44 protein-coding genes and 1 pseudogene (1 of these 45 cut by a window edge) are annotated in these 57,671 nt (G+C 58.5%); 20 read left to right on the forward strand and 25 right to left on the reverse strand.

The window, feature by feature from the left end:
- From pglX to AC13E3_RS09525, 5 genes are all read right to left on the reverse strand, one after another.
- Positions 1 to 1,255 carry the 5' end (the start) of a BREX-1 system adenine-specific DNA-methyltransferase PglX gene (pglX, locus tag AC13E3_RS09505; protein ID WP_482901943.1) on the reverse strand. 2,336 nt of this gene lie to the left of the window's left edge, so 1,255 of the gene's 3,591 nt are visible here — the first part of the coding sequence; the start codon lies at positions 1,253 to 1,255; the stop codon falls past the left edge of the window.
- A 49-nt stretch (positions 1,256 to 1,304) separates the two neighbouring features.
- The gene (locus tag AC13E3_RS09510) at positions 1,305 to 2,783 is read right to left on the reverse strand and encodes a Fic family protein (RefSeq protein WP_286804058.1); all 1,479 of its coding nucleotides are present in this window, start codon (positions 2,781 to 2,783) and stop codon (positions 1,305 to 1,307) included.
- A 103-nt stretch (positions 2,784 to 2,886) separates the two neighbouring features.
- Positions 2,887 to 6,552, reverse strand: coding sequence for a BREX system P-loop protein BrxC (brxC, locus tag AC13E3_RS09515; RefSeq protein ID WP_482901944.1), 3,666 nt, complete (start codon positions 6,550 to 6,552; stop codon positions 2,887 to 2,889).
- Positions 6,553 to 6,589: 37 nt separating this feature from the next.
- On the reverse strand, positions 6,590 to 7,171 hold the full coding sequence (locus tag AC13E3_RS09520) for a DUF1788 domain-containing protein (protein WP_286804056.1): 582 nt from the start codon (positions 7,169 to 7,171) through the stop codon (positions 6,590 to 6,592).
- A 34-nt stretch (positions 7,172 to 7,205) separates the two neighbouring features.
- Positions 7,206 to 7,817, reverse strand: coding sequence for a DUF1819 family protein (locus tag AC13E3_RS09525; RefSeq protein ID WP_482901945.1), 612 nt, complete (start codon positions 7,815 to 7,817; stop codon positions 7,206 to 7,208).
- A 617-nt stretch (positions 7,818 to 8,434) separates the two neighbouring features.
- Here AC13E3_RS09525 and mutS point away from each other — a divergent pair.
- On the forward strand, positions 8,435 to 11,080 hold the full coding sequence (gene mutS / locus AC13E3_RS09530) for a DNA mismatch repair protein MutS (RefSeq protein WP_482901946.1): 2,646 nt from the start codon (positions 8,435 to 8,437) through the stop codon (positions 11,078 to 11,080).
- 150 nt (positions 11,081 to 11,230) lie between these two features.
- A complete protein-coding gene (gene fdxA / locus AC13E3_RS09535; protein ID WP_008170541.1) occupies positions 11,231 to 11,554 on the forward strand; it encodes a ferredoxin FdxA in 324 nt (107 codons plus the stop codon).
- 73 nt (positions 11,555 to 11,627) lie between these two features.
- On the opposite strand, the gene AC13E3_RS09540 is transcribed toward fdxA, so the two are convergent.
- The 8 genes from AC13E3_RS09540 to AC13E3_RS09575 form a co-directional block, all read right to left on the reverse strand.
- On the reverse strand, positions 11,628 to 12,266 hold the full coding sequence (locus AC13E3_RS09540) for a LysE family translocator (RefSeq protein ID WP_482901947.1): 639 nt from the start codon (positions 12,264 to 12,266) through the stop codon (positions 11,628 to 11,630).
- Between the two features lie 56 nt (positions 12,267 to 12,322).
- Positions 12,323 to 13,357, reverse strand: coding sequence for a hypothetical protein (locus tag AC13E3_RS09545; RefSeq protein WP_008170543.1), 1,035 nt, complete (start codon positions 13,355 to 13,357; stop codon positions 12,323 to 12,325).
- 139 nt (positions 13,358 to 13,496) lie between these two features.
- A complete protein-coding gene (locus AC13E3_RS09550) occupies positions 13,497 to 14,447 on the reverse strand; it encodes a DegV family protein (protein ID WP_482901948.1) in 951 nt (316 codons plus the stop codon).
- Positions 14,448 to 14,557: 110 nt separating this feature from the next.
- Positions 14,558 to 15,391 carry a metal-dependent hydrolase gene (locus AC13E3_RS09555; RefSeq protein ID WP_482901949.1) on the reverse strand — a complete coding sequence of 278 codons (834 nt, stop codon included), beginning with the start codon at positions 15,389 to 15,391 and terminating at the stop codon, positions 14,558 to 14,560.
- Positions 15,392 to 15,581: 190 nt separating this feature from the next.
- Positions 15,582 to 17,810 carry a PepSY domain-containing protein gene (locus tag AC13E3_RS09560; protein WP_482901950.1) on the reverse strand — a complete coding sequence of 743 codons (2,229 nt, stop codon included), beginning with the start codon at positions 17,808 to 17,810 and terminating at the stop codon, positions 15,582 to 15,584.
- A 22-nt stretch (positions 17,811 to 17,832) separates the two neighbouring features.
- Entirely contained in the window at positions 17,833 to 18,303 is a 471-nt protein-coding gene (locus AC13E3_RS09565) for a DUF2271 domain-containing protein (RefSeq protein WP_092031727.1), read from the reverse strand.
- 71 nt (positions 18,304 to 18,374) lie between these two features.
- Complete coding sequence (locus AC13E3_RS09570) at positions 18,375 to 18,767, reverse strand: PepSY domain-containing protein (RefSeq protein ID WP_482901951.1); 393 nt, start codon at positions 18,765 to 18,767, stop codon at positions 18,375 to 18,377.
- Between the two features lie 76 nt (positions 18,768 to 18,843).
- Positions 18,844 to 20,148, reverse strand: coding sequence for a ferredoxin reductase family protein (locus AC13E3_RS09575; protein ID WP_092031516.1), 1,305 nt, complete (start codon positions 20,146 to 20,148; stop codon positions 18,844 to 18,846).
- A 164-nt stretch (positions 20,149 to 20,312) separates the two neighbouring features.
- Between AC13E3_RS09575 and AC13E3_RS09580 the strand changes: the two genes are divergently transcribed.
- The 4 genes from AC13E3_RS09580 to AC13E3_RS09595 all read left to right on the forward strand — a co-directional run bounded on the left by AC13E3_RS09580 (position 20,313) and on the right by AC13E3_RS09595 (position 24,249).
- Positions 20,313 to 20,978, forward strand: coding sequence for a response regulator (locus AC13E3_RS09580; RefSeq protein ID WP_092031514.1), 666 nt, complete (start codon positions 20,313 to 20,315; stop codon positions 20,976 to 20,978).
- Entirely contained in the window at positions 20,968 to 22,317 is a 1,350-nt protein-coding gene (locus AC13E3_RS09585) for an ATP-binding protein (RefSeq protein WP_092031511.1), read from the forward strand. Before AC13E3_RS09580 ends, AC13E3_RS09585 begins: the two co-directional genes overlap by 11 nt.
- Positions 22,308 to 23,462 (forward strand): helix-turn-helix domain-containing protein, encoded by a 1,155-nt coding sequence (locus AC13E3_RS09590; RefSeq protein WP_092031508.1) that lies wholly within the window; start codon positions 22,308 to 22,310, stop codon positions 23,460 to 23,462. The genes AC13E3_RS09585 and AC13E3_RS09590 overlap by 10 nt, the downstream gene beginning before the upstream one ends.
- A 199-nt stretch (positions 23,463 to 23,661) precedes the next feature.
- Positions 23,662 to 24,249, forward strand: coding sequence for a DUF6448 family protein (locus AC13E3_RS09595; protein ID WP_092031505.1), 588 nt, complete (start codon positions 23,662 to 23,664; stop codon positions 24,247 to 24,249).
- 674 nt (positions 24,250 to 24,923) lie between these two features.
- Here AC13E3_RS09595 and AC13E3_RS09600 read toward each other — a convergent pair.
- A pseudogene (locus AC13E3_RS09600) lies at positions 24,924 to 25,718 on the reverse strand (xanthine/uracil/vitamin C permease); the annotation flags it as partial.
- 96 nt (positions 25,719 to 25,814) lie between these two features.
- The gene (locus AC13E3_RS09605; protein ID WP_421862402.1) at positions 25,815 to 27,443 is read right to left on the reverse strand and encodes an acyl-CoA synthetase; all 1,629 of its coding nucleotides are present in this window, start codon (positions 27,441 to 27,443) and stop codon (positions 25,815 to 25,817) included.
- Positions 27,444 to 27,595: 152 nt separating this feature from the next.
- Here AC13E3_RS09605 and AC13E3_RS09610 point away from each other — a divergent pair, with 152 nt between their 5' ends.
- Together AC13E3_RS09610 and AC13E3_RS09615 are read left to right on the forward strand one after the other, a co-directional pair.
- On the forward strand, positions 27,596 to 29,110 hold the full coding sequence (locus tag AC13E3_RS09610) for a PAS domain-containing sensor histidine kinase (protein ID WP_482901952.1): 1,515 nt from the start codon (positions 27,596 to 27,598) through the stop codon (positions 29,108 to 29,110).
- Positions 29,103 to 29,759, forward strand: a complete 657-nt coding sequence (locus AC13E3_RS09615) for a response regulator transcription factor (RefSeq protein WP_014576512.1) — start codon at positions 29,103 to 29,105, stop codon at positions 29,757 to 29,759. The genes AC13E3_RS09610 and AC13E3_RS09615 overlap by 8 nt, the downstream gene beginning before the upstream one ends.
- A 6-nt stretch (positions 29,760 to 29,765) precedes the next feature.
- On the opposite strand, the gene AC13E3_RS09620 is transcribed toward AC13E3_RS09615, so the two are convergent.
- Positions 29,766 to 31,181 (reverse strand): aminotransferase-like domain-containing protein, encoded by a 1,416-nt coding sequence (locus AC13E3_RS09620; RefSeq protein WP_092031500.1) that lies wholly within the window; start codon positions 31,179 to 31,181, stop codon positions 29,766 to 29,768.
- Positions 31,182 to 31,422: 241 nt separating this feature from the next.
- On the opposite strand from AC13E3_RS09620, the gene AC13E3_RS09625 reads away from it, so the two are divergent.
- The 4 genes from AC13E3_RS09625 (at position 31,423) to AC13E3_RS09640 (ending at position 35,681) form a co-directional block, all read left to right on the forward strand.
- Positions 31,423 to 32,226, forward strand: a complete 804-nt coding sequence (locus AC13E3_RS09625) for a PhzF family phenazine biosynthesis protein (protein WP_092031498.1) — start codon at positions 31,423 to 31,425, stop codon at positions 32,224 to 32,226.
- A gap of 105 nt (positions 32,227 to 32,331) precedes the next feature.
- The gene (locus AC13E3_RS09630) at positions 32,332 to 33,387 is read left to right on the forward strand and encodes an NAD(P)-dependent alcohol dehydrogenase (RefSeq protein ID WP_092031495.1); all 1,056 of its coding nucleotides are present in this window, start codon (positions 32,332 to 32,334) and stop codon (positions 33,385 to 33,387) included.
- A gap of 150 nt (positions 33,388 to 33,537) precedes the next feature.
- Positions 33,538 to 34,719, forward strand: a complete 1,182-nt coding sequence (locus AC13E3_RS09635; RefSeq protein ID WP_092031492.1) for a BaiN/RdsA family NAD(P)/FAD-dependent oxidoreductase — start codon at positions 33,538 to 33,540, stop codon at positions 34,717 to 34,719.
- Positions 34,720 to 34,811: 92 nt separating this feature from the next.
- Positions 34,812 to 35,681, forward strand: a complete 870-nt coding sequence (locus tag AC13E3_RS09640; protein ID WP_092031489.1) for a patatin-like phospholipase family protein — start codon at positions 34,812 to 34,814, stop codon at positions 35,679 to 35,681.
- Here AC13E3_RS09640 and AC13E3_RS09645 read toward each other — a convergent pair.
- Together AC13E3_RS09645 and AC13E3_RS09650 are read right to left on the reverse strand one after the other, a co-directional pair.
- Entirely contained in the window at positions 35,678 to 36,604 is a 927-nt protein-coding gene (locus AC13E3_RS09645; protein ID WP_092031486.1) for a universal stress protein, read from the reverse strand. The two genes, AC13E3_RS09640 and AC13E3_RS09645, sit on opposite strands and share 4 nt — an antisense overlap.
- Before the next feature lies 1 nt (position 36,605).
- Positions 36,606 to 38,093, reverse strand: coding sequence for a SulP family inorganic anion transporter (locus AC13E3_RS09650; RefSeq protein ID WP_482901953.1), 1,488 nt, complete (start codon positions 38,091 to 38,093; stop codon positions 36,606 to 36,608).
- A 335-nt stretch (positions 38,094 to 38,428) separates the two neighbouring features.
- Between AC13E3_RS09650 and AC13E3_RS09655 the strand changes: the two genes are divergently transcribed.
- A complete protein-coding gene (locus tag AC13E3_RS09655) occupies positions 38,429 to 39,709 on the forward strand; it encodes an MgtC/SapB family protein (protein ID WP_092031483.1) in 1,281 nt (426 codons plus the stop codon).
- A gap of 4 nt (positions 39,710 to 39,713) precedes the next feature.
- Here AC13E3_RS09655 and alkB read toward each other — a convergent pair whose 3' ends face one another.
- Positions 39,714 to 40,364, reverse strand: coding sequence for a DNA oxidative demethylase AlkB (gene alkB / locus AC13E3_RS09660; protein WP_092031480.1), 651 nt, complete (start codon positions 40,362 to 40,364; stop codon positions 39,714 to 39,716).
- A gap of 138 nt (positions 40,365 to 40,502) precedes the next feature.
- On the opposite strand from alkB, the gene djlA reads away from it, so the two are divergent.
- Positions 40,503 to 41,282 (forward strand): co-chaperone DjlA, encoded by a 780-nt coding sequence (gene djlA / locus AC13E3_RS09665; RefSeq protein ID WP_053114762.1) that lies wholly within the window; start codon positions 40,503 to 40,505, stop codon positions 41,280 to 41,282.
- A 20-nt stretch (positions 41,283 to 41,302) separates the two neighbouring features.
- Here djlA and AC13E3_RS09670 read toward each other — a convergent pair whose 3' ends face one another.
- Positions 41,303 to 41,911 (reverse strand): methyltransferase family protein, encoded by a 609-nt coding sequence (locus tag AC13E3_RS09670; RefSeq protein ID WP_041645084.1) that lies wholly within the window; start codon positions 41,909 to 41,911, stop codon positions 41,303 to 41,305.
- Positions 41,912 to 42,073: 162 nt separating this feature from the next.
- Between AC13E3_RS09670 and AC13E3_RS09675 the strand changes: the two genes are divergently transcribed.
- Together AC13E3_RS09675 and AC13E3_RS09680 are read left to right on the forward strand one after the other, a co-directional pair.
- Positions 42,074 to 43,570, forward strand: a complete 1,497-nt coding sequence (locus tag AC13E3_RS09675) for an amidase (protein WP_273085197.1) — start codon at positions 42,074 to 42,076, stop codon at positions 43,568 to 43,570.
- Between the two features lie 125 nt (positions 43,571 to 43,695).
- The gene (locus AC13E3_RS09680) at positions 43,696 to 45,552 is read left to right on the forward strand and encodes a putative bifunctional diguanylate cyclase/phosphodiesterase (RefSeq protein WP_008170574.1); all 1,857 of its coding nucleotides are present in this window, start codon (positions 43,696 to 43,698) and stop codon (positions 45,550 to 45,552) included.
- Here AC13E3_RS09680 and AC13E3_RS09685 read toward each other — a convergent pair.
- Positions 45,537 to 46,280 (reverse strand): pseudouridine synthase, encoded by a 744-nt coding sequence (locus AC13E3_RS09685; RefSeq protein WP_008170576.1) that lies wholly within the window; start codon positions 46,278 to 46,280, stop codon positions 45,537 to 45,539. The two genes, AC13E3_RS09680 and AC13E3_RS09685, sit on opposite strands and share 16 nt — an antisense overlap.
- A 154-nt stretch (positions 46,281 to 46,434) precedes the next feature.
- Here AC13E3_RS09685 and AC13E3_RS09690 point away from each other — a divergent pair, with 154 nt between their 5' ends.
- Positions 46,435 to 48,060, forward strand: coding sequence for a methyl-accepting chemotaxis protein (locus AC13E3_RS09690; protein WP_092031474.1), 1,626 nt, complete (start codon positions 46,435 to 46,437; stop codon positions 48,058 to 48,060).
- On the opposite strand, the gene AC13E3_RS09695 is transcribed toward AC13E3_RS09690, so the two are convergent.
- Positions 48,057 to 51,140 carry an efflux RND transporter permease subunit gene (locus tag AC13E3_RS09695; RefSeq protein ID WP_053114759.1) on the reverse strand — a complete coding sequence of 1,028 codons (3,084 nt, stop codon included), beginning with the start codon at positions 51,138 to 51,140 and terminating at the stop codon, positions 48,057 to 48,059. The two genes, AC13E3_RS09690 and AC13E3_RS09695, sit on opposite strands and share 4 nt — an antisense overlap.
- A 5-nt stretch (positions 51,141 to 51,145) precedes the next feature.
- Positions 51,146 to 52,228, reverse strand: a complete 1,083-nt coding sequence (locus AC13E3_RS09700) for an efflux RND transporter periplasmic adaptor subunit (RefSeq protein ID WP_273069175.1) — start codon at positions 52,226 to 52,228, stop codon at positions 51,146 to 51,148.
- Between the two features lie 312 nt (positions 52,229 to 52,540).
- Here AC13E3_RS09700 and ilvG point away from each other — a divergent pair, with 312 nt between their 5' ends.
- Together ilvG and AC13E3_RS09710 are read left to right on the forward strand one after the other, a co-directional pair.
- A complete protein-coding gene (gene ilvG / locus AC13E3_RS09705; protein ID WP_008170584.1) occupies positions 52,541 to 54,241 on the forward strand; it encodes an acetolactate synthase 2 catalytic subunit in 1,701 nt (566 codons plus the stop codon).
- Positions 54,238 to 54,516, forward strand: a complete 279-nt coding sequence (locus AC13E3_RS09710; protein ID WP_008170585.1) for an ACT domain-containing protein — start codon at positions 54,238 to 54,240, stop codon at positions 54,514 to 54,516. The genes ilvG and AC13E3_RS09710 overlap by 4 nt, the downstream gene beginning before the upstream one ends.
- A gap of 211 nt (positions 54,517 to 54,727) precedes the next feature.
- Here the strand turns inward: AC13E3_RS09710 and AC13E3_RS09715 are convergent, their stop codons facing one another.
- Positions 54,728 to 56,065: a sodium-dependent transporter gene (locus AC13E3_RS09715; protein WP_482901954.1), complete on the reverse strand. Its 1,338-nt coding sequence runs from the start codon at positions 56,063 to 56,065 to the stop codon at positions 54,728 to 54,730.
- Between the two features lie 68 nt (positions 56,066 to 56,133).
- On the opposite strand from AC13E3_RS09715, the gene AC13E3_RS09720 reads away from it, so the two are divergent.
- Positions 56,134 to 56,403: a hypothetical protein gene (locus tag AC13E3_RS09720; protein ID WP_139216032.1), complete on the forward strand. Its 270-nt coding sequence runs from the start codon at positions 56,134 to 56,136 to the stop codon at positions 56,401 to 56,403.
- An 83-nt stretch (positions 56,404 to 56,486) separates the two neighbouring features.
- On the opposite strand, the gene AC13E3_RS09725 is transcribed toward AC13E3_RS09720, so the two are convergent.
- On the reverse strand, positions 56,487 to 57,668 hold the full coding sequence (locus AC13E3_RS09725) for a thiolase family protein (protein WP_053114752.1): 1,182 nt from the start codon (positions 57,666 to 57,668) through the stop codon (positions 56,487 to 56,489).
- Between the last annotated feature and the right edge of the window lie 3 nt (positions 57,669 to 57,671).

The following is a 57,671-nucleotide window of genomic DNA, read 5'->3' on the forward strand; positions in this document are numbered from 1 at the left end:
CAAACAGGCTCTGGGAGCTACCCTGCTGCCAGTCGCCACTCAGGTTCAGATCCTGCCAAAGTTGAGGCAGGTTCAGATGGCCGGTTTCCTTGAGGGAGAGCACGTTGAGGGTGACTTCGCCTTCGGCTACCCGGCTGAACAGGCGGCGGTCGTCTTCCCTCGCCAGCATCATCAGGGCGAAGCCGGCCAACTGCCCTGCCCGATCGTCGATGTCCAGGCCGAACAGGTTGTGTTTCAGGATCTGCTGCGGAATGTCCCGGCTGCGGTAGCCACGCTCTTCATAGATGGCTTTCAGGATTTTGTAGGCTTCCACCAATATGTGGCCAGAGCCACAGGCGGGGTCGAGAACTTTGATGCTTTCCGGGTCTATGGCATCCGGTACGGTTTCATCCAACTGAGCCTGCACTTCCAGGGGCTGTTCGCCGGGTTCGATGAAGTACGGCATCTGGTTTCGCAGCGAGCTGTCCGGGTAGGTTTGCAGCCACTGGCGGCCTACGGAGTTTTGTACCAGGTACTGCACTATCCAGTTGGGGGTGAACAGCTGGGTGGCAGCGGGAATGTCTTCGCTTTTGACCACCTTGCCAATCACCTGGTCTTTCTTTTCGGAGATGTAGAACTGGTAGAGCCAGCCGATGATTTCCACATCCTGCCAGTCGTCTTCCGGGATGGCGCTGACCAGTTCCCGGATGAGTGAGTCGGTTTTGGTGAGGTTGTCTGGCAGCAAAAGCTCGGTTGCGTCGTCTACCGCTTCAAACAGGAATGGCATGGCTTCGTGCAGGGCGTGGCATTGGGCCAGCAGGAGTTCGCGGTACAGTTCTTCGTCTTTATTGCCGTCCAGCTTCAGTCCCGCGACTTGTTGTGGGTCCAGCCCTGGCAGGCTGAGGTCCAGGCAGTCGTCGAGGATCTGCGGGGTGCCGAGGTCACCGTTGGCGGTGCTGAGCACGCGGCGGCCATGGTCCAGGAAGTCATGGATTTCCATGTAGCGGATGGCACAGAGGCGGTTAAACCAGCTGTAGGCGGCTTGCTCCATGGCCTGGGCAAAGCCCATTTGCTCAACCATGCGTTCCAGTGCCTTGCGGGCCGGGGCGATGGCTTTGGGGAAGGCGTTTTCGCCAATCAGGGCAATATCCCCCCGCTGCTCCATGGGCTCGGTGCCTTTGGCGGTGATGCCGTAGCGGGCAGCCTGTTTGGTGACCGCCGCGATGAAGTTGTTGCGGGCTTTGGGGGCGTATTTTTTGATGTTGGCGGTGTTCATTGTTGCAATCCCTGGTGTACTGCGCAGGTTGATGGGTGCCGTGAGTTCTTCATGATTCGGTTACCACGCTTTGATATGCCTGTTCTAGCGCGTCAAAGATCTCTTCCGGAACCCTGTACTGATATTGCTTGCGGCGATGTTTGGAGATGCGGCCGTTTTGGTCCAGGCAGAACATCACCAGTCTGGAGAGATCGGTGTTGGGTATATCAAAGGCCTGGTCTATGCGGCGGTAGATTTCGTCGTACCGAGTGAGGAAGACGGTTTCCTCCTTCAGGTGTTGTTCTATGGCCTGTTTGGTTGCCCGGGCCATGAATTCGGCGCAGTGGGTGCCGTCCCAGTATCGGTAGAGGGCTTCATGGCCCTTAAATTCGAACTGGAACTGGTTTTCGTCGATGTAAGTAACGTCCCAGTACTGCCTCGCCTGCTCCGAAAACGCCTGTAGCACACTCAGATATTCGGATTCATTCTGGCGTAGCACGATGGATACCGGCAGCACGAGGCCGTTTTGAAGGGCCCCTCGCTGGCACAGTACCTGATGAAACAAAAACCGGGACAGGCGACCGTTGCCATCCATAAAGGGATGCACAAACACAAAGCCGAACGATACGATGCTTGCCAGTACCAGTGGGTCCACCGCTTCCGGTGGCTGGTTTGCCAATGCCATCAGCTGTTCCATCAATGAGCGTGACAATTCCGGAGCTGGCGGCACATAGGTAACCCCCAACGCACCACGCAATCCGTTACTGAGGTAGTTCTGTTCCGTTCGGAAAGACACCGCCTGGGAGAACACGTTGCTGATAACGGCGTTTTGCAGGTCTACCAGGTAGTCTTCATCCAGTTTACGGGGGCTGTGGGCCTGTTTTAGCAGGTTCACGAAGCGGGTAGCCTTGTCTTCCGATGGCGCCTCGTTTTCAATGGCGTAGGAATCCCGGGTTTCGTGCAGGTAGGCCCAGGCCAGCGTGCGGTTAAGAATGTCTTTCGGCAGTGACTCGGTGAACTCGGTGGCTTTTTGCAGCAAGTGTTCATCAAGCAACGCCTGAAGTTCTCTGGTTCGCCGCACTGTGATGCAGTAATCCAGTGTGCCCAGGCCATTGAATATCACTCGCCAACGGGGATTCTTCTGTCCCTGGCCGGTAATGTAGGCTTTGGGGTTAAACAACGGCACGTAAGCCTGCTGGATGCTCTCCGTGGCGCGTCGAATCGTCTCACCGGTAAAGTGCTCCCACAGGAAGCAGGCCTTGCGCAGGTATTGGCTATTTGGGGCGGCATCAAAGGCCTGCCGGATCTCAGGTTCTGGGATAGCCGGTAGCGCCTGGGCCAATACCTGCAAGTTGATGCCTTCGTGTTTGATGGCAAACAGAACGTGCCCCAGGCGATCGTCCGGGGCCGGGGCCAGCTTTGCGGGCACGGCAATGGTCTGGCCAATGGTTTCCTTGCGGGTGACCGAGCGCACTTCCGCAGATATCGCCGGCGCTATGGCCGAGATACTGTCCTGATTAATAAGATGTGCGTAACCTGCGTACTGCATGATTTCCCTTTCTTCCGCCCGCCAGAACTTTATTTACACCAATCTCACTTTATTTACACTTTTGATGATCTCACCAATATTTTTTACAGACAAGGACGGGCGCTCATTTCAACCGTACCCGCTTGCCCGCCGCAATGGCGGTTTGTAGTTCGTCTTTCAAGGCGTTGACGAAGTTGTCTACGTCTTCCTGCCTTTCCAGGTAGATACCGCTGGCCAGTGTGTTGAACACTTTGGTGGCACTTACCTCAACCACGGGTTTGGGCATGGGCACCGGCGCGGGTTTGTCCGCGGAATCAGCAGAGGGCGCGGCAGTCGGCTTGCTGGCATAGTCGCCGGCGTCCTCCTGAGCGTCTCTCTGGGCCTTGGCCTGCTTCTCTGCTTCCAATTGTATAGCCCGCTCCAACTCGAACAGGCTGTCTTCAAGTTTTTCCTGAGCCGTCTGGGTTTGCAGCATGAAAATCTGGGCGATGCCGGTCTCGACGGCGAGCTCTTCTTTGATCAACTGCAGGGGCCGCAATAGGCGGTTACTCAAATCCGGTGTGGCGATGCCGCTTTTTAGGATTTCTGCCTGTAGCTGAGCGATTTTTTCATCTATCCGGTCACTGGCGTGGTTGCGTTTTTCGTCGAGAATCCGGTTGTTGGCCGTTTCTACGGTTTCAACCAGGTTAGCCACTTTGTGCAGCTGGCCATAAGGAGCGTCGGCCTCTGCAATGCGCCTCATCTCAGCCAATGCCTTGCGGGCTGCATCGTCCTTCTCCAGTGCCTGCCGGTTCTTCTCGAAATGGGCGAGGCCTGTTTGCAGCTGCTGCCAGCTATGAATCTGCTTGGTGAAGAACTCGTGGACGTCCCGATAGTCCTCTTCCAAGTCGAGCAAATCGTCTTTTCTCTCGATCACCGCCTTGAAGAAATCGTAGCTTTCCCGGTTGGCCAATAGGCGTTCAATGGTGAGGATGGAATTTTCGATGACTGGCTTGCCGGGGAATCGGCCTACATCGGTCTTGCTCTTGTAGCTTTTCAGATTGGTCAGCCAGTCGTTCAAATGGATCAGGTAAAACTCGAACAGCTCTTTCTCGGTGTCCGGCCCAAGGGCGTTGAACAGGTCCCGGGACAGGCCACGGGCTTTCTTCAGGATGGCATCGTCTGTCTGACGCTTCTTCTGGACGGAGATTTCCCTGCGGCGCCGACTGTTGTTGAGATAGTCGAACACCTCGTTGAGTGGCATGGACGGGCCCCCGGTATGAAATGAGATGCGCCCGGAAGCGGCCAGGCGGCCGAGAATCAGCAGGATTTCACCATCCGGCCAGCCATAGGGGCGCGCGGCGAAGCGGTCGATAATGTCGCTCACCAGCAGGCGATCGTTGCTGCCGGCACGGAGGGTGATGTACTGCTCTACCTCTTTGACGGCCTGGGGATTGCCCTCTTCGCCATCCAGCGCCATGCCCATCTGGCCGATGTCGTCTACAGTGAGCACAGCACTGAGCTCCCGCATCGGGTCTTGCTGGAGCACCTTCAAGAAGCCGAGTTTGGTGTAGGTATTCTCCAGCAGGTATTCGCAGGCCTCATCAAAGCGCACGGCAAGGCTGGAGGTGGACAGCTTCAGGTGCTGGCCCAGGGCATAGCATTCCGCCCGTAAAAGCATGTCTTCCAGGGTGTGGCGTAGGCGTTTGCGCCGTTCCTGGTTCTCCCGGCCGCGGTCGGCAAGGATACGGGTGAGGTCTGTGTTGGTGCCATCATCGTTCAGGCGGATGAACTTGTTGGTTTTGAGCCAGGTGCGCAGTTCCTGGAAGAAGGTCTTGTCGTCAGGCAGTTTGATCACAGCCTGCCCGGCAACGCCTTCGCTGGATTTGTTGATGCAACCGGCTTCGGTGAGCTGGCTGTAGTCCAGGTCCAGCGGCGACACCACTTCCACCCGCAGATCGGATTCGTAACGACCATCCAGGGTGTGGCCATCCAGGTAACGGCCGATGCTGTAGTCGGTTTTGTTGATGTGGTAGCGATACTTGTTCTTGTCTTTCAGCAGATCTTTGAAGATCAGGCTGGCCAGTTCCTTGTTTTCATCGGTGCTGGCGATGTCGGTGGCTTTGATCTTGCGGGTGATGTCCCGCTCTTCGTTGGTCAGGAACAGAAACTCATCCCCGTTGCGGGTGATCAGGCTTTCTTTTTCCAGTTGGTGCAGGGTTTCTTCAATGTGCTTGCGCAGGGCCAGCTTGTCTTCGTCGATTTTCTCGATGGACAGGGTAACGAGGTTGTCCAGGGTACCTTTGATCAGGTCCACATAGCGGATCATGAACAACGTGCGCAGGATCTTAACGTCAAAGTCATCCAGGCTGGCGTTTTCACTGGCCTGGTCGATGGTGCGCTTAACCGCCGTATCCAGAAACCCTTCCACGGAGCGATAGAAGGCATGCATGGGCACCAATGCGCCAATGTCTTTGCCAGCCACGCTCATGGCTGCCATCTGGAAGGCGTCGAGCATGGACCGCTCACCGTAGGCCAGGTGGGCACCGGTTGCGCCAACCTTGCGGATTTCCTCAAAGACTTTTTGCACCAATTGAAAATGGTAAGGGGCAAACGGGTAGTTGGCGATGAAGCTGTCCGGGCCATCGAAATTCTTCAGTGTTGGGCCGGAGCGGTCAAAGGTGATCTGGTTGCGGAGGATGTCGCCGCTTTGGTCCCAGGCAGCCCGCAGTTCGGCTTCCGCTTCCGGTGTTTTGCGCAGCAGGCGCTTTTGAATCACTTCGTCGGTGTTCGAGCTCGACAGGGATAGGCGTGTCTTGAACCGACCGGCGATCTTGGAGAAGTCGTTGGCTTTGGATGAAGTGAGGTCTCCCAGTATGGCTTCCATATCCGCCTGGGAGGTAACCACAATCCATGCCCGGCCGTTGCAGATAGTACCCAGGTTCTCGGTGATGGTTTGCAGCGTGAGCATTAGCTTGGTGTCCGAGCCGATGAACTGCCCTACTTCATCCACCATGAAGATCATGCGGTTTTCAGGGCCCTGGGAGTCCAGGTATTCCTTAACCCAGCGGCAGAAGTTTTCCACGGAAACGGAGAAGGTTTCTTCCGATTCTTCAAACCACTTATGGGCGGCTTCGGCAGACAGGTTCAGAGCCTTGGCGATAGCTCCCTCGATATCGTCCTGATAGAACTGGTAACCGTCGCGTTCCTCTTCCCACTCTGAACCCGTGGCGTCTCGGAACGCATCCTTGAAGGCTTGATAAACGCCTTTTTGTTCCAGATGACGCTCCATGTGGGCAATGTGGGGATGGTCGCCACTAAAGCCCTGATGCTCGTTGAACACCCGCAGGAATACGTTGAGGATCGGATTACCGGAATCGTTGGAACTGGCTTTGGAGTCGATGTTAAAGAGGATGACATCGGCCGGGGTAGACGCGGCTTTCTGTACGTCGGCGCGGATCATGGCGTCGCGCAGTTTGTGCTCATCAAAGAACTCGACGGCCTGCCTGGTATTGCCCTGCCCATCGTGGGCTTCCTTGTTCTCCATTAGGTAGGACAAAGCTTTTAGGAAGTGCGACTTACCGGAGCCGAAGAAGCCGGAAATCCAGATACCCACCCGGTTGGGAATGGACGGATCTTTGAGATCCGTGCTGTAGCTCTCGAAGAAATCCCGGAAATGTTTTTCCAGCTCGTTGGTGACAACATACTCTTCCAATTCCTGCCAGACGGTTGCGTCATCCGACTGGTCTGCTTTGACCACACCATTGATGGAACGGTCCAGCGGTTTGAAGAAGAGGTCTTTAATGGTCATTGCTGATCATCCTTGTAATTCGGTCAGGTACTGCAAATCAGGTACGGGGCACCAATGAAAAGGCCCGGTAATAGTTGTTGCTGGGGATGCGATTAAACAGAGTCAGGCTCTGGCCGTTGTATTCGCCCGGGTAGAACAGCACTACGGGCTTATGGCCCAGCAGGCCATGGAGTTTGTTCAGGAGGTTGTGGGCCCGGAGTACCGGCCAGACGGAGCCAATGCCATGTATGAGGATGATGTCCTGCTCGCCGGCGTTGGTCTGTTCCATCATGTAAGGGGCGAACTTGTCCATGTGCATGGGGCCGGCCAGTGCTTTGAGCAGCGCTTTGTCGCCTTTCTTTACTTGCATCTCGCAGGCCTTATCCAGGAACTTGCGGTCGGCCAGATAGTCACGCATGACCTCCAGCAGGTTGATGCTGGCGACGCTCAGGTGACTGTGTTTTTTGGACAGGAAGTTGGTCAGGAAACCCAGGTATTCGCGGACCTTGAGCTCTTCTTCCGGCGCATAATCGAATACCCAGAAGCCAATTTCATTGCCCAGGCCCTGCCCCTGAAGGAATTCTTCGGAAAGGATTTTGTCTGGAATCTGATTTAGCCGGTCCTGTAACGGCTGTCTCATGCACGCGCTCCATCGATCTATTTTTTATGCCCGTTTACGCCGGGTTTGTACTGGACACATTCAGGCACGCCTTTATGCGGTAGCGCCGGCTGTCTTCCAGCAATACATTCACTTCAGGCCGCACCAGTACGTTCTGCAACCTCAAGCTGCGGGTACTTTGCAACAGCCCCACTTCAGCCAGGATACGGAATGCCACCTGCCCCATTTTCTTTTTGGAGGACTCTGTCCAGGTCCCTATGGCTGGATCCCGGTGGGCTCGATCCTCCAGAAAATCCATCCACTGGTACTGCGCCAATTTCTCCGTCTTCAAAATAAAGGCATCCCGAAGGACGGTTTCCACAAACTCCACTAACAGCAGATTCCGCTCCAGCACAGCCACGAAAGCAATCTGACTGGCCAGCTCGTCGTCGCCATCCCGCAATGTCCGCCAGAATGACTCATCCAAGCGTTCCAGCCGCTTGCGCAAAGCACTGGCTTGGCGTTTGGCGGTGGCGGGGCTCCGCTTTTGCAGGCGGTTATCCGTTTGAATCACTCGTTTCCACTCTGAATCGTCTGCCTTCGAGAAGAGCAGATCGGCGATAATGCGGGCCTCCCTCACGAGGAGAGAGCCGCCGATCAGGTCACTGTCGTAGCTGAATTCATGCATCTGGTCGTCGGATTTCCTTTACGGTTTGAGATGCGTTGTATGCTACACGAGTTTCAGCTTATCGTGGCAGTCTCCAAGGGATTTGCGATCGTTGTGTGCTGGTAGCGCGACGAGCAATGCGGCGAAAAACATCAGGTATCTTTTCATTGGTCGTCCTTCTTGATGGATGACTCCTACCAAGCAGCAACGCTCACAGCAGTGCCGTACCTCTTGAACATGATCAAAGGGTAATAGATGAAAGCGACATAGAACGTCGCGAAGAACAGAACATCAGAATTTGGGTAGGTTGGTGCCGCCTGCCACCGGGGGAATTCTATACCCCTCAATTGCAGGTCGGCTCATGGGCCACGAAATGGGGGAAGTTGCTGCCCCGGGCAAAGGTTCGACATCGTGTCGCCTATCAAACCAGACACACTTACGCCTGCTGGCCTCTTATTGCACATGGTAACATTGCGTTCATTGCAAAGCAGATGGGTCACAAGGACTATTCCATGTTGGTTAAAGTCTACGGCCGGTGGATGGATTCGGAGTCTGAGAACGAGGCTGAATTCATCTGGCAAGAGTTGCAGAAAAGCGGAGCGTTTTGCCCCACGATTGCCCCAAGCTAATGAGGAAGTATGCCGAAAGTCAGTAACGAAGCGCCCTCCAGCGAATTATCCAAGCACACCCCAATGATGCAGCAGTACCTGAAGATCAAGGGCCAGCACCCCAATGAACTGGTTTTTTACCGCATGGGGGACTTTTACGAACTGTTCTACGAAGATGCCAAGAAAGCGGCCGAGCTGATGGGTATTACCCTCACCGCCCGGGGCCAATCTGGCGGCAATCCGATCCCCATGGCCGGCATCCCCTATCACTCTTCTGAGGGCTACATTGCCCGGCTGGTTCGGGCAGGTCAATCCATCGCCATTTGCGAGCAGATTGGTGACCCGGCTACCAGCAAGGGACCGGTTGACCGTCAGGTGGTACGAATCGTCACACCGGGCACCCTGAGCGACGATGCCTACCTGGAAGATCGTCGGGACAACCTTCTGGTCGCCATCTATAACCACCGGGAACAGTTCGGTTTTGCTTCACTCGATATCTCCAGCGGCCGTTTTGCCGTTTCAGAACTGGAGAACCTGGAAGCCCTGCAGGGTGAACTTCAGCGACTGCGCCCGGCGGAAATTCTGATCAGCGAGGATTTTCCTTACGAGGAAGTTCTGGAGGGCTTTACCGGAATTCGACGCCAGGGTCCCTGGCTGTTCGAATCCGATACCGCACGCCGTGTGATCACCCAGCAGCTGCAGGTGCGAGACCTGACCGGATTCGGCTGCGAAGACCTGAACCTGGCGGTCTGTGCCGCCGGCTGTCTGCTGCAGTACGCCAAGGAAACCCAGCGCACCGCCCTGCCCCATATTCGCAAGCTGACCCGCGAGCGTCGTGATGAAGCGGTCATTCTGGATGCCGCCAGCCGCCGCAACCTGGAGATCGACACCAACCTGATGGGCGGCCACCAGTACACACTGGCCTGGGTCATGGACCGCACCGCCACATCCATGGGTGGACGGGAACTCCGGCGCTGGCTGAATCGGCCGCTTCGGGATGTGGAAATCGTCCGCCAGCGTCAGCAGGCGGTATCGGCACTGCTGGACGGGTTCCACTATGAGCCGGTGCACGATCTGCTGAAAGCTGTTGGCGACATTGAGCGCGTGCTCGCACGGGTCGCCCTTCGTTCGGCCCGCCCAAGAGACCTGGCGCGGCTTCGGGATGCCTTCCAGGCCCTGCCGGACCTGCAGGAAACCCTGAAACCGGTCAATTCCCACCACGTCGTCAGGCTGGCGACCATCATTGGGGAATACCCGGAACTGGCGGATCTGCTGGAGCGCGCCATCATCGACAATCCCCCGGTCGTGATCCGTGAAGGCGGGGTCATCCGGGAAGGCTTCGACGAGGAGCTGGACGAGCTGCGCAACATCAGCGAAAACGCCGGCCAGTATCTGCTGGATGTCGAAACCCGGGAGCGGGATCGCACCGGTATCAGCACCCTCAAAGTAGGTTACAACCGGGTCCACGGCTACTACATCGAAATAAGCCGGGCCCAGTCCGATCAGGCGCCGGTGGATTATATTCGCCGGCAGACCCTGAAAAACGCCGAGCGATTCATCACGCCGGAACTCAAGGAGTTCGAGGACAAGGCCCTGAGTGCCAAGAGCCGGGCCCTGGCCCGTGAGAAAGGCCTTTACGATGACGTACTGGAAACCGTCGCCGGGCAACTTGCGCCACTTCAGGATGCCGCGCAGGCACTGGCAGAACTGGATGTGCTGAGTAATTTTGCCGAGCGCGCCACCTCTCTGCGCTTTTCCGCGCCGGAGTTCAGCGAATCCCCGGGTTTTGACATTGAGGAAGGGCGCCATCCGGTGGTTGAACAGTTGCTGGACGAGCCCTTCGTACCGAACGATCTGCTAATGGACACCCAGCGCCGCATGCTGGTGATAACCGGCCCGAACATGGGCGGTAAATCCACCTATATGCGTCAGGCCGCGCTGATTGCGCTGCTCGCCTACACCGGCAGTTTCGTGCCCGCCAACCGGGCAGTGATCGGCCCCGTGGACCGGATTTTTACCCGCATGGGTTCCTCTGACGATATCGCCGGCGGCCGATCCACCTTCATGGTTGAAATGACAGAAACTGCCAACATCCTGCACAACGCCACCGAGCACAGCCTGGTGTTGATGGACGAGGTTGGTCGTGGCACCAGCACCTTTGATGGCCTGTCCCTGGCCTGGGCTACTGCCGAACACCTTGCCCGGGAGATACGCTGCTACACGCTGTTTGCCACCCACTATTTCGAGCTCACCCAGCTGGCCGATGAGTTGCAGCATGCCGTCAACGTGCATCTGACAGCCACTGAACATGACGACAGCATCGTATTCCTGCACAACGTGCACGATGGCCCGGCGAGCCAGAGCTACGGGCTCCAGGTAGCCAAGCTGGCCGGCGTGCCCCAGGATGTGATCCGTAACGCCAAAACCCAGCTCTCCCACCTGGAGGGCAGCGCTTCGCCAGCGGCGCCGGCAGCCTCGGCCGCCGAACAGGGCAACAACGCATCCCTGGCCAAGCCGGCAGCAAAGGTAAATGAATCCGTTTACCAGGGCGATATGTTCGCCAGCATGGAGCCCAGTGCCGTGGAAGACGCGCTTAAAGAGCTGGATCTGGATGGGCTGACACCCCGCGATGCCATGAACCAGCTCTACGAACTGAAGGCGCTGATGAAGAAATAGCGCAAAATTGATCTGTGTAATAAGGTTATAGCAGCCCAATGCTTGCGGCTGTGCGGGTCGCTCCCTACAATATCGCGCACCAAAATATAACGGTGGCGCCCGAAGGCGCTCCTGATGAGACTGACCGACCACTGGACCAGGGATCTGACTATGGCGTTTATCGTTACTGATAACTGCATCAAGTGTAAATATACGGACTGCGTGGAAGTCTGCCCGGTAGACTGCTTCTACGAAGGCCCAAACTTTCTGGTAATCGACCCGGACGAATGCATCGACTGCGCCCTGTGTGAGCCCGAGTGCCCGGCCGAAGCCATCTTCTCGGAAGACGAGCTGCCCGCCGATCAGGTCCAGTTTGTAGAGCTGAATGCTGATCTGGCCGCAAAATGGCCGAATATCACTGAAAAGAAAGACCCGCTGCCCGACGCCGAAGAGTGGGATGGCAAGCCGAACAAGCTGCAGTATCTGGAAAAGTAAGACTTCAGAGCTGAAACGGAAAAAGGGAAGCTGCGGCTTCCCTTTTTCTTTGTGCGAAGAGCATCAGAAACGGTCAGGTACTGGCGAGCTTGGCCCCCATGGCTACGAAAAACCCGCCGGTCAGGCCGTTCAGCATCCGCTTCATCCGCGCATTCACACCCAGACTCCGGAAGGTGACCACCACCCAGGCCAGACCGCACTGCCAGAGCATGGCCAGCAGGAAATGCACCCCGGCCAGCATCAGGGACTGCTGAAAGGCGTTACCGACGGGATCCACAAACTGGGGTAGCAAAGCCATATAGAACAGGGCGGTTTTGGGATTAAGAACGTTGGATAGCAGGCCCTCACGAAAGGACACCGCCAAGCCAACCTTCCGGCGGGCGACCGCTACGTCCTTTGCCGCAGGCGCGTCACCCCGGCGAAGGGCCTGGCGCAACGAACCGATGCCGAGCCAGACCAGGTAGCAAGCGCCGGCCCACTTCAATGCAGAAAATGCCCAGGCGGTTTCCACCAACAGGAGGGAGATGCCCAGCGCCGAGAGCGTGGCATGAATGAACAGGCCGCTACAGATGCCGACACTGGTCACGCACCCATCCCGCAAACCGCCCCGGCCGGTATTACGCATCACCAGCAGGGTATCCACACCGGGCGTGATGGTGAGCAATGTAATGGCAACCAGATAGGCCCAGAACAGATCCGATATCAACGTCATGCCCTCTCAAAATCCTGAACGAAACCTTCCCCGGGGCCCTGCCGACAATCTCAGACTCAGGCCTCCTGCTGGAGAATCTTACGCGCAGCGGCGGACTTGTAAAATGGCGCAAGCCGCCGACGAACCAGGGCCTCAACATAGCCCTCTTCACGTAACACGTCTATAACCGGAATTGCGTAGGCATCTATCTCCGCCATAACAACCTCACGGCTTACCCCCATATCGCCCAGCAGGTCTGTAAGCGGGCGCTCGCCATATTTGTCGAACAGGTGGGAAACCACGGCCCGGGCACAGTTCTCAAAGTATCCGGTCTTGCGAAACTGCAGCCAGAACTCATAGCCAAGCACCACAAACTCCTGCAGCTGCACGTCTCCGAGCCCCTCGTGAAGCTCGGCAATGGTGCGATCCTCCAAAGACACCCAGGCGGCCATCACACTGTCGCGCAGCTCCTCATCAGACAGGGCACTGTGCAGGAATTGCTCACTGCGGCTGATCAAACCGGGCAGGCTGTCAGACAACCAGGCTTTCAGTCGACGCTCAAAGGTTTCATCCAGCCCCGGCACCGCCCGGTTGGCCATCCGCTTGCCAAATTTCATCATCGAACCAACGCCCGGCACAGACTTGGTGATCAGGTTATCCTCGTACAGGTAGTTCACCAGGCCGTGGTACACCACATTGGACACCAGCTCCTGATAGACCGGGTGCGCCATGATCTCGCTGATCACCCGTTCACGTTGCTGCCGGAGCTCCAGAGCTTCCTCCAGAAAGCCCGTGGCCTGTTCGCGGGTGATGATCTCGCCCAGGGTGGTCTTTGACTGCACATCGGCATTGAGCACCTCGGTGGCCATCTCCGCAGCCAGTTCCGGAATGCCTGCATCCAGTTCCATGTCCATAACGATACGCTGGATAACGCCCATCACCTGCTCTTCCGAGGTTATCCGGCCAAGGGTTATCTCGCCGGCATAATGCCAGAGCTCATCGAGCTCCTGCTCCAGGAACTTGCGCAGCTTTGCGCCCTTTAGCGAAGCCAGCTCATGTTTCACATGCTGCTCAAGCAGTTGGTTGGCGAGATCCGTTTTGCCTTTGGTCATGGCGTCAGTTGTCCTGTTGAAGAAATGAAACACACAGGCCAGAGGCTAACACGAACGAAACGCTGGCAGGTTTGCCAAAACTACAGGTGGAGAGGCGCGGCCGGGCCAGTATGATTCAGTCACGCACTCTGAGAAGGAGTTACTGAAAATCGTTGAAGGTGTGGGGTTCCGCTGCAAGTGCGAGGCAAAGACTGCCGGGGCCAACGTAGATGCTGCTGGTAATCCCCATCTGGGAGAGCAGCAGTTCCACACCATTGCGTTCGCAAGCATCGCGCAGTCGGTTGAGCCCGGGCAAATCCTCGATCTCCGTCCAGGTAAGACCACAGGACAGGCTTACATAGGGTGTCAGAAGCCCGGCTTCGACACGGGCAGCGGCATAGTTCATCACCTTTTCCACGGCCACGTCGAAACTCCGGGTTTTGGCCGCAGGCTGGCCCTCGGCCCCCTGCCCGAAGATAACCGGCGTAATGTTCAGTGCTTTGCCCAGGAAGGCAACCAGCGCCGACACACTCTTGTCACCACGACGCCGTGCCCGTTCACGGATGTAGTGCAGATCCCTCGGAATGACGCAGGTGTAGATCTTGTCGCTGAAGGTTTCCACCTCATGGCGCAGGGCATTCTTGGACACATTCTGGCCGATCAGCTTGAGCGTGTGGGCTGCCAGCAGGCCCTGGCCGGCAAAAATCTGTTTACTGTCGATCACACGCATAAAGAACCGGCCATCACGACCGGCGGCCTCCCGCGCACCTTCGTAATTCGCCAGGACACTGTTCATAGCCTCGGTGGCATTCTGGAAAATCAGGCTTCGGGATTTCGTGACCGTCTCGCAGATAGCAATATCGAACTGGGTGACGATCTTCTCCATGAACAGATCGTGTATCTGCTCTGCGGTGAAGGCGCGGGTTTCCGCCTGATGGCTTTTCTGCAACAGGCCGCTCTGATAGAACTCCTGGGTCCGAACCGGATCATGCTTGTCTATGTAGGTCTGGCCATCGATTACAGCGGTTACCGGCAGCACGAACAGGTCGTGCTTGCGGCTGAACTCATAGGGTAAGTCGCACGCAGAATCGACGATCAAACCAACTCGCATGGTGGGCCTCCAGCTCCGGGTAGCTTCTCGAACGGAAGCCCCCTTTATTGTCGTTATTCTTTGTGCCGCACAGTTTTACACACCGCGATCAGAATTTCAGCAACCCGGCCCTATCGTGCTGCCGATGTCATATCCAGCTCACGGAGATTCTGCTCGAGCAGTTCGCGGTTATCCTGCTGCCAGGGGTGAAAGCCTTTACGGAAATACGCCAGGAATTCCGGCAGACACTTGCGGAGCACTCCGGGCTTGCCCCAGAGAAAATTAAACCCGCCAACCCAGGTGCGCAGGCTCCAGAGTTTGCCATCGGCCTTCAGCAGGCTACAGGTATTCAAAAAGGTGTACTTGAAGAAGTTCCAGGTCACAAACAGGAAGACGATCCGGCGCAGCCGCTCGTTGCCGACACATTCCCGGTAAACATCAAAGGCAACGGATTTGTGTTCGGTTTCCTCGATGGCGTGCCAGCGCCAGAGCTTTGCCATGGCCGGGGTAGCCCCTTCGATCCATTCGGGGTGACTCAGGATGGCGTTGGCCAGTACCGCCGTGTAATGCTCGGCACCGCAGGTGCCCGCCAGTTGCCGGCTCGGCGGAAGTTTGCCAACCCACGCCATATGCTTCTCGAACCGCCGGTCGAGGGCATCGATATCATAGCCCCGCGCCTTCAGAGCTTCGTTGTAGCTCTTGTGCTCCCGGCTGTGCAGCGCCTCCTGGCCTATAAAGCCGCGAATTTCCGCTTTCAGCTTGGGATCCTCAATCTGGTCCCGATAGAGTCGCACGGCATTAATGAATTGCTGTTCGCCATCAGGGAACTGCAGGGAAAGGGCATTGAAAAACGCGGTCCGGAAGGCATCGTTGCCGTGCCAGAGCGTTTTCAGATCTTCACTCACATCGAACCGCATGTGTCTCGGCTCAACAGACACCCCCTCTGGCGTGGAGCTGATGGTCATGGCGGCCTCCTGTCATCGGCATTTTGTTCTATGTGTTTTTCACCACGGATGTTCTTTGACCAGATCTGTGAGTGTAACTCTGCCTGACTTCAAACAGGAAGGCTGTCCTAGAGCAAATCAGACAACTTGTCACAATATGACAAGCTGTCACACACCTGTCAGCTCTTTGTCTTCAGGCAGAATCCCCCACTCAATAAACATCCTCCAGATACCGGCCTTCCGCTCTCAATTGATCCACATCCATGCGCAAGGGCCTGAGAATCTCCTCGAAAACCTGTTTCACCCCGGCGGCCATGTCCCTGCCGCCACACACCAGAACCTGGGCACCGGTATCAATCATCTGCTGCAAGGCGGTCTGATCCTGCCGGAGCCTGTCCTGCACGTAGGCCCTTTCATCGGATCTTGAGAACGCGGTACTCAGCCCCGTTAGCCGGCGATCCTCAAGGTAGTGTCCCAGTTCCGGTTGATAGAGAAAGTCCGAATTCGCACTTCGCCCGCCCCAGTACAGGTACATGGGGTTACGGGCGGTGTTTTTCCGGATAAATCCCGTCAGCGGGCCGATCCCCGCACCGGCACCAATCAGAATGACGGGCACTGTGCCAGTGGCCGGGCGAAACCCCGGATTCTGGCGAATGAAGGCCTCAATACTGTCACCCGGTTTCAGGCCATGCAGGTAACCGGAGCAAAGGCCACCGGGCTGTTTGCGAACGCAGATCTCAAACACACCGTCACTGGCCGACGAAGCCAATGAGTAAAACCGCGCATCCTGCCCCTCCTGTGGCGGCAGGATGCCAAGCAGGTCACCCGCCTCGAACACTGGCAGGCTATTGCGGCCAGACCGGGAAAACCAGCACCGCCATCTCTGCCCCGCGTCTGCCAGCCGGAAGCGCAGTATGCTGGTCGGTGCCTGCACTGCGAGCCCGTAATCCACACGTCCTGCAAGCTCCAGCCGGAAGGTGCGCGGTGGGACCGGATCATGGCTCAGGGAAAGCTGAGCCCCGATCGCAGTGCCAAGCCGGTCACCCCACTCGCTGAACCGGGCAGCGGAGCAGCGGTCAATCAGTTCAACGGGCTGTATCCGGCTCAGCCCCTTGCCGGCGAGCGCTTCATCGACCTCCAGAGCAAACCGGCAGAAGTTCGGGAACTGACGGTCACCAAACCCCAGTACGGCATATTTCAGCGCGCTTCCGGCCCTGAAGTCGCGGAGTCGGTCCATGAATCGCCCGGCAGAGCCCGGCGCATCACCATCACCATAGGTGGAGGTCAGCACGAACAGCATGCCGGCCCTTGGATAGGAATGCGCCAGTGCATTCATCTCCGCGCAATGTACCCGATATCCCGCCTTGGTCAGGCCCGCCTTCAATGCCCGGGCAAAGCCCCAAGTAGCACCGGCCTCCGACCCCACAAGAACAATCACGTCGGCCTCGGCGGCAGCGGCATTGTCCTGGGTCTGTAACGACAACCGGCGCCGCTGCCACCAGATGATCGTTCCGGTCACCGACAGTGCCGGCACGGCCAGCGCGGCCACACCGAGGATCAGGCCCAGCCACCAGAGGCCCTCACCGGTATGCAACCTCATGATCCATTGCTGGACCATGCTGCCGGTGGACCGGGGCTGGAACTGCAGCAGCTCGCCGGTAGCCTGATCAACGAACCCGGAGCCCCCAGTGGTGGTCAGGGAGTACACATCCTGAGGGTCATCCGGATAGGGAAACACGAGTTCCCGGAGATCGTTAAGATCAACCTGTGAGAGCGCCTGAAGCCGATCCACGGGACGGGGTTGGCCCCCGGAAACCTCTGCCGGGAAACCTGGCCCCAGATCGGAGGCCTCGGGTATCAGGCCAAATCGCTGGGCTGACATGAAGCTGCCGGTCAGTGCCGACAGCAACAGCCCCAAAACCGCCAGCCGGGCCATTTCGGCGTGAACCCGTTTGCTGCCGGTGCCGGCCAACGGCCGCATCAATGCTCTCCAGCCACCGCTCCGACGGGCCAGCAATACCATGCCCGATAGGCAGACAAACAACATCAACGCGGCCGAGATGCCCGCTACCATCCGCCCTGGTGTATCCAGCAGGAACGAACGGTGCAGGTCCCTGATCCATACAAAGAACGCCGATGGCTGGTAGGCTCCCAGACGCTCGCCGGTCACCGGGTTGACCAGATCCGCCCCGGCCTGGCCATCCCGGCTGTAGTAAACGACCACCTGGCCGGAGAGGTCACGCACAATCTGTTCAGTACCCGGGTAGTTTGCCACCACCCGTCCTGCCAGCTGGGCAACGCTGGCCTCACCGGCAGGCGGAACCACTGCGCCGGCCCGGTCTAACGCCGGCGCGAGGGCCAGGATTGAACCGGTAACAGCAAGTGTCACCAGAAACACCACCGCAAACAGACCGGGCAGACCGTGCAATTTACGCAACATCAAACTTGCTCCTGGCTAACCATTAAAAATCGTAGCGGAACGAGCGAACGTAACCCCGCCCGGAGACCGGCTTGCCCGCGCCCTCGGTGGTCAGCGGTACCGACACATCGGCCCGGTTGTCCCGCATATCCTCAACCGCGGTGTCGACCAGGACTTCGTGGCCGCTGTCAATCAGCGTGTCATCAAGATCTAGGGTGATTTTCAGGGTTCGGCCGCTGGTGATGCTGGCGCCCGTCAGCCCGTCGTATTCTGCGGGGTCCAGCCTGCTGCCACGGGCCCAGCCGCTCAGATGCTTGTAGTACTTGGACTTTTTGCCGGCAACCCAGAGAGTTCCCTGATACGCACCGGACGCATCCGTCAGGTAGAGGGCCATGTAGGCGCCATCTCCGCCGTAGTCGAGTAACTCGGTTGTGAAGGTCACTTCACGAGCCTGAGCAAGAGCGGGCAAGGCGACTGAGACAGCCAGGCCCAGAGCAAGAAGAATCTTTTTCATACCGTACCTCTCCATACCGTACTTCCGGTATCACGTTGAATTACAGAAACAGCGGGTAAAACAATGGGGGGTTATTCCACGGTCACTGTCGGGCGCCCCTTGACGATGCCATTACGGGGAACCGGACGATCGGCCCGAGCCTTGTCCCGGGCCTGGCCGTCACCTCGGTCATCTCTGTTATCGTCTTCGTCGTCATCGTCTTCCCGCTCCAGATCCATCAGCTCGAAAGTAGCCGGTGCAAACGATGCCTCAGCACTAAAACCTTCCGGGGCCATACCCTTCACTTCATAACAACCGTCATCCACCTTGATGCGGTAAACCGTCCAGCCTTCTGACTCCAGTTTCTGACGCAACTGCTCCCGTGGCTGCCAGTCAGTCATCGGGTCATCACAATCATCGTCCGCCAGCACCGGCGCACTGAGGCACAGTAGCGCGAGGCTGATAATCACAGGTTTGGTTTTCATCGGATGTCTCCTGTTGAGTCCACACCATCTATTCTGGGGCGCAGACCTGACACTGGCCTGAACGCCCCGGAAATGATTAACGGAACTGGAAGGCTTCCTTATGGAAGCGTGACAAACGCAACGGTGCCGCCCGCAATCCCCGCTCCAGGGTCTGCCCCAGTCCTGCCGGGCCACAGAACCAGACTTCGGCCCTGGCACCCGAGGACTTACTGGCAGACAAGGCTTCTGCCGAAAGGCTCTCCCCCATGCTGCTGTCGTGAATCTGCAGCTTGATGCCCGGAAAGTCCTGGCAAAGGGCCTGAAGCCGCTCTACCACCGGGTCCTGGCCCGCGTTGCGGGTGCAGTAATGCAAATCCGCTTCGGGTTCGGGCTGGTTGGCGGCACTCGCCGCTTCGAGCCAGGCGAGAAACGGCGTGACACCAATACCGCCGGCAATCCAGATCTGGTGGGCCTTGCGATTTCTTCGGTTGAAATCGAAGCAACCGTAGGGACCTTCCACGGTCACCGGCTGACCCACCCTGATCTTATGGGCAAGGTTGCGGGTGAAGTCGCCAAGAGACTTGATCAGAAAAGTGACGCGGCCATCACCACCATCGGCACTGGCAATGGTGAAGGGATGAGAGCCTTCCAGCTTGTTGAACGTCACCAGGGCAAACTGCCCGGGCCGATGCCCCCGCCAGGCCTGGCCCAGGTCCAAAGTCACCTCGGTGATATTCGGTTCCGGGGTATCGATGGCTGAGATAGTGCCCTGCACCTGACGATGCCGACCGACTCTTCCGGCCAGTGAAAGCACGCTGGCAAGGCTGCCACCTGATAACAGGGCTGCCATCAGCCAACCGATAGGCTGCTGCCACCAGTCGAGCGGGGCCAGCCAGGCAGCATGGAACGCGAGCAGCAGGTAAAGCGCAGGCATTGCCCGGTGCAGATACCGCCAGTACCGATAGGGGAACTTACGCAACAGGGTAATCAGCAACATGGCGAACAACAGGTAAATGGCAAACTCGCCCACCTCTTCTGCCGCATCTCGCATGGCTTCGACCAACCCCGAATCGTGCTGGTCTTCGAGTCGACTGGCTCCACCGAAGATTGATTCGATGACATCGTCCCCCATCTCGATCAACCAGTGAGCCGCCGCGAAGGTCACCGCAAGAATGCCCGCCCATTTATGGGTTCGGTAGATCTTGTCCAGCCCACCCATGGGTCGTTCAAGCCAGGCCGGGCGTAGGGCCAGCATCATGGTCAGGGACAGTAAGGCGATGGATAACCAGCCGCTGAGCAAGAGGCCCTGATCATAGACGGACCAGGCCCCGCCCGATGTTGTCAGGCTCCATGCCCACAGGCCGGTAACCACAAGAATGAAAGGTAATATCAGCCGGATCATGGTGTCTCCTCTGATCAGTTCCGGGAATCGTCACGATCAGGCTAGCGCCGGAACCTGACAGCCAGCTGAAGCGGATCAGAAAACAGGGCCGATCCTTGACTTTTCAGGCTGCCGTCAGGTTCTGGCTGTAGTATCTTCGTCGGAAATTGCATCAGAGGTGAGCTATGCGGATATTGCTGGTGGAAGATACCGTGGGCCTGGGCGAGGCCGTGCGGGATCAGATCACCGAGGAAGGCCATGCCGTGGACTGGGTGGAGTCACTGAGGTTTGCTGAAGCAGGCTTCCGAACCACCACCTACGATTTGATTCTTCTCGACCTGATGCTCCCGGATGGCCATGGCCTGGATTTTCTGAAAACCATCAGAGCCAGCGGAAACAGCACCCCGGTGATTATTCTCACGGCGCGGGACCAGGTATCTGACCGCATTGAGGGACTGAATGCCGGTGCCGACGACTACCTGATAAAACCCTTTGATCTGTCCGAACTGTCCGCCCGTGTGGCTGCCGTCGCCCGTCGTTACAGAGGCAACCCGAATCCGCGGATCCAAGTGGGTAACCTGGAGGTGGATCTTCGCGATCACCGCATCCAGCGCAATGGTCAACCGGTGGAACTGACCGCCCGCGAGTGGGCCTTGTTTGAGGGCTTTATCCAGCGACCCGGGATGCTGCTTTCAAGGCAGCAACTGGAGGATCGGCTGTATGCCTTCGGGGCGGAAATCGAGAGCAACACCATTGAAGTCTATGTCAGCCGTATGCGAAAAAAGCTGGGGCGCGATGCCATCGTAACGGTCCGGGGCATGGGCTACCGTCTGGAAACCCATGAGTCGTAACCGCAGCCTGCAAAAACGCCTGGGCATTGGCCTCACCCTGGGAGCCACTCTCCTGTGGCTGCTGGGCGTTGCCGCGTCCGGGTTGGTGGCGCAGCATGAAATGAACGAAGTCTTCGACAGCGCCCTTGAGGAAACTGCGCAACGCATTTTGCCGCTGGCCGTTACCGACATCCTGAATCGCGATACCATTACCGGCAATCAAACCGCTCCTGCACTGAAAGAGCATGACGAGTACCTCACCTACGTGGTCAGGGATCGCCAGGGCAACCTTCTGCTGCAGTCCCACGATGCCAACCCCGATATCTTCGCGGAACTGCCCCGCGAAGGTTTCACCAATACCACCACCCATCGCATCTATGTTGCTTCGGCGGTCAACGACACCCTCTACATTGAAGTCGCCGAACCCCTGGCCCACCGGCGCGAAGCCGCGCTGGAAGCTGGCCTGGCTCTATTGGTGCCGCTGATTGTCCTGATTCCGGTCAGCCTGTTCGGGATCTGGTGGGTTGTCCGGTTATCCCTGCGCCCGGTGATCGAATTCCAGCACTCGATCGAAGCCCGGGGAGCCAGCGACCTCTCACCCGTGGACAAAGACGCGCTCCCTGAAGAGTTCGAACCAACAGCGGTTGCCGTCAATCGGCTGCTGGAGCGGCTGAATCGCGCGCTTGACGCAGAACGGAGTTTCACCGCCAACAGCGCTCACGAATTGCGCACCCCACTGGCCACGGCGCTGGCCAAAGTGCAACGGTTGAAAACACAGCTTGAGGATAACCGCCTGAGAGAGAATGTGGCCGAGATCGAAGAGGCGCTGCATGGCCTGTCCACATTGTCCGGCAAGCTGCTCGAACTTGCCAAGGCCGAAGGCGGAGGCGCACTTTCACAAAAACCGCATGACCTTGTGCCGATACTCGCGATGATCACCCGCGACTTTGAACCTCTGGCGCCTGGCCGGATTCGCCTGACTTTGCCGGACCATGAAGTGAACTCCTTCCTGGATCCGGATGCCTTTGCCATTCTGGCCCGCAACCTGATCGAAAACGCTCTGAAGCACGGCTCCATGCAACAGCCCGTCGACATAATCATGACCGACGATGGCAGCGTGAGAGTCTGCAACGGAGGCGACATCGTGCCTCCAGAACAACTGACCCTGCTGCGAAACCGGTTTTCCCGCTACGACACCAAGTCCGCCGGCTCCGGCCTGGGACTCGCCATAGCCGATGCCATTGCTTCGGGTGCTGGTATGACCCTGCATTTGCGCTCGCCGGCAACCGGACGGGCGGATGGTTTCGAAGCAGACATCAATGTAACCCATGCCGGCAGGGATTCTGGCCAGTGTACCTGACCTTGACCGACCTCATTCTGCTGACCAGTATTATTCAGGCGCTGAGTCTGGCCACATTCTTATTGCTTCCACCCAATAATCGACTGGTAAGCAACCAGCTTCTTGTTGCGACACTGGTTTTCTTCGCGGCCGGGCTTGGAGAGATTTTTCTCTACAGCAGCGGACTGGCGCTTGCACACCCCAATCTGGCGTACCTCGGCACCCTTATCGGGCTACTGCAGGCGGGCACGCTCTTTTTATACACCCGGGCTCTGATGTATCAGGATTTCCGCTTGCGTAAGGAGCATCTCGTTCACACCCTACTGTTCTGGGTCGTCGGTGCCATTTTCCTGATCGAGTACTATTTGCAGCCAACCGGCGAAAAACTCCGCATTCTGAACGAACGCGATCATCCGGGCGTGTTGACCTCGCCTCTGCTCGCTGTTGCCATTCACGCTGTTTTCCTCGGGTACCTGTACGCCACCATTCGCACCATCAACCGCTTCGGCCTCAGCCTGCGACAGGTCTTTTCAAGTATCGAAAACAAACAGCTCTCATGGTTAAGACTACTTCTGATTGGCTACGCAATAGCCTGGACAGTCAGTATGTTCTACTGCATGACGGCCCATGTCTTCAAAAGCGCACCGGGCGCCGATTGGGTGGCAGGGGCCGGCGCTGTTACCGGGTTTCTGTTTATCAACTTTTTGATGGTTAATGCGCTTCGACAGCCGGTAATTTTCACGGGGCTGGCAGCCGACCAGGCTGCGCTGCTGGACGACACCACAGTTCCTGAATTTGATCAGCACCTTAAACAGAAACTGGCACAGTTTATGGCAGAGGATAAACCCTATCTTTACTCGAACCTTACGCTGGAGCAGCTCGCTCAAAAAGTCGGAGCCCACCCCAGAGAGGTCTCCCGAGCGATAAACCAGGGGTTCGGGTGCAATTTCTTCGAATTTGTCAGTAGCTACCGCGTACAGGAAGCGAAGCGTCGACTGGCCGATCCTTCGGACACTTCCAGCATCCTGCAGGTGATGTACGATTCCGGCTTCAATTCCAAGTCCGTTTTCAATACGGCTTTCAAAAACAACACTGGTCTGACCCCCAGCGATTTCCGTCGCATGCACACTCGCAACGACAACAACCGCACCCAACCCTCATCGTGAGACCAGCCATGGCGTTCGACTTTGGATGCCCGCAAACAAGAACCTCCAACCCATTGGTTTATATGTCTTTTATGCCTACCACTTTCCAGGTCTGACTTCACGTTTGCGAACGATTCGCCGGGGCGTTTTCCCTAAGCTGGTTCCCAGGTTCCACCGAAACCGGAACTTGTCTCAATCACCAAAACGCGAGGAAACGTCCATGAAAACCAAACTACGAAAAGCCACCTTTACCGCAAGTGCTGCCGTCCTCCTGGGGCTCATGCTGGCAGGTAATGCCCAGGCCCATTGCGATGCGCTGGATGGCCCTGTCATTACCGAAGCCCGGGCAGCGCTCGAAGCCGGTGATGTTACCCCACTACTGAAATGGGTTCCCGCCGAGGACGAGGCCGAAATCAGGCGTGTATTCGCCGATGTCCGGGACATCCGGGGCGAGGGCGAGAAGGTACGCAAAATTGCAGACAAGCATCTCTTTGCAACACTGGTAAAAGTTCATCGTGCCTCCGAGGGTGCACCCTTTACCGGGATCAAGCCGGCAGGGAACATCGACCCCGGACTGAAGGCGGCAGATGCTGCACTAAGCAACGGCGAGATTGACCAGCTGATTGCAAACATCACCCGGAAAATAGAGACCGGGATTCGGGAACGCTATGACCAGGCCCACAACTCGTTGGCCAGCGCCGATCAGAGTGTCAAGGAAGGGCGCCACTTCGTGACCGACTATGTTGACTACATCCATTACGTAGAAGCTGTTCACGGTGCGGCTGGAGCGGGTAAACACGGTCATTGAAGCTGCCGCGCAACGAAAAAAGGGAGGCACGAAGCCTCCCAAGGACACACAGGGGGTCAGCGCCTTCCGGTGCAGAGCCGGAAGGCGCTGGTTTAGTGCTCTTCTGCGGCTTGTACGCCCGGCGCTTCCGGGTCGGCGGTAAAGCCAAGCAATTTGGTACGTTCAATCAGGAAATAGAGGACGGCGCCGGTGGCCAGGCCCCAACCTGCACCGTATACCGCGAGAACCACACCCATAGTGCCGGCGATGCCACGCTCGGTGTTATTCTCCAGCTGCTCCAGGCCTACCATCAGGCAGATATAGCCGGTCAGAAGCAGGGTCAGCGACAGGGCAATGGGCAGTACCGGCTGGAAGAAGCTCACCAGTGGCAGGATAAACAGGGCAATGAAACCGGTAATCCAGAAGGTGCCGCCACCGCTGTAGATGGAGTCCATGGCATTGCGGCCGTACTTGTAGCGCTCGGCCATGGTGGCGGTCACTGCCGTCCAGATCGGGCCTGCCAGGCCCGGATAGGGCGCAAAGAAGGCATGGCCACCATTGCGCAGCGCGGTCACCAGATGCACCCGGTCAATGCTGTTATCGATGTCTTCGTCTTTGCGCAGGTGGTCGACACGACTCATCAGGGACTGACCCACCACAATGTCGCCGAAGGCAATGACATAGGCAATAACGGCCGTCGGGATGGCGTACAGGAACACACTGCTGTCCGGGAAGCCCACCGCAAATGGCAGATAGTTCCACAGTTCGTCGAATGCCGGCTTGGTGATGCCCCACTCCACATCAGGCACTGCGTATTCACCCGTGGCAAAGCCAACCAGAATCGCAACCACCATACCCGGCACCATGCCGTAGTTGGCGATCTTGCGGGCAATGGAATTGCTTTCGACAAAGCCTTTGAACGATACTGAAAACATCAGGTACAGGCACACCAGACCGCCAATGATCAGGGAGATCGGTGTATTGGCCAGGCGGCCGCCCGCTTCGATCTCACCCATCAGGGCCGCGATACCAGCGCCGATGATAATCCCGCCTTTCATGGAGCGGGGAATCAGCTCCACCAGCTTGCTGCCCAGACGGGTAATGCCCAGAACCAGGAAGATAATGAACACCAGGAACTGCAGGGCGAACAGGGCCTGGATGGCCTCGGGGCCGGGCTCATAGTCACTCAGGAACAGCAGAACCACGGGAATACCCGGCGTAATCCAGCCCGGCACCAGGGGCACACCCAGCAGTGCCGGCAGCATGAAACCGATACCACAAATTACCACGTAGGCCAGAGCCACGTCGTAGGGCACACCCAGGTATTTCTCAAGAAGGGGAATCATGGCCAGGCTGACCACAAACATGATCAGGGCCTGCACCATCTCCGCAAATTCCCAGCGGTAATGTACAAACGGCAGACGAACCTTGAAGGGACCGGCCGGCCAGTACGGCTGCTCTTCCCCGTTCTTTCGGTGAAACATTTGCATAAAAAGGTCTCCGGGCTCACGCGGCGCGTGTGCCTGACAGCGTTGTTTTTCTGGTTTAATTCGGCTGCGCCGGGGCCGGCGCAGCCGATCGGGGAATCAGTCCAGTTCTTTGGCCTGGTCCCTCAGCACGAACTTCTGGATCTTACCCGTGGAGGTTTTGGGCAGCTCCGAGAAGACGATGGTCTTCGGTACCTTGAACCGGGCCAGATGCTCGCGGCAAAAGTTGATGATGTCTTCTTCGCTGACATCACCGGCTTCCGGCTTCAGGGTCACAAAGGCGCAGGGGGTTTCGCCCCACTTTTCGTCCGGCCGGGCAACCACAGCTGCCTCAAGCACAGCCGGGTGGCGGTAAAGGGTATCCTCAACCTCAATGGTGGAAATGTTCTCACCACCGGAGATGATGATGTCCTTCAGCCGGTCCTTGATCTCCATGTAGCCGTCTTCGTGCCATACAGCCAGGTCCCCGGTGTGGAACCAGCCACCCCGGAAGGCCTCTTCGGTGGCTTTGGGGTTCTTCAGATAGCCCTTCATCACCGTATTGCCGCGCAGGAAAATCTCACCGATGGTCTTGCCGTCTTTGGGCACTGGCTCCATGGTGTTCGGGTCGCCGACCATCGTGCCTGCCAGAGTGTGATAACGAACGCCCTGACGGGCCTTTTTCCGGGCACGATCATGCAGTGGCAGCGCATCCCACTCGGATTTCCAGGCACAAACGGTTACCGGGCCATAGACTTCGGTCAGACCGTAAACGTGAGTCACCTGGATGCCCATTTCCTCGATGGCACCAATGACCTGGGCGGGGGGTGCCGCGCCTGCTGTCATGGACTTCACGTCGTGATCAATGCCGGCCTTGGCGGATTCAGGCACGTTCAGCAATGCGTTAAGCACAATCGGGGCGCCACACATGTGGGTAACCTGATGATCCCGGATCAGCTGCAGAATCTTCTCGGGATCAACCCGGCGCAGGCAGACGTGAGTGCCGGCCATGGCGGTGATGGTCCAGGGGAAACACCAACCGTTGCAATGGAACATCGGCAAGGTCCACAGGTACACCGGGTGCATGTCCATGGACCAGACTGTCTGGTTGCCGATGGCATTGATGTAGGCGCCACGGTGATGATAGACCACACCTTTTGGATTGCCGGTAGTGCCGGAGGTGTAGTTCAGAGAGATCGCATCCCACTCGTTCTCCGGGAAGCTCCACTGGAATGCCGGATCCCCTTCCTGCAGGAACGCCTCGTAGTCCAGATCGCTGACCTGAACACCCTCGCCATACTCTGGATCGTCCACATCGATCACCAGCGGCTTGGTGTCCAGCCGGCTGACGGCGTCCCTGATCACCTCACCGAACTCCCGGTCGGCAATCACAACCTTGGCCTCACCGTGATCCAGCATGAAGGCGATGGCCTCAGCGTCCAGGCGAACGTTCAGGGTGTTCAGCACCGCGCCAATCATGGGCACCCCGAAATGGGCTTCCACCATTGCGGGAATATTCGGAAGCATGACGGCAACGGTATCACCGCGTCCGATGCCGCGCCCTTTGAGGGCTGATGCCAGACGGCGGCAACGTTCGTAGGTCTGCGCCCAGTTGTAACGGATGGCCCCGTGAATGACGGCGGGATACTCCGGGTAAACCGTGGCGGTCCGTTCGATGAAATCAACGGGGGATTGGACGGCGTAGTTGGCGTCGACGGGCGCCAGGCCTTGATCAAATATCGAGGTCATTGCGTGGTCCTCTTGAGTACTGTTGTTCTTATGGCGTATTCAGGAATATCGCTAAACTAGCTATACTTCGGGCTGGTCAGAATAGTATTGGATAGCAAAAACACTAGAAACTATACCAACGTATTATAGTTAATTTACTATAACGATAAGCCATGAACGATTTTTCCACTCCAAGTGTATTTAGTTTGCATGACGCCGACCCGCAACCCGGTTTGATCCTGGATGCGACAGGCAGCGTTCTGGAGGGCAACCTGGCCAGCCATCATCTTTGCCAGAACGCCAACCTGACCTCGCTGTTCCATATGCTGCCGGTCAACGTTCAGGCGCTTGTGAAGTCGTCCCTGGAGCAGGAACGATCGATCGAGAATGTGGAAGCCAGAATTCCGGCAGACACCACCGAGCGTTTCCTGGTGTGGACGTTCGTCCCCGATATCGGGAGCTCGACGGTTCTGGCGCGGGCCAGAGACGCTACAGACGAAATCATCAACCGGGAAGAAGCGACCCGCTCCAACCGTCTTTACCGGCTGATTACCGAGAACACCACCGACCTCATTTCCCGCCATGCCCCGGACGGACGGTTTATCGATGCCACGCCCGCATCCTGGCGGCTGCTGGGCTACTGGCCGGAAGAACTGAGGGGTAAGCCCCTGGAAGAAATTTTCCGGGGCGATCAGGTGGTTCAGAAGCTGGCTGAAACCCGCAACCAGCTACGGGACGACGGCTACGCCACCATGACTCTGGAGATTATTCACCGGGACGGTTCCCGCCGCTGGTTCGAGATTGCCAGCAGGGCCATTCGGGAAACCTACACTGGCGCTGTGATTGAGGTCATCAGCGTATCCCGGGATATCACCGCCCGGGTAGAGTCCGAGGAGAACAACCGCAGGCTGGCCGACGAACTCGCCCACACCGCCAGGCTCGCCACTCTGGGGGAGCTTGCCTCAAGCATTGCCCACGAGATGAACCAGCCATTGGCCACCATCGTGAACTTTGCCAGCGCCAGCCAGCGCTATCTCAAAGGCGCCCGAACCAATCCCGAATGCCTCGATCGAGTGGACGACGGCCTCCAGAAGATTGTTCACCACGCCAACCGGGCCTCGGAGGTCATCAAACGTTTGCGAGCTTTCCTGCGCAAGGGCCAGAAGCGGACCGCACCAATCGCACTGAACGAAGTCGTCAGCAATGTCGCCCGTCTTTGCCAATGGGAGGCCGAGAAAAACAAGGTGCAGATCCGAGAGAATCTGGCCTGTTGTGCGCCCGTCATCACCGCCGACCCGGTGCTGCTGGAACAGGTGCTGATCAATCTGATCCGCAACGGTATCGAAGCCACTGTTGAGGCTCGCGGTGAGGACAACCCGGGCCCACACTCGCAGATCGCCATAACGACCTGCATCAACGATCAGAACGAAACCCTGATTGAGGTCATCGACGAAGGCCCGGGGCTCGACGCGCAGGGCATTCGCCAGATGTTCCAGCCGTTCTATACCAGCAAGCCCCAGGGGCTTGGCCTGGGGCTCTCGATGAGCCGTTCGATTATCGAAGGCTTTGGAGGCTTCCTGGACGCCAGGCCGGCAGCAACGGGCGGACTCTCCCTGATCTGCCGTTTCCCGGCCAGCCCGGGCCACAAGAACAGAACCTCGAACACGGAGATGCAGCCAGATGAGTGATCAAGCGACACCGGAAGCCACCACCGTCTATGTGGTTGACGACGACGCCGGCATGCTGGAATCCACCCAGTGGTTGCTGGAATCGGTCGGGTTGAACGTGGAAGCCTACAGCGACGGCCGGAAATTCCTGGATGCGGTTGGCAACAAGAAAGCGGGCTGCGTGGTTCTGGATGTGCGGATGCCCGGGCTGGGCGGCCTGAACGTTCAGGAGGAGCTTCAGAAGCGGGGGCTGGACCTGCCGATCATCTTTGTCTCCGGGCACGCCGACGTTCCCATTGTGGTGAGGGCGTTCAAGTCCGGGGCCTTCGATTTCATCGAGAAGCCGTTCAATGAACAACTGCTCCTGGACAGCGTCCAACAGGCGCTGCAGGAACATCAGCAGTCCGCTCCACAGTTGCAGGGTGATGAGGCAACCGAAGCCCTGCTGGCCACCCTCACCCGCCGTGAACGGGACGTGTTCCTGCCACTGGCCCAGGGCTACACGAGCCGGGAAATCGCAGAACAGCTGGATGTCAGTGTCAAGACGATTGATCTCTACCGGGCACGAGTCATGAAACGCCTGGGCGCCGATCGCTTGCCGGATGTGACCGGCACCGCCATTGCCGCCGGCCTTCTCGATCCGCTGGACATGCGTGGCGAGAAAACCTGAACGGCACTAACGCGCCGCAGACTGGACGTCGTGCGCCAGCACACCCAGCCTGGCCACGGCATGCTCGATGCGCTCACTCCAGGGGTTGGCGCTGTTCAGTCTCAGGCAATTGTCGTATTTGTCGGCGGTTGAGAACATCAGCCCCGGCGCCACGTTGATATCCTCCGCCCTGGCCCTGTGGTAAACCTCGGTGCCGGAAACGCCGTCGGGCAACTGGACCCATAGCACAAACCCACCCTGGGGACGGCTCACTGCCGTACCTTCCGGGAAGGCCCTGGCCACAGCAGTCCGCATCCGTTCGGTGGCATCGCGATAGTGCTGCCGGGCTGAACGGAGGTAGCGATCATAGCCGCCCTGCTCCAGAAAATGCGCTACCGCCATCTGTGGAATCGATGACGTGGCCAGATTAACGAAATACTTGTGCTGCCTGGCGCTGGCCATATGCCGCCCCGGCACCATCCAGCCCAGCCGGAGGCCCGGTGAAATAGTCTTCGAAAACGAACTGCAATAAATCACATTGTCCGCCCGATCAAAGGCCTTGGCCGGTTTCGGCCGGTCCCCGGTGTGGTGAAGGTCGCCGTAGATGTCGTCCTCGATCAGCGGAACAGCCGCTGCCGCCAGCATGGAGACCAGCTGCTTCTTGCGCTCGTCGGACATTTGCGCACCCATGGGGTTGCTGTGATTGGTCACGACCACACAGGCTTTGAGGGGCCACTGTTCCAGGGCCAGTTGCAGGCCTTCAAGGCTCAGACCCTCGGAAGGATGCGTTGGAATTTCAATGACCTTCAGTCCGACCACTTCCAGAGCCTGAAGAATGCCGGGGAAAGACGGCGATTCCACGGCCACAATATCTCCGGGCTGGGTTACCGCCCTCAGCGCCAGTATGATCGCCTCCTGGGCGCCATTGGTGGCAAGTACGTCGTCTGGCGTCACCGGCACACCGAGGGTCGCCATCCGCTGGGCGATCTGCCGGCGGAACGATTCCTTGCCGGGAAAGGCATAGTCCAGGGTTTCCAGACCCCGGCGTGCCGCCCAGAGCGTGCTGTGCTGGATCTGGCGGAGCGGCAGGTAATCCGGGTGGGGGATCGCCGTAGCCAGCGGTACCATGCGCTTCTGTTCGTCCGCGCACAGGTCCAGGGTCATCTCCCTTGCACTGACTGGAACCGGACGGCTTCGGTGTCGGCGCATAACAGGCTCGGGGGCGTCCACAGTCGGCAGCCGCACGAAGTAGCCGCTACGTTCCCGGGCCTGCAGGAAGCCCCGCGCCTCCAGCGTCTGGTGTGCCTGGAGGATGGTCGAGATGCTAACCCCGAACTGCCGGCTCAACTGTCGCACGCCCGGTAGCCGTTCGCCGTCCCGGTACACGCCTTCATGAATCAGCCCCTGAAGCTGATCCGCGACCTGGTTGTAGAGAATGCCCATTGCCCGCCCTCGCCTGCGAACCTTCATCGTGATAATGATCTATTGCACCAGAACCCGAGCTGTTCGGTGCAGTACAGATTGCTTCCGATATGACCAGTACAGATCTCACCAAATGCATTCTGTACCGGTTCAAAACCAGATTATCTGAATCTGTTATGGCAGTCAGATCTTTTCCTACAATAGGCTCGAAATCAGATGATATTTCCAAACAGGCCAGCGCTTTGAAATAGGAGAAGAGACCGTGACTTTACCCATCTATCAGGTTGATGCGTTCACCAGCGAGGTGTTCGGTGGCAACCCGGCCGCGGTCATGCCGCTGGACCAGTGGCTGCCAGATAACCTCATGCTCTCGCTTGCCGCGGAGAACAACCTCTCCGAAACAGCCTTTTTCGTGCCTCTTCCGGCCGGCGAGGACGCGGATTTCCATATCCGCTGGTTTACTCCGGGCACAGAGGTACCACTGTGCGGCCATGCCACCCTGGCCAGCGCCTGGATCATCTTCAACAAACTCGGCTGGGACAGAGAGCAAATCCGTTTACGCTCCAAAAGCGGCCCGCTATCCGTCCGGCAATCCGACGACGGCTGGCTGGTACTCGATTTCCCGAATCTGGCCTACGAGGAACAGCCCACGCCGGCCCTGATTCGGGAAGCTCTGGACAGCGCGCCTGATACTGCGTTTTTTGTTCCAAACGACACCAATTACATGGTGGTCCTGAAGGACGAAGACGCTGTGCGGTCTGCGCAACCGGATCTGCGCAAATTAAAGCAACTGGGCAACCAGGGGCTGATCATCACCGCACCTGGCAACAACTGCGATTTTGTCAGCCGCTATTTCGCGCCTGGCGCCGGCATTGATGAGGACCCGGTCACCGGTTCCATTCACAGCGTGCTGGTGCCTTACTGGTCCGAACAACTGGGCAAAACCGAGCTTGAGGCTTGGCAGATTTCTGCCCGGGGCGGTGTACTTCGCTGCGAGTTAAAGGGGGATCGCGTCGACATTGCCGGCCAGGCAGCCTTCTTTATGGAAGGCGCCATTCATTTGTGAGGCACACTTGCAGAGTGCAAATGAAAAAACCGACATGGTCGCCGGTGATAGCTCTGACGGTCAGTTTCGTAAACTTACCCTCAATTCTGAAACAGAGGCGAAGTGATGACAGCGACCAAAGCATTTGCAGCACAGTCACCAACGTCCGGCATGGCACCTCATACCATAGACCGCCGGGATCCACGTCCCGATGACGTTGCGATCGAGATCGACTACTGCGGGGTCTGCCATACCGACATTCATTTTGCACAGAACGACTGGGGGATCACCGAGTATCCGGTTGTCCCCGGCCACGAAATTGTGGGGCGGGTCACGGCCGTTGGTCCCGAGGTCAAAAGCTTTAACGTAGGCGATGTCGTCGGCGTCGGTTGCATGGTGGATTCCTGCCGTACCTGCTCAGCTTGTGAAGCAGGTCTGGAGCAGTACTGCAGCGAAGGCATGACCTCCACCTACAACGGCCAGGAACGCCACGATCACTCCATCACCTTTGGCGGCTATTCCGAGCGCATTACCGTCAGCGAACGGTTTGTCGTTCGCATTCCGGAAAAGCTGGACATCAAGGCCGCTGCGCCTCTGCTTTGCGCCGGCATCACCACCTACTCGCCGCTGCGCCATTATGGCGTCAAAGCGGGCCACAAGGTCGGTGTTATCGGCATGGGCGGTCTCGGGCACATGGGTGTTAAATTCGCCCGGGCACTTGGCGCGGAGGTGACCATTTTCACCCGCTCCGAGAGCAAGGTTCCGGAAGCGAAAAAGCAGGGTGCCGATCATGTAGTGATCTCCACCGATGAAGATCAGATGGCCGCAGCCGCTGAAACCTTTGATTTCATGCTGGACACGGTTCCAGTCCAGCACGATCTAAACCCTTACCTCAACTGCCTGAAGCACGATGGCACTCACATACTGGTTGGCCTGCTGGAGCCGGTAGAGCCACCGGTAGAGGCTGGCGCTCTGGTATTCAAGCGCCGAGTTCTGGCCGGGTCGCTGATCGGTGGCATGCCGGAAACCCAGGAAGTTCTGGATTTCTGCGCAGAGCACGACATCAGCTGCGACGTCGAGATGCTCGACATAAACAACCTCAATGAGGCCTACGAGCGCATGAAAAAAGGCGACGTGAAGTATCGCTTCGTGATCAATATGCAAACCCTGAAAAACGGGTAGCTGCGCAGGAGACCGGGCCTCACGGGCCCGGTCTCCGACTCCTTCTCATCCCGCCACTTCATACGTGGTTACCCCGGCACCACAGACGCCAGCCCCCCATATCCGTATAATTCGCCCACTCAATGTTCGTACCCGGTTTGTGGTTACCCCATGCCTTCACACTACGATGTCATTATTATCGGCGCTGGCGCAGCAGGCCTGATGTGCGCGGCCACTGCGGGCTATCGCGGCCGCAGCGTGCTGGTGTTGGACCACGCCAATAAACCCGGCAAGAAAATCCTGATGTCCGGCGGCGGACGCTGCAATTTCACAAACCTGAACAGTACGCCGGCCAACTTCCTTTCGGATAACCCGCACTACTGCATTTCTGCGCTAAAGCGCTATACCCCCCAGGACTTTCTGGAACTTGTAGACCGCCACGGCATTGAACATGAGGAAAAAACCCCTGGTCAGTTGTTCTGCAAAGACAGCGCCAAGGACATTCTCAATATGCTGCTGACCGAATGCGAGTGGGCAGGAGCAGAAGTGAGAATGAAAACAACGGTCGACCGCATTACCGAAATCGACAGCGGCTACCGCCTGAGCGTCGGCTCCGGCGATCTCACCTGTGAATCCCTGGTGATCGCCACCGGTGGCCTGTCGATTCCCACCATGGGCGCCACCGCATTCGGTTACCGGGTAGCCGAGCAGTTCGGGCTGGACATACTTCCCACCCGCGCGGGCCTGGTACCCTTTACCCTGCAGCCGGAATTGAAAGACCAGCTCGCGCCTTTGTCCGGTGTCAGTTGTCCCGTTGACGTGCAGTGCCATGACCAGCACTTCCGGGAACCGATGCTGGTCACCCATCGCGGGCTCAGTGGCCCGGCGATGCTCCAGATTTCCAGTTTCTGGGAGCCGGGCGACAGCCTGGCCATCGATCTGCTGCCGGCCTGCCGCATCAAGGATGACCTGCTGAACCTCCGGAAAACCCGCCCGCAGTCAACCATTGCAAACTACCTGACCCAGCACCTGCCAAAACGGTTTGCCCAGGCCTTCAACGAACTGCAGGGCTGGACCGGTCCCTTGCAGGGCTACAAGAACAGCGATATTGAGCAGGTTGCCGATGTCCTCGGCCATTGGTCGATCAAGCCGGCGGGAACCGAGGGCTACCGCACGGCAGAGGTTACCCTGGGGGGTGTGGATACACGCCAGCTCTCCTCCAAAACCATGGCGGTGCTGGAGAAGCCAAACCTGTATTTCATCGGTGAGGTAGTGGATGTCACCGGACACCTCGGCGGCCATAATTTCCAGTGGGCCTGGGCTTCGGGTGTGGCGGCCGGCAACAGCGCCTGAGGGCACATCCGACTGCCCAAAGCGACCGTCGAACTGGTAAGCTGAGTTCATGTATTGGCATGACCGGAGAACACACAAGATAGGGGGAACGGATGCTCCAGACCCACAGTGACACCACAACCAGCAATGCCCTCGTTGTCGAAGGTGGCGCCATGCGCGGCATCTTCGCCGCCGGCGTACTCGATGCCTTTCTCGAAAAGCGGCATCAGCCTTTCACGGAAGCCTGGGGCGTCTCCGCGGGCTCAACCAATCTCATCGGCTACCTCTGCGGCCATCACGGCCGAAATCATCGAGTAATCACCGACCACGCCTGTCGGCCGGAATTCATCAACTGGGGGCGTTTCTTCCAGGGCGGGCATTTGTGCGATGTTCACTGGCTCTGGCATCAGTCTTACCAGGAAGTACCACTCGATCTGGAACGCTACCTGTCTGGCACCACCAAACTCTGGGTGGCAACCACGTCGGTGGTGACCGGTGAGGCCCGGTATTTTCCGGTCGACGACCAGAACATCCACAACGTGCTCACCGCCTCCTGCTCCATTCCCCTGGCCTACCGTGATTATCCAAGAGTGGAGGACGAGCCCATGAGTGATGGCGGAATTGCCGATTCCATTCCGGTTGCGGAGGCCTATCGCCGGGGAGCCCGGGATATGACGGTGGTGCTTTCCCGACCGCTGGGCTATGAGAAGAAGCCGTTGGCGTTTCCGGCGCTCACCAAGCGGATGTTCCGGGAGCAACCGGGGCTCGCCGAGGCCATAATCCGGCGGGGCGAAAGATACAACGAGACACTGGAATTCATTCGAAATCCGCCGGAGGACTGCCGGCTCCGGATTATCGCGCCACCGGAGAATTTTCCGGTAAGCCGGTTGACCACGGATCTGAACAAGCTGGATCTGGGGTATCAGCAAGGCCACCGCGCCGCGATGGCCTATCTTGCGGAATTGGCCCAGGAAGTGGCCTAGCGAAGGACGACCAGGGGCTTTCTGGCGGTTTCCAGCATCCTGGTGGTTGTACTGCCCACCAGGAACTGACGGATGCGGGAGTGCCCGTAGGCGCCCATCACCAGAATGTCGATATCATGTTCTTCCTGGTAAGCGTGCAATGTGGGTTCCACATCACCGGCGCGGATCGCCAGAGTGATCTCGGATTCCAGCCCTGCCAGCATTTTCTCGGCTTTTTTGAGCTGCTCCCAACGGTCATTGGTATCCGCTCCAACCATCACCAGATGCAATGGCATGCCTTTGAGAACCGGGCTGCCGGCCAGCAATTCCACACCCTTGAACGCCGTGGCACTGCCGTCGAAGGCCAGCATGGCACTGCGAGGCTGGGTGTACTCATCCGACACCAGGAGAATCGGGCGATGCATGCTGCGAATCACCGTCTCCAGCTGGCTGCCAATGTGAGTGCCACGCTCCGAGCTGCTCTCACCGTGCAGCCCCATGACCAGCAGCCGGGTCTGATTCTCCAGCGCCAGCAGGGACTCGGTCAGGTCCCCATGTCGCTGTCTCTGCACCACGTCTGAGATGCCAGCTTCGCCAACCCGCTTTTGGGCTTCATCCAGCATGTGGTGGCCGTGTTCCAGGGCCAGCTTGGCGCGCTTGCGGTCCAGCTCTGCCAGGTCTTCGAGCAGCTGTTCACGGCTGCCCAGACCAATGTTGCCAGCCAGATCCGGCTCCGCCGGATAACGTTCCTCGTCCAGCACGTGCAGCAGCATCATGGGCGTTTCCATGTGCTTGCTGGCCCAGGCTGCGTAATCGCAAACCGCCGGCGCCGCCTGGGAGCCATCAATACAGGCAACTACTCGTAACATCTCAACCTCGCCTTCATGATCCTTGTGATTGTTATTCTGACTGCGATCGCTGTTGGATTCCTTGGTCTGTGTCATGTCAGTGCCCCATCAGCAGGTCAACGGCGTCCGGCTTGTCGTGCACGCCAAAGCGGTCAACAATCGTGGCACTGGCTTCATTCAGCCCGATAACCTCAACTTCCGCGCCTTCCCGGCGGAACTTGATGACCGCCTTGTCCAGGGCACCGACTGCGGTGATATCCCAGAAATGGGCCCGGCTCAGATCAATGACCACATTATCGACTGCTTCCTTGAAATCAAAGGATTCCGTGAATTTTTCCGAGGAACTGAAAAACACCTGGCCCACCACTGTGTAGGTGCGGGTATCGCTTGCTTCATCCAGCTCAGAGGTCACCAGCATGTAATGGCCAACTTTGTTGGCAAAAAACAGGGCCGCCAGCAGAACGCCGGCCAGAACGCCGAACGCCAGGTTATGGGTGGCAACCACCACAATCACCGTAACAACCATCACGATGTTGGTTGAAAGCGGATGTTCCCGCAGGTTCTTGATCGAGCCCCAACTGAAGGTACCAATCGACACCATGATCATCACAGCAACGAGGGCCGCCATGGGGATCTGGACCAGCCACTTGTCCAGCACCAACACCATAATCAGCAGGAACACACCGGCAGTCAGTGTCGACAGCCGGGTACGGCCGCCGGATTTGATATTGATAATGGACTGCCCGATCATCGCGCAGCCCGCCATACCACCAAGCAGGCCGGAGCCGATGTTGGCAATGCCCTGACCCTTGCACTCACGGTTGCGGTCACTGGTGGTGTCGGTCAGGTCATCGACGATGGTTGCGGTCATCATCGATTCCAGCAGCCCCACAACAGCCAGCCCCACGGAGTACGGCAGGATGATCATCAGGGTTTCCAGGTTCAGGGGCACATCCGGCCACAGGAAGATCGGCAGAGTATCGGGCAATTCGCCCATATCACCGACCGTGCGGATGTCGAGGTTCAGGTACATGGCAACGCCGGTCAGAACCACAATGCACACCAGAGGTGAAGGCAGGATCTTGCCGATCCGGGGCAGCAGCGGGAACAGGTAGATGATGCCGAGGCCGGCCGCCGTCATGGCGTAGACATGCCAGGTAACATTCGTCAGTTCGGGCAGCTGCGCCATAAAAATAAGGATGGCCAGGGCGTTTACAAAACCGGTTACCACCGAGCGCGAGACGAACCGCATCAGGCCGCCGAGCTTAAGGTAGCCAGCGGCAATCTGAAGAACACCGGTCAGCAGCGTCGCAGCAAGGAGATACTCGAGACCATGCTCTTTAACCAGTGTCACCATCAACAGGGCCATGGCGCCAGTGGCTGCCGAAATCATGCCGGGACGGCCACCCACGAAGGCAATGATCACCGCAATACAAAAAGAGGCGTAAAGACCCACTTTGGGATCGACACCGGCAATGATCGAGAAGGCAATGGCCTCCGGGATCAGTGCCAGCGCCACGACGATACCGGCGAGCACATCGCCACGAATGTTCGAAAGCCAGTTGGCTTTTAGGGAATTCACCATAATGTCGGGTTTCCGGATTGCTGTGGAGATAAAAAAACTGAGATAAAACCGTCGATTGCACCCAACCTATCTCACGTTGGCTACAGGGATATGTCTCAGGGGATTAAACCAGAGGAAGAGGAAGCTGAGCGCTAGGGCGGAAGGATCGTCACGGTTTCAGTTTGCTGCACGGTTGATGAAAATCAGGTAACTGCGAATTTCAGGGTCGCGAAGCTTACCAGACCCCTAACGGGAAAGTAAGGCGGTTACGGGAATCTTCTTAGAGGTGTAACGACCGGTTGCACCTGCTGCTATCATCAACATATTCAATTATTAACAGGAGCCTACGCCCTCCCATGGATGATCTTGCTTCCCAGTTTCTGGCCGGAAACCAGACCACTCTCGACCTCGCCGTTGCGCTTTTGCTTGGCGCCATCATTGGCCTGGAGCGGGGATGGGATGCCCGGGAACAGAAATCCGGCGAGCGAATTGCCGGCATCCGCACCTTTGCCCTGGTAGGCCTGCTTGGCGGTATTTCCGCGGTATTGGCACAGGAAATCACGGAATGGGCGTTTCCCGTGCTTCTGGTCAGTGTCGTGGCCATGGCCATCGTGGCCTACAGCGAGCGCCTTGAGCATATCCGTAATTTCAGCATCACCGGTATGGTTGGCATGGTGCTGACCTTCTGCTTCGGTGCGGTGGCGGTGGCAGTGGACCCGGTCATCGCCACGGCCGCAGCGGTGGTAACCGCAATCATTCTGGACAACAAGGAAGAAATCCACGGTTGGGTCAACAAGCTGAAGGAACATGAACTGGATGCCGCTCTCAAGCTGCTGCTGATTTCCGTGGTCATGCTGCCGTTGCTGCCAAACGAAAAGATGGGGCCTGGCGGGGTTCTGAATCCCCGGGAAATCTGGTGGATGGTGGTGATGATCGCCTCCATTTCCTTTGTCGGCTACTTCGCCATACGGGTGGCCGGCACCCGCAAGGGCATCCTGTTTACCAGCCTGTTCGCCGGGCTCAGCTCCTCCACTGCCCTCACCCTGCACTTCGCCCGTCAGGCCTCGAAGAACCCTCAGCTCAATGCCCAGTTCGCCACCGGTATCCTGATTGCCTGCGGTACCATGTTTCCCAGAATCCTGGTGTATTGCCTGGTGATCAACCGTGACCTGCTGCCCAGCCTGATCTGGCCGGTGGTGGTCATGACCGCTCTGCTGTATGGGCCGGCGCTGCTTATCTGGCGCCGGAACAATCGCCATACGCAGGTCAGTCAGCCAACCCTCAACCAGAACCCGCTGGATCTGACCTCGGCGCTGGTATTCGGCGTGTTGCTGACCGCGATCCTTCTGCTGGGCGAATTTCTGGGCAACTGGCTGGGCGACGCCGGCATCTATGTTCTGGCAGCAACCTCCGGCATTGCTGACGTAGACGCCATTACCCTCTCCCTCACCCGCATGTCCAATAACAACCTGGCCACGAGCACTGCCGTGATCGGTATTGTTATCGCCGCCGCCACCAACAATCTGGTGAAGTCCGCGCTGGCGGGCTTTATCGGCAACCGCCAGACCGGGTTGCTGGTTGGCATCCCCATGGTGCTCTCGCTGGGCGCGGGACTGCTGGTCGCCTGGCTGCAATAACCCCTTACCTCGCCCGCCGGAACGTCAGGTTGTAGCGGTACCCGCCCGTCTGCGGGTGCTCACCGGCCTTGAGGGTTAACACTCCGTGGTAACGCATTCGGGCAGGGCCGCCCCAGACCACCACGTCACCATGGCCCAGTGGCACCCGGATGGGGCGTTCGCTGCGTTTGAGACCACCAAACTGGAACACCATCGGCAGGCCCAGAGAAACCGACACGATGGGCTGCGTGAAGTCCTGCTCGTCCTTGTCCTGATGCAGCCCCATTCTTGCCCCGGGCTGGTATCGATTGATCAGACAGGCGTCCGGTTCAAATCCCTCAAAACCAGCGGTTTCGGCGGCGCTTCTGGCCAGTTCCCGGAAAGCCGCAGGCATGGCGGGCCAAGGCCGGCCGGATTCCGGATCCTCCGCCTGATACCGGTAACCCCTGCTATCGGTAACCCAGCCAAGATCCCCGCAGCAGCTCATGGCCGCAGACATGGCATGGCCACCAGGGGTCTTCATGTGTCTGAACGGCGCTTCTGAGGTAACCGTTTCAATGCCGGCCATGAGTGATTCGGCGTTCGGGAGCGCGAACTGCCGCAGCACCACCGCGCCATCCATCAGAGGCTCGACTGTCTGTTCCGGTGGCAGGTTAGAAAACAGGTCTTGGGTCATGACTACTGCCCCCTCATAAATGATTTAATCTAATAGCTTACGTGGCTTTTTCACAGGTCGATGAAAGCCTGTTCATGAAGCCGGGCTGAAAAACACGTATATTCTATGGGCTGATTCATTCCTGTTAAGGACTTATTAATGCTGTTTGCAATCATAATTGGCGGTCTGATTGGCTACGCCTTTGGCAAATTCCCGGGCTTTCTCATAGGTGCGGCGATTGGTGCCTTTCTCTTGAACCTTCTCAAGCGCCGCCTGATTGGCAAGCTCCAGAGCATTCAGTCCGGTTTTATTGAATCGGTTTTTGCGGTGATGGGTGCCCTGTGCAAGGCAGACGGCGTGGTATCCAGGGATGAAATCCAGATGGCCGAAGCCATGTTCGTTCGCTTCCGCCTGAATGAAGAACAGAAAGCCAAGGCCAAAACCGCCTTCAACCGTGGTAAAGAGCCGGATTTTGACCTGGATGCCGAACTTAACCGGTTCCTCCAGGCCAGCGGACGCCAACCCGCGTTTCTCCAGATGTTCCTGCAGGTTCAGGTATCAGCCGTAGCTGCGGACGGCAAGGTGCACCCGGCCGAACACGAAATGCTCGTAAAAATCGCCCGTGGGCTGGGGCTACCGGAGAGCCAGGTGGACCAGCTGGAAGCCATGCTCCGAGGAGCCCACACCAACCGGGCCGGTGCGGGCCAGCCCTCCTCCGCTGATCAGATCAGCGATGCCTACAAGGTTCTTGGGGTATCGCCTTCCGCCAGTGATGATGAACTCAAGAAGGCCTACCGCAAGCTGATGAGCGAGAACCACCCGGATAAACTTGCGGGCCGGGGATTGCCCGAGAGCATGCGGGAGATGGCAGAGGAACGCACCCGCGAAATCAGTCATGCCTACGATGTGATCAAGGAAGCCCGGAAAAAATCTGCGTAAGGCCCTCTGCCGTCACCGGTTCAGAACCAGCGCGGTACCCGCACGCGATAACGCTCGTAGTCCTCGCCAAATTTATCCGCCAGCGCCTTCTCCTCCTCCCGGGCCTGGCGGGTGATCACCAGTACACCGGCCACCAGGCATACCAGGGAAAACACACTGGGCAAGGCCAGGAAAAAACCGAGCTGCCCAGCCATCACAGCCAGGAACAGGGGATTACGGGAACGGCCAAATGGCCCGCCTGTGAGCAGTTTGCGCTCATCCTTCCGAGGATCGATACCAGAGCGCCAATCCTCATGCATGTAGGCCTGCAGATAGTTCACGGTAGTAAATGAGCCAATCAGGAGGAGCATGCCAACCAGCAAAATCGGCCACACATAGAGCGGGCCGAACACGCCCAGCCAGGGGTCGATATCCGCAAAAATCCGCACCACGCAGACGCCCAGAATGAACGCCCGAAACACATTGAAGGTTTGCCGGTGCCACCAGGGCGCACTCCCTCGCTCACCATAGTTAATGTGCGAAAAGCGCATTCTCTGATACAGCCCGAGGCTTCGGCCAGCAAACTGGAGACCGATCATCAGAAAGAAAATGCCGAGAAAGTGGCGTACGAGGGGTTCAATAAATTCCATCAGGATCGCTTACAACGTTTTCAGGCCGACAGCTTATTATTTGAAGAGGTCTGTGAAAAGGCCCTGTGCTAGCCGCCGACCACTCACCCTACCTAAAATGACATGTCATCACGTTTTCAAATGCAGTAGAGTCGTGGAATCACTTTCAAGGAGAGTCTGGCCATGAGCGCCCCGCAGTCCTGCCACAGTTTCAGAAACGACGCGATAGGTTGCGATGACGCCACTGCCCTTGCCGAACGGGTCCTCCGCCGGGAAATATCGATCACCGAACTCACTCAAGCCGCTATCGCTCGCGCACAGGCGGTCGAACCGCTCCTTCACGGTCTGGCCTCGGCGAATTACGACCAGGCGATCCGGACTGCTTCAAAGCTTGATGCCGCCGACCAGACCGGTTCCTTTCCCCTGTTCCGCGGTGTTCCAACACTTATCAAAGACAACACCAACGTGTCGGGCATGACCACACGGCACGGCTCCCTGGCCGTGCCCAGCGTTCCTGCATCCGATACCAGTCCATTTGCCCGCCAGTTGCTTGCCCAGGGTTTTCTGTGCCTGGGTAAAAGCACCCTGCCGGAATTCGGATTCAACGCCACAACCGAGCCCGCACACGCGCCGGCAACCTGTAACCCGTGGAACCTGGCCTATTCCTCCGGAGCCTCCTCAGGCGGTTCAGCGGCCCTTGTGGCGGCCGGCGTGGTACCCATTGCCCACGCGAATGACGGCGGAGGCTCCATACGGATTCCGGCCGCCTGCTGCGGCCTGGTCGGCCTTAAGCCCACACTAGGACGATTGATAGACAACGAAGCGGCAGCCTCCCTGCCGATCAACATTATCAGCGAGGGCGTAGTGACGCGCTCGGTACGGGATACCGCTAATTTTTTCGAGCAGGCCGAGACCTATTTCCGCAATCCCGGCCTGCCGGCCATTGGAAGAATGGAGGGCCCCTCCGGTCGTCCTTTGAGAATCGGACTGGTGCTGGATTCCATCAATGGTCACAAAACCGATGACATCACCCGACGGACTGTCGAAGAAACGGCGCTCAGGCTGGAAAAAATGGGCCACCGCATTGAGCCAGTGCCCGTTCCGGTGCACAGCACCTTCCCTGATGACTTTGCCCTGTACTGGGCACTGCTCGCCTTCGGCATCAGGGCCAACGGCAGGAAACTGCTTCACCCGGCCTTCGACAAACACAAAACAGACGGCCTGACCAACGGCCTCGACAGGATGTTCCGGCGACAGTTCTGGCGCCTGCCAACCGCACTCTGGCGGCTCAAGCGTTCCTGGCACGACTATGCACATGCCATGGCCGGATTTGATGCCGTGCTCACACCGGTACTTGGCCACACCACGCCCGCCCTTGGCCACCTGAGCCCCGATGTGCCTTTTGACACCCTGTTCGAACGGCTGCGCGAGTATGTGAGCTTCACCCCTCTGGCAAACGCCACGGGCGCACCGGCAATCTCACTGCCCATGGGCCACACGCCCGATCAACTGCCCGTGTCCGTTCAGTTTATGGGGCGGCACGGAGGCGAACGGACGTTGCTGGATATCGCCTTCACTCTGGAAGCCACCCATCCCTGGCCGCTGCTTTGCGATTTCAGCCGGAACAATCCTGGCAGTGCGGAACAAAACACCAGGGACTCACTGACCAATCCCGTTTGAAGTTGGACACTTATAAAAACAGCTGCCATATTCTTTAAAGAACTTAGACATAACCTGTTCAAGTATCCAAACCGAGAGCCAAGGCCGTTCGTAATTCGAAGAAGGACAATTTATTGAGCCCGGCCATGCGTGACAGTGAAGTCCTCGTGACCCACCACAAGGCACTGATGGAGCTGAGCCACAATACCAGCTTTATCGAGATGCCCCGCCCCCGGAAGCTGGCAGCCCTCATGGAGCTGTGCACCCGGCTGTTGGGCGTGAAACGGGCAAGTGTCTGGCTTTTCCCTCCAGAACGGGACCGGATCACCTGTGAGTGGCTTCACGACACAGAGCTGCCCGGCCGCAATAGCTGCATCGCGCAGAATGGCTCAGAGTTCAACCTGTTTCGCTCAGACCACCCCGACTACTTCCGCGCCATCACCGAAGAACGAGTCATTGCCGTGGAAGACGCCCGCAATGATATCCGTACCCGTTCCTTCGACCGCGATTATCTGTCCGTGCAAAACATTCATTCCATGTTAGACGCGCCGATTTTCGACGGCGAACAACTCAGCGGGGTTGTCTGCCTGGAGTCAAGTGTGCGCCGTGACTGGTCGGTCCCGGACATTTCGCTGTCAGCTGCCATTGCAGACACCATAAGCCTGATGAACACTCACGAGGCATGGCTGAGATCCAAGCGGGCGCTGGAATACGTCAGTCGCTACGACTCCCTCACCGGACTCGCCAACATTGATTCACTGCGTGACCGGCTGAACCACCTGGTGCGCAAGATCAAAGGCCGGGGTACCGGCAGTCTTGCACTGCTCTGGATTGACGTTGACCGCCTGAAAACCATCAACGATGGCCTTGGCCCTCAGGCGGGGGATCAGGTCATCGCCGATATCGGACAGCGCCTGAAAGAAATCCAGTTGGCGGGCAAGGACTTTCTGGCGCGCATTGGAGGGGATGAATTTGCCCTGGTTATTCGCAACTACACCCAGCCGAGCTTTCTGGACGAGGTGATCCGCGAGATCCACAGCCGTATTCGCCAGTCTATCCGGGTGTCCGATCAGGATCTGAATGTCAGTGCCAGTGTGGGCATCTGTCACTTCCCGGGCGATTGCCACGAGTCAGAAGAACTGCTCAGAGGTGCAGAGGCTGCGATGTACCACGCGAAGCGGCAGGGCGGGGACCGTTCGACCCTGTTCGATTCGGAAATCCAGATGACAGCCCGCTCCCGGTTTGCGCTCGAGAGCGAGCTGCGGGAAACACTCAGAACCAGCGGCCTCGATGTCTTCTACCAGCCAATCATGGACCGCACGGGAACACAGCTGGAAAGCGCCGAGGCCCTGGTTCGCTGGCAGCACCCGCAACGTGGCTGGCTGTCACCGATTGAATTTCTGGACGTGGCGCGCAGCGCCGGCCTGATGTATGAGCTGGGCGCCTGTGTGCTGAAAAACGTCTGCGCTCACTGGCGTGAGGCAAAAGACCGGAATACGCCATTACCAACGATATCCGTCAACCTGTCGGCAGAGCAGATATTGGTCCCAGAGTTGCCAGAGCTGGTAAAAGAGATCTGCGGTAACCAGGGCATGCCGGTCAGTGCCCTGCAGTTTGAGGTGACCGAAGACTCCATCCAGGGTGATTTCAGTGTCATCGGTCGGGTTCTGGAACAGCTGGTACACGCCGGCGCCGAGCTCGCTATCGACGACTTTGGCACCGGGTACTCATCGCTGTCCCGGCTCAAAAGCCTGCCCTTCTCCCGCATCAAGATCGACCGCTCGTTCATCAACAACCTTCCGGATGACGAAAACGATTGCGCTATCACCCTGTCGATCATTGGCCTGGCCAGGGGGCTTGGCCTTTCTGTCGTTGCAGAAGGTGTGGAGAGCGAAGCCCATGAAAGCTGGCTGTTCGAGAAAGGCTGCGACTACCTTCAGGGCTACCGTTACAGTAAACCGCTTCCCTACCCAGGGTTTATCAAGCGCTACTTTTCCGAGTGATCCCGTACGTCAAATCCCGGGAAAAGCGATAACACCTCCAGAAAGCTCGCCTCAGGCGCGGCGCTAATGGTCAGTGGTTTACCCGAAACCGGGTGCTGGAATGCCATCCGGGTTGCGGCCAGCATCAACCGCCCCTGGCCGAATCGCTCTGCAAAATAGCGGTTGTGGCGGCCCCGACCGTGATTGGCATCGCCAATGATCGGGTGGTTGATGTGTTTCATATGCCTGCGCAACTGGTGCTTTCGGCCAGTTTTCGGGTTCAGTTCAACAACGGCGTAGCGACTGCTCGGGTATTTCTCGATCTCCACTGGTATCTCGGTCGTCGCCAGCGTGCGGTAATAAGTGAGAGCGTCCCGCACCGGCTGCTCTTCCCCTTTCAGCCGTCGATCCTCCGGTTCCTCTCGCAAGGGATGATCAATCTCCCCGTGTTCCGGCGGCCAGCCACGCACCATCGCCAGATAGGTTTTCGTCACCTCACCGGCCATCAGCGCCATACCCAGCGTGCGGGCAGTGTCGCTGTCCCTGGCAAACACCAGGACGCCGGAGGTAGGCCGGTCCAGTCGATGGACCGGGTAAACATGCTGGCCCTCATTTAGCGCCCGGGCATATTGCAGGGCAAACTCGGTTTCGTGTTTGTCGATAGGGCTCCGGTGAACCAACAGCCCGGCCGGTTTGTGGACAGCCAGAAGGTGTTCGTCCCGGTAAAGAACGGTTAGTGGGTTGCTCATAAGATAGATGTCATAAAAGCTTCATATTCAAGTCGGCCAATTGCATTCAAGAGCCCGCTTCCCTAGCCGATACCAAAGTAGATAACCTAATCAACTAACGCTACGTATACACTAGCGACACACCCTTACCATCGATCGCTCCCAGGAATAGCTGATGAACTGGTACTCGAAAAGCATTCTCAACCGGGTTCTTCTCGTCGTTTTGACGGCAAATCTAGTCGTCGCCGCAGTGGCGGTGATTTACCTGAACTTCTCCCTGAAAGTCAAAGATGACTTCAACAGTCTTGTAAGTACCAGGATGGTGAACGCCCTTGAAGCCCAGGATGTGCTTTCTGATTTCAAGACCCAGGTCCAGGAGTGGAAAAACGTCCTGATCCGCGGAGCCGACCCGGAACAACTGGACAAATACTGGGGCCGATTTCAGCAGCGCGAAGCATCAATACAGAGCCAGCTTGATGACCTGATTCCCCGAATTCAGGAGCCACAGGCAAAGTCACTGATGTCCGACTTCAAACAGGCACACCAGACGATGGGGCGTGCCTATCGTGAGGGATTCGAGGCGTTCACACGCTCAGGCTTTGATCCGAACGCAGGCGATGCCGCGGTACAGGGGATCGACCGTGAACCTGCCAGACTGATTGTAGATGCTGCAACCGCAGTCCGTGAAGATAGCCTTGTCCGGGCCCGAACCCTGAACACCGTTGTCACCGAGCGTAGCTGGCTGGTGGCGGGTCTTCTGATTGCCGCCATCATTCTGGGTACCATCGCGCTGATAATGGTCCTTTTGTCAGGTGTGGTCCGGCCCGCACAGAAGCTCACCTCGCAGATCTCCCGACTGGGCGACGGTGATCTTTCGGATCCTGTAACCATGCAGCGGGCTGACGAATTGGGGCAATTGGCCGACGCTGCCCGAAGCCTGCACCGCTTCCTCAGCGATACCGGAAGCCAACTGAGCGAGAACGCCAGGCAACTGAACGATACCGGCGAGTTGATCCGCCAGAACGCCGACAGTGTCGTCAGCCAGTCTGACCTGGCCCACCAGCGCATTGAGCAGATTGCGACAGCCATGAACGAAATGTCTGCCACCGCGGAGGATGTGGCCAGTCACGCTGCCTCGGTAGCCACCGAAGTGAGCCAGACATCCGACGAGACGGCTACAGCGGATTCGCAGATCAACAAGGCGGTAGACAGCATGCGGCGTCTGACCGACCAGATCCGGAACTCGGCCGAAACCGTTAACCAACTCGCCAATGATGGCAAGAAGGTCGGCGACGTTATGCAGGTTATCCGGGAAATTGCAGACCAGACCAACCTGCTGGCACTGAACGCCGCCATCGAGGCGGCCCGGGCCGGCGACGCAGGTCGCGGATTCGCGGTGGTTGCCGATGAAGTCCGGAACCTGGCTGCCAAGACCCAGGAAGCCACCGTGGAAATCGACCAGATCATCGGCGCCATCAGTGGGGCTTCGCGGGACGCCACCGAGTTCATGCAGGCCTCAGGCGTTGTAGCTCAGGAAAGCAGCGAGGCCGTTGAAGCCGTACGCGCCACCCTGGCCGAAATCAACCGGCGCATGGGCAGCATCAACGACGCAACAACCCAGGTTGCTACAGCGGCCGAAGAACAGACCAGTGTCTGTGAAGACATCAACCGCAATGTCACGGATGTGGCCGAAACCTCCGAAGCCATGCACCAGGCTGCTGAAAACAACCTGCGCACGGTACCTGAACTGGAAGCCATGGCTGCCCGGGCCCAGGAACTGGCGGGCCGGATCAAGCATTAAGTAGTTCGGAAGCGGCTGGTCAGACTCCCGAAAGCCCGACCGGCCCGGTTACCCAGCACCAGCAATGCAGGTGTGAGCAACAGCGTCAGCACCGTAGCAAACGCCAACCCCCCCGCGATGGCACTGGACAGCTGGGTCCACCACTGGGTTGATGGCGCACCAAGGCCCAGGGAGGGCGTCAGCAGGTCCACATTGACGCCGAGGACCATGGGCATCAACCCCAGCACAGTGGTGATGGCCGTCAGCAGCACCGGCCTCAGGCGAAGGCAACCGGTTTCCAGGGCGGCCTCGTAGGCCTCAACCCCGTCCTTGCGCATCTGGTTGTAGGTATCGATCAGAATGATGTTGTTGTTTACCACGATGCCTGCCAGGGCAATCGTACCCATTCCCACCATCACAATGCCGAACGACTGACCGTTTACCAGAAGCCCGAGCAGCACCCCGGCGGTGGAGAGCACAATCGCCGAGAGAATCAGGAAGGTCTGGTACAACGAATTGAACTGGGTCACCAGTATCAACAGCATGAGGCCGATGGCTACCAGGAAGGCCGTCGCAAGGAAGTTTGATGCCTGCTGCTGATCCTCGTTCTCGCCGGCAAACTTCACCGAAATTCCCTCTGGCGGTTCCGGCATCTCGGCCTGCAGGGCCCGCAGCAGCTCATCCACGCGGCGCCCCTGTGCCAGATCGGATTTGATGGTTACCGTGCGCTGGCCATCCACCCGGACAATACTGTTGGTTTTGTCGCCCGGGCGAAGATCGACGAATTCAGAGAGCGGCACCTGGCCCCGGGAGGTATGAATGGTCTGGCGCTGCAGATGATCCAGTTCCCGCCAGTTATTCGGAACTCGCACCACGATGTCCACTTCATCCCGCACGTCTTCAGGGCGATAGGTGGCCAGTTTCAACCCGTTGGTCACCAAGCGCACGGCACTGCCGATACCCAGCACATCGGTACCGAAGCGAGCGGCGGCTTCCCGGTCAACCTGCAGCCGCCACTCAATCCCCGGAAGGCTGCGGTCGTCTTCGATGTCCACGAAACCACCGAGCTCACGCATGCGGTCTTTGATTTCGTCCACGTAGCCATTGAGACTGTTTGCTTCGCGGCTGCTCACCTGTAGCTCTATCGGTTTGCCTTCGGCAGGCCCACCTTCCTGTTTGCGGAATTCCAGCTCAACGCCCGCTATATCAGAGGTCATGTCGCGGAAGTCCTCGAGAATCGCGCTGGCCGGTCGCCGGGTGAACCAGTCGGTAAACTGGAATTGCAGAACGCCTATGACATCTGGCGCCAGTTGCGAGCTGGTCTGTACCATTGAGCGGGCGTACAGGGCCTTCACCTCGGGCATGCCACGCAACCGCTGCTCCACTTCACGCACAATGGCATCCCGCTCCCACACTGAAAGATCACCCCTCGCCCTCACCTGAACCTGGGCGGAATCCGGCTCCACACTGGGGAAGAACTCAACCCCATGGTTGAAGCGGGCGTACGCGGCGTAGATCACGGCGATCACGCAGAGCACACCAATCAACGTCAGCCCCGGTGAACGAAGTAGCAGCCCCAGTACCCGTCGATAACCCTCCATCAGGCGCCCCGAAGAATGCCCCTGCCGCGCCCGGCGCCCCCCACTGGTGCTGCCCAGCACGGGCAGGAACACCAGCGCCATGGCCAGGGAAGCAATCAGACAGATAATCACCGTCAGCGGCAGGAACTTCATGAACTCCCCGACAACGCCGGGCCAGAACAACAACGGCACAAACACCGCCAGCGTGGTTGCGGTCGACGCAATAATGGGCCAGGCCATGCGACTGGCCGCCTCGGCCCAGGCGTGCTTTACCGTCTGCCCTTCCGACAGGTTCCGGTCCGCCAGCTCCGACACAACAATGGCGCCATCCACCAGCATGCCGGCCACCAGGATCAGACTGAACAGCACCACGATGTTGAGCGTGAGCCCCATGCTCCAGATCACCAGGATGCCGGTGAGGAAGGCACCAGGAATCGTCAGCCCCACCATAACCGCCGAACGCGGCCCCATGGCGGCAATCACCACAATCAGAACCAGCACGATGGCGGTGAGCACGTTATTCAGCAGGTCACTGAGAATATCCCGGACTTCCTCGGACTGGTCCATGATGTAGCGGATTTCCAGAGAGTCCGGCAGCTCCGGTCTGGCCTGATCAATCAACTCACGAACCTGGGCAATGGTCTCGATAATGTTGGCACCCGAGCGCTTGGAGACTTCCAGCACCAGCGCCGGCTCCCCATTGATACGAGCGAAACCGGTGGGGTCCTTGAAGGTACGCTGGAGCATGGCCACATCGCCGAAGGTGACCACTGTGTCACCGTCCACCTTGATCGGCATGGACATCACATCCTCGATGGTTTCGATCACCCCGGGCACTTTCAGGGCCATGCGGCCATTGCCGGTATCCAGCGAGCCGGCCGCCACCAGCTGATTGTTGCGGGTTACCAGCGAAGCCAGCTGATCAAAATCAACGCCATAGCTCTCCAGCACCTGGGGATCGACCACGATTTCCAGCAGATCCTCCCGATCGCCACCAATCTCCACTTCCAGAACTTCCGGGATAGACTCGATGGCATCCTGGAACCGCCGGGCGATGGTTATCAGCTCCCGCTCCGACAAGGGGCCAGACAGACCCACGGACAGCACCGGGAACAGGGACACGTTGATCTCGTTTACCCTGGGTTCATCCGCTTCCTGGGGCAGCTTGGTACGTGCTGTATCCACTTTCTCCCGCACGTCCTGAAGCGCCTTGTCCGGATCAAACCCGGCATCGAACTCCAGCATCACCGAGGCATGACCTTCCGAGGCGGTACCACGCATTTCCTTGATGCCTTCAAGCGAACGCAGCTCCTGCTCCATGGGCCGCACCAGCAGACGCTCGGCGTCCTCCGGGCTGATGCCATCCAGGGTCATGGAGACATAGATCATGGGGATGGTGACGTCGGGGTTGGCTTCCTTCGGGATGGTCTGAAACGCGGCAATACCCCCGAGCAGGAGGAACAGAAGCGTCAGCAAGGTGGTCCGGCTGCGATCAATGGCTGCGAAGATCAGTGCGCGCATGCGGTCTAGCCCCTGTCTTCAGCGGCGTCGACCGGCACAACCTGTTCCCCGGTGCTGACGAAACCACCGCCGCGGGTAATCAGGCGGATCTCATCCGGCAAGCCGGTCACCCAGGCACCCTCGGTGGATACACTCAACAACTTCACTTCACCGAACTCGACACGGTTCTCACCGTTCACGTATTTCACACCGGGGCGACCGTCATCACCGAGGGACAAATAAGCGGGTGAGATAAACATCGCCTTTACCTCCGGCAATGCCACCCGCAGGCTGGCGCTGCCACCGGCCACCCGTTTGCGATCCGGATTCTCCACCGCGATCTCCACGGCAAAACTCCGGGTTTCGGGCGAGGCAGCGCTGGCCACAAAGGTCACCACGCCAGAAAGACGGCTGCCATCCAGCAAATCCACGCGAACAGACTGACCGGGCGCCACATTGCCCACCGATTGCTGGGGGATCTGCGCGGTAGCCTTCAGGCGATCCACCCTCACCAATTGAAACAGGGGGGAACCCACCTGCACCAGATCGCCGATATCCACCGATTTGCTGTTGATAATGCCGTCAAAAGGCGCCTCGGGAGTGAGGTGGCTGATGGCCTGTCGGGCACCGGTCAGCTCCGCTTCAGCGGCAGCAAGTTCGCTTTCCAGGCTCAAAATCTGGGATTCCGAGGCAAGGTTATTGGCGCGGAGCCGGCGGGCCGCCACCAGGTCCGCTTCCAGTTTCCGAACCTGGGACTGCCAGCGCAACACCGCGGCACTCCGCCCTTCATCAGCTATCGTAAGCAGCTTCTGACCCTGCTGGACCTGCTCACCCAGACTCACAGCCAGAGACTCCACGCGGCCGGGCACCTGGGCACTCAGCATCACCGAACTCCAGGGCTCCAACTGGCCCTGCAGCATCAGGCCCGGCTCATGCAGCCGGGCCGTCAGGGTTTCCACCTGCACCGTTGTAGGCTGGCCATCGCCGCTGTCCTGACGTTCCGGAGCCTCGTCACTGGCCACCTTCACCTCGCCAGTCGCCATCCAGATCACCATTGCGATCACGATCAGAAGTGACAGCCCAAGAGAACCCCATTTTGCTTTCGTCATTGAATGCTCACTGTTGCTGAATCGGAGGTTGGCAGAAAAAACCGGCAATTAACGGTTGCATCCGGCTAAAAACGTGGGGTAGATTCTACACAGAATCTTTTTACGAATTCAGAGCAGACTGTCGATTTTATGAATCTCAACGCAGTGATTGTCCTTGTGAAGCTTGTCCTGGTGGTCGTGGTACCGTCCGGGGGCTTCTGCGTGGACAAGCGGGTGAGATAGCGACAAACCTGACAAGACACCAGAAACCCCCGGCACCGAAAGGTCCCGGGGGTTTCTTTTTTTACGGCAAAAGAAAAGGGAAAGACGACCATGAACGGCGCACAGCACATTCTTGACGCGTTCCACCGCCACAACATCAGCACGGTTTTCGGATATCCGGGTGGCTGCATCATGCCGCTATACGACGCGCTGGTGGACGATGTGGGCGTGGAGCATGTGCTGTGCCGCCATGAACAGGGCTGCGCCCTGGCGGCAGACGGCTACGCCCGGGCCAGTGGCAAGCTGGGCGTCTGCATTGCCACGTCGGGCCCCGGCGCCACCAACCTGATCACCGGCGTTGCCAACGCGCACCGGGATTCCATTCCCATGCTGGTGATCACCGGCCAGGTTCCCTCGGGCCTGATCGGCACCGACGCCTTCCAGGAAACCGACGTACTGGGCATGACCCTGGGCATCGTTAAACACAGCTACCTGATCGATGATGCCAACAGCCTGCCGACCATCATGGAAGAGGCGATCGAACTGGCTCAGAGCGGTCGCCCCGGGCCGGTCTGGATTGATATCCCCAAGGACCTGTTGCTGTCCGAAGCGGCCGATGCGCCCTTCCCCCAGCCTGAAGCCCGTGAAACAGCTTCAACCGACCTGACGGAAGCCCTGGCGATGCTGCGCGCCGCCCGCAAGCCCCTGCTTTACACCGGCGGTGGCATCAGCCTGGCCCACGCCGAGGACAGCTTCCGGGCCTTTGCCGAATCCTCCGCCCTGCCCGCGGTTGTGACTCTGAAGGGCATCGGCAACCCCGGCAAACACAATCCTTATAACCTAGGCATGCTGGGCATGCACGGTTCCCGGGCAGCCAACAAGGCGGTCGACGAGTGCGACCTGCTGCTGGTTATCGGCGCGCGCCTTGATGATCGCGCCACCGGCAAACTGGATGGCTTTGCGCCCAACGCCAGGATGATCCACATTGATGCTGATGCCGCCGAAATCAACAAACTGCGCGGCGCCGATCTGGCCATCCGCGGCGACCTGAACGAGATACTGAAATCACTGGCGGACGCATTGCAGGCCGAGCCACTGGCCATCAGTGATTGGCAGAAACAGTGCCGCACCTGGCACACCACCGGTGGCTTCCATGCGGCCGACAACGATGATCCGATGGCCCCGATCACCGGCCCGGCTTTCATCCGCCAGCTCTCCCGGATTGCCCCGGACGACACCGTCATCGCCTGCGACGTTGGCCAGCACCAGATGTGGGTAGCCCAGCACTACGAATTCGACCACCCACGGCACCACCTCACCAGTGGCGGCCTCGGCACCATGGGCTTCGGCCTGCCCGCCGCCATCGGCGCCCAGTTTGCGGATCGCAACAGCACCGTCATCAACGTAACCGGTGATGGCTCGTTCATGATGAACGCCCAGGAACTGGCCACCATCCGCCGCTACAACCTGCCGGTAAAGCTGATCGTCATGGACAACCAGTGCCTGGGCATGGTCCGCCAGCAGCAGGAACTGTTCTACAACAACCGCGAAAGCCAGATAAACCTGGACGACAACCCCGACTTCGTCGCCATGGCCCGGGCCTTCGACATTCCGGCCCTGCACATCGAACGCACCGACCAGATCCGCCGCGGCATCGAAACCATCCTGGCCTACAACGGCCCGATGCTGCTGCACGTTGCCATCAGCCGTGAAGAAAACGTATGGCCCATCGTCAAACCCGGCGCAAGCAACACAGACATGATCGACGAAACCGCCCGCACCGCAAAAGCCAGCAAGGAGCAAGTTGCATGAACCCGCAAAGCCAGCCATCAACGCCCAGCTACACCATCAACTGCCGCATGACCCACGAAGCCGCCGCCCTGGAGCGGCTCTGCCAGGTGGTCCGCATCCGCGGGTTCCGGATTGCCACCATGGCGGTTGAAACCGCTGGCGAGCATCTGGATATCGCACTGACTTTGGAGGGTACAAGGCCGATTGCCATGTTGCAGTCGCAACTGGAGAAGCTGCACACGGTTGCCGAGGTTGCCCTCGCGGCTGGATCTGTGGCCCGGTCTCGTTCGGCCTAAGTTCGGAGTTGTGATCCGTTCAGCCTGAGATTTGGCGGGCACGGTCTATTTGTAGCCTGAGGTTTGGCGGGCAGGTACGCGGGTGGCGGTATTTTTTCTTCGGGGAAAAGAAAAACTCCACCTGCCACCCCGCAGGCCCGCCCCTCAACCAACAGGCTACAAAGGCGGGCACCTCCAAATTATCAGGTTTTGTAAGGCAGGCAATTCCAGGTCAGGCCGGAGTAATGCCCACCTGGTTCAGGGCATAGGTCACCACAATCCAGATCAGCATCACCAGCGGCAGGTAGCGACCAACCAGGTACATACGCCACTCCCACCAGCGGCTCTGGGTGCCCAGTACCGTCCGGATCTTTTCGGGCGGAATAAACCAGCAGAACATGGCGGCCCCCAACACCCCGGAGAAGATGATCACATTACCGCCGGCCACCCGGTCGATCACATCCAGCACCGGCTCCCCGGCAATGTTCCACTCCAGCGGGGTGAAACTCAGTGCCGATGCCGTGCCCAGCACCAGCATCACCAGGGTAACAAGACTGACGGCCTTGCCATTGCTAAGCCGGAACTCCTCCGCTACCGCCGCAATCATCACCTTCAGACCGGCCAGGCTGGAACTGAACGCGGCCATGAAAAACAGGCTGAAAAACAGCGTACCCACCCAGTAGCCGCCAACCATGTCCTCGAACACCCGGGGCATGGTCACAAACGCCAGCTGACTGCCCTCCGCGGGCTCCATGCCAAGACTGAACACAAACGGAAAGATCATCCAGCCCGCCAGCAGCGCCACACTGGTCTCGGTACCTGCAACAATCAGACAGGCCCGGGGCACGTGGGTCTGCCGGGGGATAAAACTGCCATAGGTCACCAGGTAGCCCTGACCAATCGCCAGCGTGTAGAACGCCTGCCCGAACGCAAACGCCCAAAGCTTGCCGTCCGCCAGCCGGCTCCAGTCCACCTGGAAAAAGAAATCCTTGGTCTGCTCCCAACCGGGTGTGCGGCTGGCGAAAATCACCAGACCGATCATCACAATGATCAACACCGGCATCAGGATCTTCGACATCAGCTCAATGGCCGTCACATCCTTGGCCAGGATGACTGCCCCCAGCACGGTCACCGCGAAGAAATACCAGAGCGAGTTATACCCGGCGGTAAAGTCATCGAAAACCTGGAGGTTGTTTGTTGCCGCATCCACTGCATAACCGAGGGTCCAGCCGGTAATCACGAGGTAATAGCTGGTGATGGCAACGGTGATCAGCACCACAAACCAGCCGTACACCGCCCCGAAGCGGTTCACCTGCCGGTAGGTCTGAACTGTACTGCCCTTGGAAAGACGCCCCGCCGACACTTCCAGAATCATGATGGGCAAAACCACCACAATCAGCGCCAGCAGATAAGCCACCACAAAAGCCCCGCCACCGTTCTCCCCCACCATATACGGAAACCGCCACAGATTCCCGAGCCCAACAGCCGCTGCGGCCATCGAAGCAACAAACGCAGGCTCGGAACTCCACTGTTTGCGGGATTCCTCAATAAACTCGTGGCGCTTTCGCACGGGGGTTCTTTCTCCAATGCCGGGGAATTTCAATGCATTGAAGGCTAGCAAATCATGGGGTTGGCCGCATGACTGATGTCAACTTGGGGTCTCTGGGAGTTTTAGGACTTCAGCCTTGGGGGAGTGGCCGGCGATGGGGGTACCTTTTCTTCTGGGAAAAACAACTCGCTTCGCTCAGACATTTTTTCCCGCCAGAAAAGGTACCCCCACCACCGTCCTTCGGACTAAGGAATGCACTTCTTCAAAAAAGTGAAAGCAAGATTTTGAAAATCGCGATATCTCAAGAGTATCTCGGCGCGGGGTGGCCGGTGAATTTTTCGCCGGAAAAAGGTGTCTGAGCGAAGCGAGTTCTTTTTCCAAGAAAAATTCACCGGCCACCCCGCAGCCCGCCCCTAGCCGGGCAGGCTACAACAAGAACCGATCAAATCAACTCGATGGCAACGGCAGTCCCCTCACCACCACCAATACACAGCGAAGCCACACCACGCTTCAGGCCACGCTGCTTCAGGGCATTGATCAGGGTAACGATAATCCGCGAACCGGAAGAACCGATCGGATGCCCCAGGGCACAGGCGCCACCGTGGACGTTCACCTTGTCAGCCGGGAGTTTCAGTTCGTTGATGGCCGCCAGGGTGACAACGGCGAAGGCTTCGTTGATCTCGAAGAGATCCACGTCGTCCACGCTCCAGCCGGCTTTCTTCAGCACCTTCTCGATGGAACCGATGGGCGCCAGGGTGAACTCAGCGGGCAGGCGTGCGTGAGTGGCGTGGGCCACGATGCGGGCCTGGGGTGTCAGGCCACGGGCGTCGGCTTCGGCGGCAGAAGCCAGTACCAGGGCGGAGGCACCGTCGCTGATGGAGCTGGAGTTGGCCGCAGTCACAGAACCGTCTTTGGCGAAGGCCGGCTTGAGGTGCGGGATTTTCTCCGGTTTGGCGTTGCCCGGTTGCTCGTCAGTGTCGACTTCGGTGTCGCCACCACGACCAGATACGGTGACCGGAACAATCTCGTCACGGAACCAGCCGTTTTCGATGGCCGCCAGGGATTTCTGCAGGGAGCCGATGGCAAATTCGTCCATGGCCTGACGGCTGATGTCGTATTTATCCGCGGTACGCTGGGCGAAGACACCCATCAGGCCGCCTTCGTAGGCATCTTCCAGACCATCCAGGAACATGCTGTCCATTACCTGACCGTGGCCCATGCGCATACCGGCGCGGGCCTTGGGCAGCAGGTACGGCGCCTGGCTCATGTTTTCCATGCCGCCGGCGATCATGATGTTGTTGGTACCGGCCTTGATCTGGTCATGGGCCATGATCACGGCCTGCATGCCGGAGCCGCACATCTTGTTGATGGTGGTGCAGCCGGAGCTGTCGGGAATGCCGGAAGCGCGTGAGGCCTGGCGCGCCGGGGCCTGGCCCAGGCCGGCGGGCAGCACGCAGCCCATGATGACTTCCTGGACATCCGCCGGCTGGAGGCCGGAGCGTTCAATGGCGGTCTTGATGGAGATAGCGCCCAGATCCGGCGAGCGCACGGAGCTGAGGGAGCCCATCATGCCACCCATGGGGGTTCTTGCTGAACCTGCGATTACCACATCATTGCTGTCCATTTT

The organism is Marinobacter sp. L-80 (assembly GCF_056859395.1).

Bases quoted from the DNA above. Each gene is read 5' to 3' on its own strand.
- AC13E3_RS09510 (WP_286804058.1), bottom strand. From the start codon at position 2,783: ATGCAGTACGCAGGTTACGCACATCTTATTAATCAGGACAGTATCTCG.
- brxC (WP_482901944.1), bottom strand. From the start codon at position 6,552: ATGACCATTAAAGACCTCTTCTTCAAACCGCTGGACCGTTCCATCAAT.
- AC13E3_RS09520 (WP_286804056.1), bottom strand. From the start codon at position 7,171: ATGAGACAGCCGTTACAGGACCGGCTAAATCAGATTCCAGACAAAATC.
- AC13E3_RS09525 (WP_482901945.1), bottom strand. From the start codon at position 7,817: ATGCATGAATTCAGCTACGACAGTGACCTGATCGGCGGCTCTCTCCTC.
- mutS (WP_482901946.1), top strand. From the start codon at position 8,435: ATGCCGAAAGTCAGTAACGAAGCGCCCTCCAGCGAATTATCCAAGCAC.
- fdxA (WP_008170541.1), top strand. From the start codon at position 11,231: ATGGCGTTTATCGTTACTGATAACTGCATCAAGTGTAAATATACGGAC.
- AC13E3_RS09540 (WP_482901947.1), bottom strand. From the start codon at position 12,266: ATGACGTTGATATCGGATCTGTTCTGGGCCTATCTGGTTGCCATTACA.
- AC13E3_RS09545 (WP_008170543.1), bottom strand. From the start codon at position 13,357: ATGACCAAAGGCAAAACGGATCTCGCCAACCAACTGCTTGAGCAGCAT.
- AC13E3_RS09550 (WP_482901948.1), bottom strand. From the start codon at position 14,447: ATGCGAGTTGGTTTGATCGTCGATTCTGCGTGCGACTTACCCTATGAG.
- AC13E3_RS09555 (WP_482901949.1), bottom strand. From the start codon at position 15,391: ATGACCATCAGCTCCACGCCAGAGGGGGTGTCTGTTGAGCCGAGACAC.
- AC13E3_RS09560 (WP_482901950.1), bottom strand. From the start codon at position 17,810: ATGTTGCGTAAATTGCACGGTCTGCCCGGTCTGTTTGCGGTGGTGTTT.
- AC13E3_RS09565 (WP_092031727.1), bottom strand. From the start codon at position 18,303: ATGAAAAAGATTCTTCTTGCTCTGGGCCTGGCTGTCTCAGTCGCCTTG.
- AC13E3_RS09570 (WP_482901951.1), bottom strand. From the start codon at position 18,767: ATGAAAACCAAACCTGTGATTATCAGCCTCGCGCTACTGTGCCTCAGT.
- AC13E3_RS09575 (WP_092031516.1), bottom strand. From the start codon at position 20,148: ATGATCCGGCTGATATTACCTTTCATTCTTGTGGTTACCGGCCTGTGG.
- AC13E3_RS09580 (WP_092031514.1), top strand. From the start codon at position 20,313: ATGCGGATATTGCTGGTGGAAGATACCGTGGGCCTGGGCGAGGCCGTG.
- AC13E3_RS09585 (WP_092031511.1), top strand. From the start codon at position 20,968: ATGAGTCGTAACCGCAGCCTGCAAAAACGCCTGGGCATTGGCCTCACC.
- AC13E3_RS09595 (WP_092031505.1), top strand. From the start codon at position 23,662: ATGAAAACCAAACTACGAAAAGCCACCTTTACCGCAAGTGCTGCCGTC.
- AC13E3_RS09605 (WP_421862402.1), bottom strand. From the start codon at position 27,443: ATGACCTCGATATTTGATCAAGGCCTGGCGCCCGTCGACGCCAACTAC.
- AC13E3_RS09610 (WP_482901952.1), top strand. From the start codon at position 27,596: ATGAACGATTTTTCCACTCCAAGTGTATTTAGTTTGCATGACGCCGAC.
- AC13E3_RS09615 (WP_014576512.1), top strand. From the start codon at position 29,103: ATGAGTGATCAAGCGACACCGGAAGCCACCACCGTCTATGTGGTTGAC.
- AC13E3_RS09620 (WP_092031500.1), bottom strand. From the start codon at position 31,181: ATGGGCATTCTCTACAACCAGGTCGCGGATCAGCTTCAGGGGCTGATT.
- AC13E3_RS09630 (WP_092031495.1), top strand. From the start codon at position 32,332: ATGACAGCGACCAAAGCATTTGCAGCACAGTCACCAACGTCCGGCATG.
- AC13E3_RS09635 (WP_092031492.1), top strand. From the start codon at position 33,538: ATGCCTTCACACTACGATGTCATTATTATCGGCGCTGGCGCAGCAGGC.
- AC13E3_RS09640 (WP_092031489.1), top strand. From the start codon at position 34,812: ATGCTCCAGACCCACAGTGACACCACAACCAGCAATGCCCTCGTTGTC.
- AC13E3_RS09645 (WP_092031486.1), bottom strand. From the start codon at position 36,604: ATGACACAGACCAAGGAATCCAACAGCGATCGCAGTCAGAATAACAAT.
- AC13E3_RS09650 (WP_482901953.1), bottom strand. From the start codon at position 38,093: ATGGTGAATTCCCTAAAAGCCAACTGGCTTTCGAACATTCGTGGCGAT.
- AC13E3_RS09655 (WP_092031483.1), top strand. From the start codon at position 38,429: ATGGATGATCTTGCTTCCCAGTTTCTGGCCGGAAACCAGACCACTCTC.
- alkB (WP_092031480.1), bottom strand. From the start codon at position 40,364: ATGACCCAAGACCTGTTTTCTAACCTGCCACCGGAACAGACAGTCGAG.
- djlA (WP_053114762.1), top strand. From the start codon at position 40,503: ATGCTGTTTGCAATCATAATTGGCGGTCTGATTGGCTACGCCTTTGGC.
- AC13E3_RS09670 (WP_041645084.1), bottom strand. From the start codon at position 41,911: ATGGAATTTATTGAACCCCTCGTACGCCACTTTCTCGGCATTTTCTTT.
- AC13E3_RS09675 (WP_273085197.1), top strand. From the start codon at position 42,074: ATGAGCGCCCCGCAGTCCTGCCACAGTTTCAGAAACGACGCGATAGGT.
- AC13E3_RS09680 (WP_008170574.1), top strand. From the start codon at position 43,696: ATGCGTGACAGTGAAGTCCTCGTGACCCACCACAAGGCACTGATGGAG.
- AC13E3_RS09685 (WP_008170576.1), bottom strand. From the start codon at position 46,280: ATGAGCAACCCACTAACCGTTCTTTACCGGGACGAACACCTTCTGGCT.
- AC13E3_RS09690 (WP_092031474.1), top strand. From the start codon at position 46,435: ATGAACTGGTACTCGAAAAGCATTCTCAACCGGGTTCTTCTCGTCGTT.
- AC13E3_RS09695 (WP_053114759.1), bottom strand. From the start codon at position 51,140: ATGCGCGCACTGATCTTCGCAGCCATTGATCGCAGCCGGACCACCTTG.
- AC13E3_RS09700 (WP_273069175.1), bottom strand. From the start codon at position 52,228: ATGACGAAAGCAAAATGGGGTTCTCTTGGGCTGTCACTTCTGATCGTG.
- ilvG (WP_008170584.1), top strand. From the start codon at position 52,541: ATGAACGGCGCACAGCACATTCTTGACGCGTTCCACCGCCACAACATC.
- AC13E3_RS09710 (WP_008170585.1), top strand. From the start codon at position 54,238: ATGAACCCGCAAAGCCAGCCATCAACGCCCAGCTACACCATCAACTGC.
- AC13E3_RS09720 (WP_139216032.1), top strand. From the start codon at position 56,134: ATGACTGATGTCAACTTGGGGTCTCTGGGAGTTTTAGGACTTCAGCCT.
- AC13E3_RS09725 (WP_053114752.1), bottom strand. From the start codon at position 57,668: ATGGACAGCAATGATGTGGTAATCGCAGGTTCAGCAAGAACCCCCATG.